General features: G+C 73.5%; 51 protein-coding genes (2 of these 51 running past the window's edge). 19 read left to right on the forward strand and 32 right to left on the reverse strand.

Annotation, left to right across the window (positions count from 1 at the left end; all coding sequences use genetic code 11):
• A protein-coding gene (locus WA788_RS27535; protein WP_335981730.1) for an aldehyde dehydrogenase family protein crosses the window boundary here: on the forward strand, positions 1-876 show its 3' portion. 582 nt of this gene lie to the left of the window's left edge; the window shows 876 of its 1,458 coding nt (coding positions 583-1,458); the start codon falls outside the window, past its left edge; its stop codon occupies positions 874-876.
• Positions 873-1,802, forward strand: coding sequence for an aldehyde dehydrogenase family protein (locus tag WA788_RS27540; protein ID WP_335981731.1), 930 nt, complete (start codon positions 873-875; stop codon positions 1,800-1,802). Before WA788_RS27535 ends, WA788_RS27540 begins: the two co-directional genes overlap by 4 nt.
• Positions 1,803-2,109: 307 nt before the next feature.
• On the opposite strand, the gene WA788_RS27545 is transcribed toward WA788_RS27540, so the two are convergent.
• Complete coding sequence (locus tag WA788_RS27545; protein WP_335981733.1) at positions 2,110-2,892, reverse strand: alpha/beta hydrolase; 783 nt, start codon at positions 2,890-2,892, stop codon at positions 2,110-2,112.
• 100 nt (positions 2,893-2,992) lie between these two features.
• Between WA788_RS27545 and WA788_RS27550 the strand changes: the two genes are divergently transcribed.
• Both WA788_RS27550 and WA788_RS27555 read left to right on the forward strand, forming a co-directional pair.
• Positions 2,993-4,156, forward strand: a complete 1,164-nt coding sequence (locus WA788_RS27550) for an adenosine deaminase (protein ID WP_335981735.1) — start codon at positions 2,993-2,995, stop codon at positions 4,154-4,156.
• 92 nt (positions 4,157-4,248) lie between these two features.
• Complete coding sequence (locus WA788_RS27555) at positions 4,249-4,560, forward strand: hypothetical protein (protein ID WP_335981737.1); 312 nt, start codon at positions 4,249-4,251, stop codon at positions 4,558-4,560.
• A 108-nt stretch (positions 4,561-4,668) separates the two neighbouring features.
• On the opposite strand, the gene WA788_RS27560 is transcribed toward WA788_RS27555, so the two are convergent.
• The 4 genes from WA788_RS27560 to WA788_RS27575 form a co-directional block, all read right to left on the reverse strand.
• Positions 4,669-5,169 carry a VanZ family protein gene (locus WA788_RS27560; RefSeq protein WP_335981739.1) on the reverse strand — a complete coding sequence of 167 codons (501 nt, stop codon included), beginning with the start codon at positions 5,167-5,169 and terminating at the stop codon, positions 4,669-4,671.
• Positions 5,170-5,326: 157 nt separating this feature from the next.
• Positions 5,327-5,974, reverse strand: a complete 648-nt coding sequence (locus WA788_RS27565) for a hypothetical protein (RefSeq protein WP_335981741.1) — start codon at positions 5,972-5,974, stop codon at positions 5,327-5,329.
• A complete protein-coding gene (locus tag WA788_RS27570) occupies positions 5,971-7,560 on the reverse strand; it encodes a HAMP domain-containing sensor histidine kinase (RefSeq protein ID WP_335981743.1) in 1,590 nt (529 codons plus the stop codon). The genes WA788_RS27565 and WA788_RS27570 overlap by 4 nt, the downstream gene beginning before the upstream one ends.
• Entirely contained in the window at positions 7,557-8,234 is a 678-nt protein-coding gene (locus WA788_RS27575; protein ID WP_335981745.1) for a response regulator transcription factor, read from the reverse strand. The genes WA788_RS27570 and WA788_RS27575 overlap by 4 nt, the downstream gene beginning before the upstream one ends.
• Positions 8,235-8,588: 354 nt before the next feature.
• Between WA788_RS27575 and WA788_RS27580 the strand changes: the two genes are divergently transcribed.
• Entirely contained in the window at positions 8,589-9,305 is a 717-nt protein-coding gene (locus WA788_RS27580; protein WP_335981826.1) for a SigE family RNA polymerase sigma factor, read from the forward strand.
• 124 nt (positions 9,306-9,429) lie between these two features.
• Here the strand turns inward: WA788_RS27580 and WA788_RS27585 are convergent, their stop codons facing one another.
• Positions 9,430-10,146: a hypothetical protein gene (locus WA788_RS27585; protein WP_335981746.1), complete on the reverse strand. Its 717-nt coding sequence runs from the start codon at positions 10,144-10,146 to the stop codon at positions 9,430-9,432.
• Between the two features lie 47 nt (positions 10,147-10,193).
• Between WA788_RS27585 and WA788_RS27590 the strand changes: the two genes are divergently transcribed.
• Positions 10,194-10,583: a hypothetical protein gene (locus WA788_RS27590; RefSeq protein WP_335981748.1), complete on the forward strand. Its 390-nt coding sequence runs from the start codon at positions 10,194-10,196 to the stop codon at positions 10,581-10,583.
• 9 nt (positions 10,584-10,592) lie between these two features.
• Here the strand turns inward: WA788_RS27590 and WA788_RS27595 are convergent, their stop codons facing one another.
• Positions 10,593-11,333, reverse strand: coding sequence for an SDR family oxidoreductase (locus WA788_RS27595; RefSeq protein ID WP_335981750.1), 741 nt, complete (start codon positions 11,331-11,333; stop codon positions 10,593-10,595).
• 94 nt (positions 11,334-11,427) lie between these two features.
• Here WA788_RS27595 and WA788_RS27600 point away from each other — a divergent pair, with 94 nt between their 5' ends.
• Entirely contained in the window at positions 11,428-12,018 is a 591-nt protein-coding gene (locus WA788_RS27600; RefSeq protein ID WP_335981752.1) for a TetR/AcrR family transcriptional regulator, read from the forward strand.
• A 38-nt stretch (positions 12,019-12,056) separates the two neighbouring features.
• Here WA788_RS27600 and WA788_RS27605 read toward each other — a convergent pair whose 3' ends face one another.
• From WA788_RS27605 to WA788_RS27640, 8 genes are all read right to left on the reverse strand, one after another.
• Positions 12,057-13,340 carry a thymidine phosphorylase gene (locus WA788_RS27605; RefSeq protein ID WP_335981754.1) on the reverse strand — a complete coding sequence of 428 codons (1,284 nt, stop codon included), beginning with the start codon at positions 13,338-13,340 and terminating at the stop codon, positions 12,057-12,059.
• 13 nt (positions 13,341-13,353) lie between these two features.
• Positions 13,354-13,839, reverse strand: a complete 486-nt coding sequence (locus WA788_RS27610; RefSeq protein ID WP_335981756.1) for a cytidine deaminase — start codon at positions 13,837-13,839, stop codon at positions 13,354-13,356.
• The gene (locus WA788_RS27615) at positions 13,836-15,119 is read right to left on the reverse strand and encodes an ABC transporter permease (RefSeq protein WP_335981757.1); all 1,284 of its coding nucleotides are present in this window, start codon (positions 15,117-15,119) and stop codon (positions 13,836-13,838) included. Before WA788_RS27615 ends, WA788_RS27610 begins: the two co-directional genes overlap by 4 nt.
• Positions 15,116-16,228, reverse strand: coding sequence for an ABC transporter permease (locus WA788_RS27620; protein ID WP_335981759.1), 1,113 nt, complete (start codon positions 16,226-16,228; stop codon positions 15,116-15,118). The genes WA788_RS27615 and WA788_RS27620 overlap by 4 nt, the downstream gene beginning before the upstream one ends.
• On the reverse strand, positions 16,225-17,841 hold the full coding sequence (locus WA788_RS27625) for an ABC transporter ATP-binding protein (protein WP_435125570.1): 1,617 nt from the start codon (positions 17,839-17,841) through the stop codon (positions 16,225-16,227). The genes WA788_RS27620 and WA788_RS27625 overlap by 4 nt, the downstream gene beginning before the upstream one ends.
• A gap of 275 nt (positions 17,842-18,116) precedes the next feature.
• On the reverse strand, positions 18,117-19,145 hold the full coding sequence (locus WA788_RS27630) for a BMP family lipoprotein (protein ID WP_335981761.1): 1,029 nt from the start codon (positions 19,143-19,145) through the stop codon (positions 18,117-18,119).
• A gap of 154 nt (positions 19,146-19,299) precedes the next feature.
• Positions 19,300-20,454: a M20 family metallopeptidase gene (locus WA788_RS27635; RefSeq protein ID WP_443034102.1), complete on the reverse strand. Its 1,155-nt coding sequence runs from the start codon at positions 20,452-20,454 to the stop codon at positions 19,300-19,302.
• 369 nt (positions 20,455-20,823) lie between these two features.
• Positions 20,824-23,652, reverse strand: a complete 2,829-nt coding sequence (locus WA788_RS27640; protein WP_335981764.1) for a helix-turn-helix transcriptional regulator — start codon at positions 23,650-23,652, stop codon at positions 20,824-20,826.
• Positions 23,653-23,845: 193 nt separating this feature from the next.
• On the opposite strand from WA788_RS27640, the gene WA788_RS27645 reads away from it, so the two are divergent.
• On the forward strand, positions 23,846-24,826 hold the full coding sequence (locus WA788_RS27645) for an MBL fold metallo-hydrolase (RefSeq protein ID WP_335981766.1): 981 nt from the start codon (positions 23,846-23,848) through the stop codon (positions 24,824-24,826).
• 234 nt (positions 24,827-25,060) lie between these two features.
• Complete coding sequence (locus tag WA788_RS27650; RefSeq protein ID WP_335981767.1) at positions 25,061-26,554, forward strand: carboxylesterase/lipase family protein; 1,494 nt, start codon at positions 25,061-25,063, stop codon at positions 26,552-26,554.
• Between the two features lie 100 nt (positions 26,555-26,654).
• Here the strand turns inward: WA788_RS27650 and WA788_RS27655 are convergent, their stop codons facing one another.
• The 5 genes from WA788_RS27655 to WA788_RS27675 all read right to left on the reverse strand — a co-directional run bounded on the left by WA788_RS27655 (position 26,655) and on the right by WA788_RS27675 (position 31,391).
• Positions 26,655-27,899 carry an MFS transporter gene (locus WA788_RS27655; RefSeq protein WP_335981768.1) on the reverse strand — a complete coding sequence of 415 codons (1,245 nt, stop codon included), beginning with the start codon at positions 27,897-27,899 and terminating at the stop codon, positions 26,655-26,657.
• Entirely contained in the window at positions 27,890-28,411 is a 522-nt protein-coding gene (locus WA788_RS27660) for a MarR family winged helix-turn-helix transcriptional regulator (protein ID WP_335981770.1), read from the reverse strand. The genes WA788_RS27655 and WA788_RS27660 overlap by 10 nt, the downstream gene beginning before the upstream one ends.
• A gap of 65 nt (positions 28,412-28,476) precedes the next feature.
• Complete coding sequence (locus WA788_RS27665; protein ID WP_335981772.1) at positions 28,477-29,073, reverse strand: GerMN domain-containing protein; 597 nt, start codon at positions 29,071-29,073, stop codon at positions 28,477-28,479.
• A gap of 23 nt (positions 29,074-29,096) precedes the next feature.
• A complete protein-coding gene (locus WA788_RS27670) occupies positions 29,097-30,590 on the reverse strand; it encodes a HAMP domain-containing sensor histidine kinase (RefSeq protein ID WP_335981774.1) in 1,494 nt (497 codons plus the stop codon).
• Between the two features lie 15 nt (positions 30,591-30,605).
• Positions 30,606-31,391 (reverse strand): response regulator transcription factor, encoded by a 786-nt coding sequence (locus tag WA788_RS27675; protein WP_335981776.1) that lies wholly within the window; start codon positions 31,389-31,391, stop codon positions 30,606-30,608.
• 277 nt (positions 31,392-31,668) lie between these two features.
• Between WA788_RS27675 and WA788_RS27680 the strand changes: the two genes are divergently transcribed.
• Positions 31,669-32,571: a DUF3152 domain-containing protein gene (locus WA788_RS27680; RefSeq protein ID WP_335981778.1), complete on the forward strand. Its 903-nt coding sequence runs from the start codon at positions 31,669-31,671 to the stop codon at positions 32,569-32,571.
• A gap of 52 nt (positions 32,572-32,623) precedes the next feature.
• On the opposite strand, the gene WA788_RS27685 is transcribed toward WA788_RS27680, so the two are convergent.
• From WA788_RS27685 to WA788_RS27705, 5 genes are all read right to left on the reverse strand, one after another.
• A complete protein-coding gene (locus tag WA788_RS27685; protein WP_335981780.1) occupies positions 32,624-34,138 on the reverse strand; it encodes a glycosyltransferase in 1,515 nt (504 codons plus the stop codon).
• A gap of 300 nt (positions 34,139-34,438) precedes the next feature.
• Entirely contained in the window at positions 34,439-35,497 is a 1,059-nt protein-coding gene (locus WA788_RS27690; protein WP_335981781.1) for a hypothetical protein, read from the reverse strand.
• Between the two features lie 129 nt (positions 35,498-35,626).
• The gene (locus tag WA788_RS27695; protein ID WP_335981783.1) at positions 35,627-36,571 is read right to left on the reverse strand and encodes an N-acetylneuraminate synthase family protein; all 945 of its coding nucleotides are present in this window, start codon (positions 36,569-36,571) and stop codon (positions 35,627-35,629) included.
• 104 nt (positions 36,572-36,675) lie between these two features.
• Positions 36,676-37,974, reverse strand: a complete 1,299-nt coding sequence (locus tag WA788_RS27700; protein WP_335981785.1) for an acylneuraminate cytidylyltransferase — start codon at positions 37,972-37,974, stop codon at positions 36,676-36,678.
• Between the two features lie 163 nt (positions 37,975-38,137).
• Positions 38,138-39,442, reverse strand: coding sequence for a DUF6716 putative glycosyltransferase (locus WA788_RS27705; RefSeq protein ID WP_335981787.1), 1,305 nt, complete (start codon positions 39,440-39,442; stop codon positions 38,138-38,140).
• A gap of 185 nt (positions 39,443-39,627) precedes the next feature.
• Between WA788_RS27705 and WA788_RS27710 the strand changes: the two genes are divergently transcribed.
• From WA788_RS27710 to WA788_RS27720, 3 genes are all read left to right on the forward strand, one after another.
• Positions 39,628-40,665, forward strand: a complete 1,038-nt coding sequence (locus WA788_RS27710; protein WP_335981789.1) for a glycosyltransferase family 2 protein — start codon at positions 39,628-39,630, stop codon at positions 40,663-40,665.
• Positions 40,665-42,041 carry a polysialyltransferase family glycosyltransferase gene (locus tag WA788_RS27715; protein ID WP_335981791.1) on the forward strand — a complete coding sequence of 459 codons (1,377 nt, stop codon included), beginning with the start codon at positions 40,665-40,667 and terminating at the stop codon, positions 42,039-42,041. The genes WA788_RS27710 and WA788_RS27715 overlap by 1 nt, the downstream gene beginning before the upstream one ends.
• 109 nt (positions 42,042-42,150) lie before the next feature.
• Positions 42,151-42,840 carry a TetR/AcrR family transcriptional regulator gene (locus WA788_RS27720; RefSeq protein WP_335981793.1) on the forward strand — a complete coding sequence of 230 codons (690 nt, stop codon included), beginning with the start codon at positions 42,151-42,153 and terminating at the stop codon, positions 42,838-42,840.
• 268 nt (positions 42,841-43,108) lie between these two features.
• Here the strand turns inward: WA788_RS27720 and WA788_RS27725 are convergent, their stop codons facing one another.
• Positions 43,109-44,059: a hypothetical protein gene (locus WA788_RS27725; RefSeq protein ID WP_335981795.1), complete on the reverse strand. Its 951-nt coding sequence runs from the start codon at positions 44,057-44,059 to the stop codon at positions 43,109-43,111.
• 241 nt (positions 44,060-44,300) lie between these two features.
• A complete protein-coding gene (locus tag WA788_RS27730) occupies positions 44,301-45,071 on the reverse strand; it encodes an RNA polymerase sigma factor (RefSeq protein ID WP_335981797.1) in 771 nt (256 codons plus the stop codon).
• 330 nt (positions 45,072-45,401) lie between these two features.
• Between WA788_RS27730 and WA788_RS27735 the strand changes: the two genes are divergently transcribed.
• The 5 genes from WA788_RS27735 (at position 45,402) to WA788_RS27755 (ending at position 49,572) form a co-directional block, all read left to right on the forward strand.
• Complete coding sequence (locus WA788_RS27735; RefSeq protein WP_335981799.1) at positions 45,402-45,992, forward strand: 2-oxo-4-hydroxy-4-carboxy-5-ureidoimidazoline decarboxylase; 591 nt, start codon at positions 45,402-45,404, stop codon at positions 45,990-45,992.
• 159 nt (positions 45,993-46,151) lie between these two features.
• The gene (gene sdhC, locus WA788_RS27740) at positions 46,152-46,532 is read left to right on the forward strand and encodes a succinate dehydrogenase, cytochrome b556 subunit (protein ID WP_335981801.1); all 381 of its coding nucleotides are present in this window, start codon (positions 46,152-46,154) and stop codon (positions 46,530-46,532) included.
• 6 nt (positions 46,533-46,538) lie between these two features.
• Positions 46,539-47,021: a succinate dehydrogenase hydrophobic membrane anchor subunit gene (locus tag WA788_RS27745; RefSeq protein WP_335981802.1), complete on the forward strand. Its 483-nt coding sequence runs from the start codon at positions 46,539-46,541 to the stop codon at positions 47,019-47,021.
• 23 nt (positions 47,022-47,044) lie between these two features.
• The gene (sdhA, locus tag WA788_RS27750) at positions 47,045-48,799 is read left to right on the forward strand and encodes a succinate dehydrogenase flavoprotein subunit (RefSeq protein ID WP_335981803.1); all 1,755 of its coding nucleotides are present in this window, start codon (positions 47,045-47,047) and stop codon (positions 48,797-48,799) included.
• Positions 48,799-49,572 carry a succinate dehydrogenase iron-sulfur subunit gene (locus WA788_RS27755; protein ID WP_335981804.1) on the forward strand — a complete coding sequence of 258 codons (774 nt, stop codon included), beginning with the start codon at positions 48,799-48,801 and terminating at the stop codon, positions 49,570-49,572. The genes sdhA and WA788_RS27755 overlap by 1 nt, the downstream gene beginning before the upstream one ends.
• A gap of 55 nt (positions 49,573-49,627) precedes the next feature.
• Here WA788_RS27755 and WA788_RS27760 read toward each other — a convergent pair whose 3' ends face one another.
• The 4 genes from WA788_RS27760 to WA788_RS27775 all read right to left on the reverse strand — a co-directional run bounded on the left by WA788_RS27760 (position 49,628) and on the right by WA788_RS27775 (position 54,419).
• Entirely contained in the window at positions 49,628-52,072 is a 2,445-nt protein-coding gene (locus WA788_RS27760) for a DUF4132 domain-containing protein (protein WP_335981806.1), read from the reverse strand.
• Entirely contained in the window at positions 52,072-52,464 is a 393-nt protein-coding gene (locus tag WA788_RS27765) for a hypothetical protein (RefSeq protein ID WP_335981808.1), read from the reverse strand. The genes WA788_RS27760 and WA788_RS27765 overlap by 1 nt, the downstream gene beginning before the upstream one ends.
• 66 nt (positions 52,465-52,530) lie before the next feature.
• Positions 52,531-53,451 (reverse strand): alpha/beta hydrolase, encoded by a 921-nt coding sequence (locus tag WA788_RS27770; RefSeq protein ID WP_335981810.1) that lies wholly within the window; start codon positions 53,449-53,451, stop codon positions 52,531-52,533.
• 206 nt (positions 53,452-53,657) lie between these two features.
• Positions 53,658-54,419, reverse strand: coding sequence for an SDR family oxidoreductase (locus tag WA788_RS27775; protein WP_335981812.1), 762 nt, complete (start codon positions 54,417-54,419; stop codon positions 53,658-53,660).
• 132 nt (positions 54,420-54,551) lie between these two features.
• On the opposite strand from WA788_RS27775, the gene WA788_RS27780 reads away from it, so the two are divergent.
• Positions 54,552-55,475 (forward strand): LysR family transcriptional regulator, encoded by a 924-nt coding sequence (locus WA788_RS27780; protein ID WP_335981814.1) that lies wholly within the window; start codon positions 54,552-54,554, stop codon positions 55,473-55,475.
• Between the two features lie 51 nt (positions 55,476-55,526).
• Here the strand turns inward: WA788_RS27780 and WA788_RS27785 are convergent, their stop codons facing one another.
• Positions 55,527-56,995, reverse strand: the 3' portion of a protein-coding gene (locus WA788_RS27785; protein WP_335981815.1) for a sensor histidine kinase. Its footprint extends 142 nt past the window's final position; the window shows 1,469 of its 1,611 coding nt (coding positions 143-1,611); its start codon lies beyond the right edge, outside the window — the gene reads right to left on this strand; it ends in the stop codon at positions 55,527-55,529.

A 56,995-nucleotide genomic window follows, 5' to 3' on the forward strand; every position in this document is an offset into this window, starting at 1 on the left:
CTGTTCTTCGCGGACGTGTGCCGCCAGGCGGGCCTGCCGCGCGGGGTGGTCAACATCCTCACCGGCTACGGCGACGCGGGCGCGGCGCTGGTCGCGCACGAGGGCGTGGACAAGGTCGCGTTCACCGGGTCGACGGAGGTCGGCAAGGCGATCGCCCGCACGGTGGCGGGCAGCCGCAAGAAGGTGACGCTGGAGCTGGGCGGCAAGGCGGCGAACATCGTCTTCGACGACGCGCCGGTCGACCAGGCCGTCGAGGGCATCGTCAACGGGATCTTCTTCAACCAGGGCCATGTGTGCTGCGCCGGGTCGCGGCTGCTGGTCCAGGAGTCGGTGCAGGAGGAGGTGCTGGACGCGCTGAAGCGGCGGATGGGCACCTTGCGGGTGGGCGACCCGCTGGACAAGAACACCGACATCGGCGCGATCAACTCCGCCGAGCAGCTGGCCCGGATCACCGAGCTGGCCGCAGCGGGCGAGGCGGAGGGCGCCGAGCGGTGGGCGCCGGCGTGCGAACTGCCCACGTCCGGCTACTGGTTCGCGCCGACGTTGTTCACCGGGGTGACGCAGGCGCACCGGATCGCGCGGGAGGAGATCTTCGGCCCGGTGCTGTCGGTGCTGACCTTCCGCACCCCGGCGGAGGCGGTGGAGAAGGCGAACAACACGCCGTACGGGCTGTCCGCGGGGATCTGGACGGAGAAGGGTTCGCGCATCCTGGCGATGGCGGACCGGCTGCGGGCGGGGGTGGTGTGGGCGAACACGTTCAACAAGTTCGACCCCACCTCGCCGTTCGGCGGTTACAAGGAGTCCGGCTACGGCCGGGAGGGCGGCCGGCACGGCCTGGCGGCGTACCTCGCCGAGGAAGGGGAGCTGGACCGATGACGGAGTCCGAGCGTACTGAGGGTGCGGCGCGGCTGAGCGTCCTGAAGACCTACAAGCTGTACGTCGGGGGGAAGTTCCCCCGTTCCGAGAGCGGCCGGGTGTACGAGGTGACGGAGTCCAAGGGCGGCGGCAGTGGTCGCGGCCGCGGCAAGGGCGGGGGCGGCGGGGCGTGGCTGGCGAACGCGCCGCTCGCCTCGCGCAAGGACGCGCGGGACGCGGTGGTGGCCGCGCGCAAGGCGTTCGCGGGCTGGTCGGGCGCGACGGCGTACAACCGCGGGCAGGTGCTGTACCGCGTCGCGGAGATGCTGGAGGGCCGGCGCGAGCAGTACGTCCGCGAGGTCGGCGAGGCGGAGGGGCTGTCCCGGGCGAAGGCCGGCGCGGTGGTGGACGCGGCGGTGGACCGCTGGGTCTGGTATGCCGGCTGGACGGACAAGGTCGCTCAGGTGGTAGGGGGCGCCAACCCGGTTGCCGGTCCTTACTTCAACCTGTCCACGCCGGAGCCGACCGGCGTGGTGGCCGTCCTCGCGCCGCAGGACTCGTCCCTGCTCGGGCTGGTCTCCGTCCTCGCCCCGGTGATCGCCACCGGCAACACCGCGGTGGTGGTCGCCGCCGAGCGCGCGCCCCTGCCCGCCCTCTCCCTCGGCGAGGTGCTGGCGACCTCCGACGTCCCCGGCGGCGTGGTCAACATCCTCTCCGGCCGCACCGCCGAGCTCGCGGCGCCGCTCGCTGCGCACCAGGACGTCAACGCGATCGACCTCACCGGCGCGGCTCCCGAACTCGCCGCCGAACTCGAGGCCGCCGCCGCCGACAACCTCAAGCGCGTCCGCCGCCCCTCCCCCGCCGAGACCTGGACCGCCTCCCCGGGCACCTCCCGCCTCACCGCCTGGCTCGAGACCAAAACCGTCTGGCACCCCACCGGCGTCTGACCCCGGGCCCCGGTTCCCCGCCGGACCACCCCCCGGTCACCCCGCGGCGACGTTCAGTCGGTCGCCTTGGGGTGACCGGTACCGGCGTAGGTGATCCATGCGGTCCGCGTGTCATGCGCCGTTCTCCGGAACGGGCACCGGCCCGAGGTAACGTGCTCCACGGCAGCGCTTCGGGCAGCACCTGCCGCAGTGCGGCGATGTTCCCGCTCCGCACCAGGCCGGCCAGCAGCCGGGCGGAGAAGTCGACAACGGTGGCGTCCTGCTCCGTCTGCGCCATGCTCGTCAGGGCCAGGTCCTCCGTGTCCGGTCAGCGGGAGAGGGTGCGGCCGAAGCCGGCGGCCAGGGGCATCCGCAGGCCGAGGGGTGGCGGGGCCGCGAGGGCGTCGGCGACGGGGCGGGAGAAGGGGCGTTCGAGGAGGGTGCCGAGGACGAAGTCCGCGGCGAGCGCGGCCACCTCGTGGCGGTGGTGGTGCAGCCCGTGCCCGTCGGAGTGCACCTCGAACCGGCAGACCTCCCGGTTCCCCTTCTTCGCCCGCTCGGCGAGCTCGTACGACAGCTCGGGGTCGGTCGTGCTGTCGTCGGTGCCGTGCACGATCAGCACGTGCCGCCCGTTGAGCTGCTTCACCGGCTCGGGCTCGTCGCCCTCCGGCAGCCAGGGCGCGAGCGCGACGGCGGAGCGCACGGCGGGGTGCCCTGCGGCGTGCAGCGCCGCCCGCGCGCCCATGTCGGTCCCGAGCAGGCAGACGGGCACGTCGCCGTAGCGGCGTACGACCTCGCCGACCGCCCACTCCGCGTCCTCCGCGGGGTGCGCGTGCGCGCCGTTCCACCCGCGGAAGCGGTAGTGCACGACGTGCGCGGCCACCCCGTCGGCCGCACCGACCCGCACCAGGTGCCGGGTCAGCGGCCACATCGCGGCCGCGGCCATCGGCGAACGCCGCCGGGTGCTCAGCGCGTTGCCGCCGGGCAGCGCGAGCACCACCGCGCGCACGGTCGGCACCTCGGTGTGCTGCCCCTGCTGCCGTGGTGTGCGCCCGGGTGCCACCTGCCGCCCGAGTCGTGCGCCACGCGCCGGTAATGCTTGCGAAGCCATGGCGCAACGATGGCAGACAGGAGGGTGTGCGTTCGATGGCCAGGCGGAAAATAGTTGCCTGGAAGGCGATATCTACGCGCGTAGGGGCTATCGTTCGAGGATGGAGAACGCCACGCCCACCCTCCCCTCGGGGGAGCAGATCCGCCGCGCCCCGAAAGTCCTGCTCCACGACCACCTCGACGGCGGCCTGCGCCCCGGCACGATCGTGGACATCGCCCGGGCGACCGGATACGAAGGGCTGCCCGAGACCGACCCGGACAAGCTCGGCCTGTGGTTCCGCGAGGCGGCCGACTCCGGTTCCCTCGAACGGTACCTGGAGACCTTCTCCCACACCTGCGCGGTGATGCAGACCCGCGACGCGCTGGTGCGGGTCGCCGCCGAGTGCGCGCAGGACCTGGCGGCCGACGGCGTGGTCTACGCCGAGGTGCGCTACGCCCCCGAGCAGCACCTGGAGGGCGGGCTGTCGCTGGAGGAGGTCGTCGAGGCGGTCAACGAGGGCTTCCGCGACGGCGAGCGGCGGGCGCGCGAGGCGGGCCACCGGATCAGGGTGGGCGCGCTGCTCACCGCGATGCGGCACGCCGCCCGCTCCCAGGAGATCGCCGAACTCGCCAACCGCTACCGGGACCTGGGCGTCGTCGGCTTCGACATCGCCGGCGCCGAGGCGGGCTTCCCGCCCACCCGGCACCTGGACGCGTTCGACTACCTCAAGCGCGAGAACAACCACTTCACCATCCACGCCGGGGAGGCGTTCGGCCTGCCGTCGATCTGGCAGGCCCTCCAGTGGTGCGGCGCCGACCGGCTCGGCCACGGTGTGCGGATCATCGACGACATCACCGTCGACGGCGACGGGGTGCACCTGGGCCGGCTCGCCTCCTACGTCCGCGACAAGCGGGTGCCCCTGGAGATGTGCCCCACCTCCAACCTCCAGACCGGCGCCGCCACCTCCTACCGCGAGCACCCCATCGGGCTGCTGCGGCGGCTGCACTTCCGGGTCACCGTCAACACCGACAACCGGCTGATGTCCGGCACCAGCATGAGCGAGGAGTTCGGCCACCTCGTCGAGGCGTTCGGCTACACGCTGGACGACATGCAGTGGTTCACCGTCAATGCGATGAAGTCGGCGTTCATCCCTTTTGATGAACGACTCGCCATGATCAACGAGGTGATCAAGCCCGGTTACGCGGCTCTGAAGGCCGAGTGGCTCTTCGCGGCGGGCGCCGCCGCACCCTCCGTGGCCAGCGGTTCCGCCGCCGAGCAGGGCTGAACCCGGCGCCGGCGCGGCGCGGCGCGCGACGGGCGCGGAGCCGCGCCACGCCGGTTGCACACGGCGCGCCCGCGTCACTACGTTCTGTGCTCATGCAGACCCTCACCAAGAAGACCCTCACGACCGCCGTCCTCGGGCTGGCCGTCACCGCCGCTGCTGCGGGCACCGCGTCCGCGGCCGGGCTGGCGCAGTCGAGCGACGCCCTCGCGCCGGTCGGCTCGGCCGCCAACCTGCTGCCGGGTGCCGCCTCCACGGTGACCGGCGCGCAGACCGCGCTCAGCAACGGCACGTCCGCGCTGCCGACGGGCTCGGCCACCAGCCTGCTGCCGTCGGGCAACCACCTCTCCGGCAACTCCCTGGGCTCGGCCACCGGCCTGCTCGGCGGCCTGCCGATCGGCGGCTGACCCCGCAAGGGACCCCGCGGCCGGCGGCGGCCGCACTCCGCGGCGTTCCCCGTACCCCTTGCCGGGTGCGGGGAACGTCGTGCGTCGGGGCGGGGCGCCGGCGCGGCCCTACGGCATGCTGGCCGGGAGGGGTTCGTGGGCGGTCTGGGGGATCGGCGCGGCCTCGCGGAGGATACGGCGCCGGGCGGCCGGCACGATCAGCAGGTGCGCGGCGGCGACGCCCACCGTGTTGAGGATGAGGGCGTCCACGTCGAAGATCTGCCCGGGCACCATGGTCTGGGCGAACTCCACGAGCAGGGAGACCATCAGGCCGGCGAAGGTGGTGCGGACGAAGGACGCGAGCCCCGAGCTGTCCGCCCGGCCGCCGGCCATCGGCAGGAGCACGCCGAGGGGGGCCAGCAGCCCCAGCCCCGCGCCGAGCCGCCGGGCGGCTTGCAGGGGCCCCAGCGACAGGTCGTCGCGGATGGTGTCCAGCGGCTGGAGGTTGGGCGCGGACACCCACGCCACGTCGTGCGGCCGCAGGAGCTGCCACCCGACCAACACGAGATATGCGGCGGTGAGCAGCAGCCCGGCCGCGCGCACCCTGAAGACGAAGCCGTCGTGCCGCACGTTGTCGATGACGTCCGGGTCGCGCGCGCCGGTTCCCGGTCCGCCACCGCGACACGCCCGCCACCTGCGTGATCCCCATCACAAGCCGCGTGCAGGGCAGTTGCCGCCGCCACCGGGCCCGGCGCGGGCCCGCCCCGGGACGCTCCGGCGCGGGCGGTCAGCCGACCGCGGTGCCCGCGCCGTCCGCCGCGTCGGAACGGCTGCGCAGATCCGACGTGCAGGTGTAGGAGCGGAGCTTGGCGTCCTGCTCCGGGCCGCCGAGCACCACCGAGTGCCCGGGTGAGACCAGCGAGTCCGCGGTCAGCGTGCAGACCAGCTGCGCGAGCGCGAAGGACGGCAGGTCCTGCGGGCGGAGGTTGAGCAGCAGGGCGCCCTTGTGGCTGCCCGAGGGGACCTCGACGACCTGGAGGGTGCCGGGCACGGCCGTGGAGAAGCCGGCCTTCGTCTCGGCGGTGCGCGGGCTCATCTGGAGCTGGGCGAGCAGCGTGCGGACCTCGCCGATCCGGTCGAGCCGGCCGTCGCGCACGTCGACGTACCGGCTGACCGGAGTGACCTGGGTGTTGCAGACCAGGTAGACCTTGTCGACCATCGTGTCCTGGCCCGGGGTGGCCGACGCGCCGGGCGGCGCGCACGCCACCCGGGAGGGCGCGGGCCCGTCGTCCACCGGCACGGTGGTGCTGCGGATGCCGCAGCCGGACAGCGCCGCCAGGGCCGCGCAGGAGGCCGCCAGGGCGGCCGTGGAGCCGCGCAGGGCACGCCGGCCCCCGGACCGCGGGGTGCCCGCGGGAGCGTTTCTCAGCGTCATCGCGCGCTCCCCGCGGGCCCGTCGGCGCCGCCCGCCGGTCCCGTACCGCCGTTGCCGTTGTTGCCGCCGTTACCGCCGTTGCCGTTGCTGCCGCCGCCCTGGGCGTCGTCGTCGCCTTCCTCGGCGCGCGGCCGTACCGGCATCCGCAGGGTGAACACCGCGCCGCCGTCGGGGCTGTTGGCGGCCGTGATGTCGCCGCCGTGGATGTGCGCGTTCTCCATCGCGATGGACAGGCCGAGGCCGCTGCCCTCGGAGCGGGCGCGGGAGGCGTCGGCCTTGTAGAAGCGGTCGAAGACGTGCGGCAGGACGTCCTCGGGGATGCCCGGCCCGCGGTCGGAGACCACGATCACGATCTCGCCGTCCGCGCCGCCCTCCCGGCGCAGCGTGACCCGCACCGGGGAGCCGCCGTGCTTGAGGGCGTTGCCGATCAGGTTCGCCATGATCACGTCCAGGCGGCGCGGGTCGATCGTCGCCAGCACGCCGCGCGGCGCGTCCAGTTCGACCGAGTCCAGCCAGGCCCGCGCGTCCATGCACGCCATGATCATGTCGGCCACGTCGACCTCGTCGACCCGCAGCTTCGCCGTCCCGGCGTCGAACCGGGTGACCTCCATCAACGTCTCCACCAGTTCGTTCAGTCGCCGGGTCTCGCTGACCACCAGCCGTACCGCCGGGGCGATCATCGGGTCCAGCGCGTCCGCCTCGTCCTCCAGCACGTCGGTGACCGCGGTGATCGCGGTGAGCGGGGTGCGCAGTTCGTGCGACATGTCGGCCACGAAGCGGCGGCTGGCCGCCTCCCGGGCCCGCAACTCCTCGACCCGGCTCTCCAGTTGCTCGGCCGCGTTGTTGAAGGTCAGCGACATCTCGGCGAGTTCGTCGGTGCCCGACACCTTCAGCCGCGTGTCCAGCTGCCCTTCGCCCAGCCGCTTCGCGGCCTCACCCAGCCGCCGCACCGGGCGCAGCACCGCGGAGCCGGCCGCCTGCGCCAGCAGGGCCGCCCCGATCAGCGCCAGCAGCGTGGCGATGCCCAGCGACCAGGCCAGCGAGTTGAGGTCCTTGCGCTCGGCGTCCAGCGACTTGAGCATGTAGCCGGTCGGGCCGTCGTCGTTGATCCGCGCACCGGCCACCAGGTAGGGGTGGCCGGCCAGGGATATCCGCTCCCAGTGCAGGTGGTAGCGGTTGTCGTCCTTCGTGTGCTTGGTGTTGACCGCCCGCACCAGCGACGCGGGCACGTCGTCCATCGAGAACGTGCTGCCCTCGGAGCGCTCCGCGCACCGCTGGTCCGACGTGATGTCGAGCAGGATGACCTGGTAGGTGTCCGGGCCACCGATCCGGTTCGCCGCCGCGGCCACCGACTCGCAGGTGGGCTCCACCGGCAGCGAGGCGGCGTTGCGCTGGAGCGAGTCGCGGAAGTCGTCCAGCGCGCTGTTCTGCGCCCGGGTCAGCACCGCGTCGCGGTTGAGCCAGTACGCGATCCCCGACACCGACACCGCCGCGGTGAGCGCCACCAGCGCGAACACCCCGATCAGCCGCAGCCGCAGGCTGGTCCAGCGCAGCAGCCAGAACGGGCTGCCGTGAGCACGTTTCACTGAGGCGTGTCCAGGCGGTAGCCGACACCGCGCACGGTACGGATCAGCGTCGGCGACGACGGCACGTCCTCGATCTTCGCGCGCAGCCGCTGGACACACGCGTCCACCAGCCGCGAGTCGCCCAGGTAGTCGTGCTCCCACACCAGCCGCAGCAACTGCTGCCGCGACAGCGCCTGCCCCGGCCGGCGGCTCAGCTCCAGCAGCAGCCTCAGCTCGGTCGGCGTGAGCTGAAGGTCCTGGCCGTCCTTGGTCACCGTCATCGCGCTGCGGTCGATCACGATCGCCCCGAACGCCGCCGAGTCCGTGCTGTCGCGCTCCCCGCGCCGCAGCACCGCCCGAATCCGCGCGTCGAGCACCCGCGGCTGCACCGGCTTGATCACGTAGTCGTCCGCGCCGGACTCCAGCCCCACGACCACGTCGATGTCATCACTGCGCGCGGTCAGCAGGATGATCGGCAGCTGGTCGGTCCGCCGGATACGCCGGCACACCTCGAAGCCGTCGATCCCCGGCAGCATCACGTCCAACACGATCAGGTCCGGGCGCTGCTCCTTGAGCAGCTTCAGCCCGTCCTCTCCCGTCGCAGCGGCCACCACACGGTGACCCTGCCGCGACAGGCCGAGTTCAAGACCCGTACGGATGGCGTCGTCATCCTCGATCAGCAACAGGAAAGGCACGGGCGCCATTGTTGCCTACTCGGGCACCTGAGCGGGAAGGGGTCTCACCCTCCTTTCATCTCCCCCACATCCACCGCCGACCACCACAGCTCAACCAAGGAAGTCCAGAAGCAACCCAGGGGCGCGAGGAACTGCGCGAGAACCCCCCACCGACAGGTGGTCCCTCAGCCGACAGCCCCCCCACCCCGGAGGGTCCGCCCAGCCAGCCGCACGGCTCTGTTGCGCGGCTGTGACACTCGCCGGACAGCCCGATGAAACTGGCCCGGCAGGGTTATCCCCATCGAAGAAACGCGGCGGCTTCAAAGCTACGACGCCGAAGACCACGCGGCAGGTTCCACAGACGGGGGCGCGATGATGAACGCACTGCACAGCACCACCACCACCGCAGTTCACAGCGCGCACACCCGCCCGGGGTTCCGCCGCACCGGCGGCCACACCGCCCCCCGCCCGCGCCCGGCGCACATCGCCCCGGTCGGCACCGAGCAGCCCACCGCGGAGCGGGTGCCCGCGCAGGCCGCGGCGCCGCGCACCCCGCAGCACTCCGCCGACGCGGAGGCCGCGTTCACCGCCTACGTGCAGGAGCGCCGGGCCTCGCTCTACGCCACGGCCTACCACCTCACCGGCGACCGCTTCGCCGCCGAGGACCTGCTCCAGAGCGCGCTGTTCTCCACCTACCGCGCCTGGGACCGGATCAGCGACAAGGCGGCCGTCGGCGGCTACCTGCGGCGGACCATGACCAACCTGCACATCAGCGCCTGGCGGCGGCGCAAGCTCAACGAGTACCCGACCGAGGAGCTGCCCGAGACGGTCGGCGACACCGACGAGATGGGCGGCACCGAGCTGCGCGCGGTGCTGTGGCAGGCGCTGGCCCGCCTGCCCGAGCAGCAGCGCACGATGCTGGTGCTGCGCTACTACGAGGGCCGCACCGACCCGGAGATCGCCGACATACTCAACATCAGCGTCGGCACCGTCAAGAGCAGTATCTGGCGCTCGCTGCGCCGTATGCGCGAGGACGAGGCGCTGAGCTTCGGCCGGGACGAGGAGGACGCGTTCGGCGAGCTGGTCGCCTGAGCCCGGGGGTTCCGGGGGCGTACCGCACGGGCAAGGGGGGCGTACGGGGGAGCGGGGCCGGACGGCACGGAGGGGTGCCGTCCGGCCCTCGCGCGTGTTCACCGGCCGCGCGCGGGGCGGCGGCTCACCCGCCGGCGGCCGGTGACGACACCGGCACCGTGGCGGCCGGTGCTGCGCTGCCGAGCCGGGTGATACGGGCCAGGGCCTCGCGCTGGTCGCAGGGCGAGCAGCCGAACCCGACCTGGCGCCCGACGATCGCGCGTTCGGCGCGGAAGAGGTGCCAGCCGCGCCGGACCAGGAAGCGTACGGACTTGCGGCCCTCGCGCAGGTCGCGCACGAAGCGGCGGCGGGCGGTGGTGGCGGGGCTGCCGCGCAGGCAGATCGCGTCGGCGAGCAGCCCGAGCGCGCGGCAGCGCTCGGCGATCTCGGCGGCGAAGATGCCTTCTGCCACGAAGTGGGGCGCCCCGGCGAGGTCCAGCCGGTTCCACCCGCTGATGGCGCTGGCGGAGATGTCGTACCGCGGGGTGTCGGTGCTGCCCTGTTCGCACAGTGCGCTGATCGCGGCGATCGCGGCGTCCGCGTGCCAGGAGTCCGGGGCGTCCCAGTCGACGGCGGTGCCGCCGGGCAGCAGCGGGAGCGTCGGGTCGCCGTCCTCCTTGTAGAAGTCGTCGAGTGCGAGGACGGGCAGCCCGGTGCGGGCGGCGAGCGAGGACTTGCCCGAGCCGGACGGCCCGGCGAGCAGGATCACACGGGAACGGGAAGGTGGACTCACGGACAACCATTCTCCCGCAACCCCGCCCGGGGGACGCCGCGCGGTATGACAACTACCGTCCGCGGTCATTACGTTACGCTGCGACGGCAAGCCGTTACGTCGACAGGAGCCGTTCCATGCCCTCGCTGCGCACCGCCCTCGTCCTCACGCTGACCGCCGCGGCGGCGGTCGCCGCCCCCGCGGCCGGCGCCGTCGCCGCGGACGCCTCCACTGCGCTGCCCGACCTCCAGCGCACCACCGACGCGCTGCCCACCTCGGGGATCACCTCGGCGGTGCCCACCCAGTCCGTCACCGGCGCCCTCGCCAGCGGGATCGCGCCGGTCCGCGACCTGAAGCTCGACCCGCTGAACAACACCACGGTCGACCCGCTGACGAACGGCGTCGGCTCGCAGATCGCCGACTTCCGACCCGTCTCCACCACGGACGCCACCGCCCCGCTCACCAGCGGCGGCTCGCTCGGCACCCTCCCCCTCGTCGGCCCGCTCACCGGCGTCCTGACGCACTGACGCCGGGGGCTACCGGGCGCCGGTGAGGAGGGCACCGCCGTCGACGGTGAGGACGGTTCCCGTGACGAAGCGGTTGCCCATCAGGTAGAGGTGCGCGGCGGCGATCTCGTCGGCCTCGCCGATGGCCCCGGTGAGCGTCCGGTCGGCGAGGGAGGCGAACAGCGCGGTGCGCTGCGGCTCGGGGACCGGGTCCCACAGCGGCGTGCGGACCGCGCCGGCCCGGACCGCGTTGACGCGCAGCGGGGCGAGTTCGGCGGCCAGCCCGCGCGTGAGGCCCTCCATGGCGGCCGCGGAACCGGCCGCGAGCGCCGCGCCGGGCACCGGGCGGACCGCGACCGTGCCGGAGGTCAGCACGATGGAGCCGCCCGGCCGTATCCGCGGCGCCGCGTGCTTGACCGCGGCGACCGTGCCCCAGAAGCGGACGTCGAGGAGCTTGCGGGCCTCGTCGAGCGGCAGGTCGGCCAGCGGCTGCGGGCGCACCGCGTCCCCGGCGGTGTAGACGAGGTGGTCGAGCCCGCCGACGCGGGCGAAGAGGTCGGCGACGGCGGCCTCGTCGCGGATGTCGACGGCGGCGCCGTCACAGGTGTCCGGTAGTTCCGCGAGCGCCGCGTCGATCCGCGCCTGGCTGCTCGACGCGATCGTCACCGCCGCCCCGGCGGCCGCCGCGGCGCGGGCCGTGGCCAGCCCCATCCCCGAACTGCCGCCGATGACGACGACGCGCTGCCCCGAAAAAGTCCCTGCACCAGACATGGCGGTACTCCTGTGCCTCGAAGATGATGACTCAGTGAGCCGTCAGCGTAGCACCGATGATGTCCCAGTGAGTCGTCACTGTTAGACTGCGGGTATGCCGCGATGGGACCCGCACGCCGAAGACCGGCTGCGCGAGGCAGCGTTGGAGCTGTTCCTCCAGCACGGGTACGAGAACGTCACCGTCACGCAGATCACCGAGCGGGCGGGGCTGACCCGGCGCTCCTTCTCCCGGTACTTCGCGGACAAGCGCGATGTGCTCTTCGCCGAGGACGACCGGCTGCCGGCCGCCCTCGCGGGCGCGGTGCGGGCGGCCGACGAGGCGCTGTCGCCGTTCGCGGCGCTGCTGGCCGGCCTGCTGGGCGTCTCGGACGCACTGGCCCGCCAGGCGCCGCTCGCCGTTCAGCGGCGCGCGGTCGTCCAGGCCAGCCCTGAGTTGCAGGAGCGGGGGCGCACCAAGTTCGCCGCCGTGACCGCGGCGGTGGTGGACGCGCTCGAGGACCGGGGCGCGACCGCGTCGCAGGCGGGGCTGCTCGCCCAGGTCGGTGTCGCCGTCTTCCGTACGGCCTTCGACCGCTGGACCGACGATCCGGGCAGCGCCGGACTGGCCGCCCGGATCGAGGAGGCGGCCGCCGAACTCGCCGACGGCCTCGGTTCGGTGGACTTCGCCGCGCTGCCCCGCCCCTGACTCCTCGGCGGCGGGGCGGGGCAGCGCGGGCGGGCGGATCAGGCGGGGCTGACGCGGTCCAGGACCACCGGCGCGGGCGTGAAGGCGGTGCCGGCCGGGGAGATCGTGAACGCGCCCTCGAGCGCCTCCAGGGCGCCCTGGAACCGCTCGGGGGTGTCGGTGTGCAGGGTGAGCAGCGGGGCGCCCGCGGTGACCTGGTCGCCGGGCTTGGCGTGGAGTTCCACGCCGGCCCCCGCCTGGACGGCGTCCTCCTTGCGGGCGCGGCCGGCGCCGAGCCGCCAGGCGGCGACCCCGACGTCGTAGGCGTCGAGCGCGGTGAGCACCCCGGAGGCGGGCGCGGTCAGGACGTGCTGCTCGCGGGCGACGGGCAGGGCCGCGTCCGGGTCGCCGCCCTGCGCCCGGATCATCCGGCGCCAGGCGTCCATCGCGGAGCCGTCGGCGAGCGCCTTAGCCGGGTCGGCACCGGGCAGCCCGGCGGCGTCCAGCATCTCCCGGGCCAGCGCGAGGGTCAGCTCGACCACGTCGGCGGGGCCGCCGCCGGCCAGCACCTCGACGGACTCGCGCACTTCGAGGGCGTTGCCCGCGGTCAGCCCGAGCGGGGTGGACATGTCGGTGAGCAGCGCCACGGTGCGCACGCCGTGGTCAGTGCCCAGGCCGACCATGGTGGCCGCCAGTTCCCGGGCGTCCTCGAGGGTCTTCATGAAGGCGCCGGAGCCGACCTTGACGTCCAGGACGAGCGCCCCGGTGCCCTCGGCGATCTTCTTGGACATGATCGAGGAGGCGATCAGCGGGATCGCCTCGACCGTGCCGGTCACGTCCCGCAGCGCGTAGAGCTTCTTGTCGGCAGGGGCCAGGCCGTCCCCGGCCGCGCAGATCACCGCGCCGACATCCGCGAGCACCGCGAGCATCTCGTCGTTGCCGAGCGAGGCCCGCCAGCCGGGGATGGACTCCAGCTTGTCCAGGGTGCCGCCGGTGTGGCCCAGGCCGCGCCCGGACAGCTGCGGCACGGCAGCGCCGCAGGCGGCGACGAGCGGCGCGAGCGGCAGCGTGATCTTGTCGCCGACCCCGCCGGTGGAGTGCTTGTCGGCGGTGGGCCGGGCCAGCCCGGAGAAGTCCATCCGCTCGCCGGAGGCGATCATCGCGGCGGTCCAGCGGGCGATCTCGGCCCGGTCCATCCCGTTGAGCAGGATCGCCATGGCCAGTGCCGACATCTGCTCGTCGGCGACCTCGCCGCGGGTGTAGGCGTCGATCACCCAGTCGATCTGCTCGTCGCCGAGCCGGCCGCGGTCGCGCTTGGCACGGATGACGGAAATGGCGTCCATGAAACGGTGGTTCCTAGCGGTCGAGGTCTTCGGGCCCGAAGGCGTCGGGCAGCACATCGCTCATCGGCCGCACCCCGCGCGGGGTGTCGACGAGCAGGTCGGGGCCGCCGTGCTCCCACAGCAGCTGGCGGCACCGGCCGCACGGCATCAGCGGGTTGCCGCGCAGGTCGGAGCAGGCGAACGCGACCAGCCGGCCGCCGCCGGAGGCGTGCAGCGCGGAGACGAGCCCGCACTCCGCGCACAGCGCGACCCCGTAGGCGGCGTTCTCCACGTTGCAGCCGACCACGGTCCGGCCGTCGTCGGTGAGGGCGGCCGCGCCGACCGGGAAGCCCGAGTAGGGCGCGTACGCCCGGGTCATCGCCTCCCGGGCGGCGGCGCGCAGCCCCGGCCAGTCCACGTCCGGCCCGGCCGCGGCCACCGGGGCCGGGCCGGCCGCCGGCCGCGGCCCCGTACCGCCGCCGGCTTGCCGCCCGCCCGGTCCCCCGGTGTCGTCCGTCATCCGCTCTGCCCCTTCCGGTACGGCAGGCCGTCCGCCTTCGGCATCCGCAGCCGCTGCGCCGACAGGCCCATCACCAGCAGCGTCACGACGTACGGCGTGCCCTCCACGATCTCGTCGGGCACCGAGTCGGTCAGCATGTACCAGACTGCCAGCAGCACCGCGAAGCCCAGCGCCACGGCCGCGCCGATCCGCGCGCCGCGGTAGAACTTCCACACCGCCATCGCCAGCAGCAGCACCGCGATCAGCAGCAGCAGGGCGTGCACGGACGGGCCGCCGTTGCGCAGCTGGAGGCTGTCGGCGTAGCCGAAGAGCCCGGCGCCCATGGCCAGGCCGCCCGGCCGCCAGTTGCCGAAGATCATCGCGGCCAGGCCGATGTAGCCGCGGCCGCCGGTCTGCCCTTCGAGGTAGAAGTGCGTGCTCATGGCGAGGAAGACCCCGCCGAGCCCGGCGAGCGCGCCGGAGATGATCACCGCGGCGTACTTGTACGTGTAGACGTTGACGCCCAGCGACTCGGCCGCCACCGGGTTCTCGCCGCAGGAGCGCAGCCGCAGCCCGAACGGGGTGCGCCACAGGATGAAGAAGGTCGCCACGAACAGCACGATCGCCAGCAGCGTGATCGCGGAGATGTCGGTGACCAGGCCGCCGACCATCCCGGCCAGGTCGGAGACGAGGAACCAGTGGTGCTTCTCCACGCTGTCCAGCCAGTGCGACAGGCCCGGCACGGTGAACTGCTTCGCGTTGTCCAACTGCGGCGACTGCTTGGGGGTGCCGCCCTTGCGGGCCGCCTCGCCGACGTTGAACCAGCGCTTGGCGAGGTAGGAGGTGACGCCCGCGGCCAGGATGTTCATCGCCACACCGGCGACGATGTGGTCCACGCCGAAGGTGACGGTGACGATCGCGTGCACCAGGCCGCCCAGCGCGCCGCCGAGCACCCCGGCCAGCACCGCGACCCACGCGTTGGTCTGCCAGCCGGCCCACGCGCCGAAGAACGTGCCGAGGATCATCATGCCCTCGAGGCCGATGTTGACCACGCCGGCCCGCTCCGACCACAGGCCGGCCAGGCCCGCCAGGCCGATCGGCACCGCGCTGGCCAGCGCGCCCGCGACCTGCCCGGAGGAGGTGACGTCCTCCGCGCCGGTGATCGCCCGCACCGCGGAGACCGCGATCAGGGCGCCCGCGATGATCAGCAGGACCACCGGGAGGGTGAGCTTGACCCGCCCGCCCTTCTTGAGCCCGGCGCCGACACGCGAGGGCGGCGTCTGAGTCGTGGTGGCACTCATGCCGCGACCTCCTTCTTCTCCGTGCCCTGACCGGCCGCGGCGAGTTCCGCGCCGACCTGGCGCTGCTGCCGCGTGAGGCCGTAGCGGCGCACCAGTTCGTAGGCGACGACCACGGCGAGCACGATCACGCCCTGGATCACACCGACGATCTCCTTGTCGTACCCCTGGAACTCCAGGCCCGCCGAGGAGCGTTCGAGGAACGCCCACAGCAGCGCGCCGACCGCGACGCCGATCGGGTTGTTCCGGCCCAGCAGCGCGACCGCGATGCCGGTGAAGCCGATCCCGGTCGGGAAGTCGGTGCCGTAGTCGTAGGACTGGTTGAGCAGCGTCGGCATGCCGACCAGGCCCGCCATGGCGCCGGAGATCAGCATGCTGGTGATGACCATCCGCTTGACGCTGACTCCGCTCGCCTCGGCCGCGGACTCCGAGCGGCCGACCGCGCGCAGGTCGAAGCCGAAGCGGGTGCGGGAGAGCAGGAACCAGTAGACGACGCCGGCCAGCACCGCGAAGACGATGAAGCCGAAGACCGGGTCGGTAGACGTCTTGAAGCTGAACAGGTGGCTGGAGGTCGGGATCGGCTTGGTGGACACCATGTTGGCGTCCTTGTCGAGCACGCCGAGCCGGCCGCCTTGCAGGAAGTAGCCGATCACGATGCCCGCGATCGAGTTCAGCATGATCGTGGAGATGACCTCGCTGACCCCGCGGGTCACCTTCAGCACCCCGGCGATCGCCGCCCATGCCGCGCCGACCGCCATCGCGGTCAGGATGATCACGGGCACCTCGACGACACCCGGGATGGACAGCGCGCCGCCGACCACGGCGGCGAAGAACGCCGCGAGCCGGTACTGCCCGTCCACGCCGATGTTGAACAGGTTCATCCGGAAGCCGACCGCGACCGCCAGGCCCGCCAGGTAGTACGTGGTGGCCTTGTTGAGGATGTAGACCTGGCTGTCGGACTTGCCGCCGTAGGTGAGCATCACGTTGAACGCGTGGAACGGCTCCTTGCCGGTGGCCAGCAGCACCAGCGCGGTGACCACCAGCGCGCTGACCACGGCCAGCACCGGCGCCGCGATCCCCAGCAGGGCGCGGTCCTTGTCGAACTTCCTCATCGGTCCTCTCCCCCGGCCTGCTTGCCGATCTGCCGTTCGAGGTGCCCGGACGCGGCGCCGGTCATCGCCGAGCCCAGCTGCTCCGGGGTGATCGTCGACGGGTCGGCGTCCGCGACCAGCCCGCCCCGGAACATCACCCGCAGCGTGTCGGACAGGCCGATCAGCTCGTCCAGGTCCGCGGAGATCAGCAGCACCGCCAGGCCCTCGCGGCGCGCGGCCCGGATCTGGTCCCAGATCTGCGCCTGCGCGCCGACGTCCACGCCCCGGGTCGGGTGCGCGGCGATCAGCAGCTTCGGCAGGTGGCTCATCTCGCGGCCGACGATCAGCTTCTGCTGGTTGCCGCCGGACAGCGACGCGGCGGTGACCTCGATGCCGGGGGTGCGCACGTCGTACTCGCGGACGATCCGCTCGGTGTCGCGGCGGGCGGCGGCCGGGTCGATCAGGAAGCCGCGGCTGTTGGGCTGCTCGGTGACGTGGCCGAGGATGCGGTTCTCCCACAGCGGCGCCTCCAGCAGCAGGGCGTGCCGGTGCCGGTCCTCGGGGATGTAGCCGATGCCGTCCTCCCGGCGGCGCCGGGTGGGGTCGGCGGTGATGTCCCGGCCGTCCAGACTCAGCGAGCCGCTGTCCGGCGGGCGGGTGCCGATGATCGCCTCCACCAGTTCGGCCTGGCCGTTGCCCTCCACGCCCGCGATGCCGAGGACCTCGCCCTTGTGGATGGTGAAGGACACGTCGTCCAGCACGATCCGCTCGACGCCCTCCGGGTCCACCGCGGCCAGCCGCAGCCCGGTGACGGTGAGCATCGGCTCGTCGGTGACGGTGGACTCGCGGGTCTCCGGCGACGGGAGTTCGCTGCCGACCATCAGCTCGGCGAGCTGCTTGGCGGTGGTGTGCGCGGGGTCCGCGCTGCCCACGGTGGTGCCGCGCCGGATGACGGTGATGTCGTCGGCGACCGAGAGCACCTCGCCGAGCTTGTGCGAGATGAAGATGACCGTCAGGCCCTGGGACTTCAGCCCGCGCAGGTTCTCGAAGAGCGCGTCGACCTCCTGCGGCACCAGGACCGCGGTGGGCTCGTCGAGGATGAGGATGCGGGCGCCGCGGTAGAGGACCTTGAGGATCTCCACCCGCTGGCGGTCGGCCACGCCCAGGTCCTCCACGAGGACGTCGGGCCGCACCCCGAGGCCGTACGCGTCGGATATCTCGACGATCTTCGCCCGGGCCCGGCCGCCGATGCCGTGCAGCTTCTCGCTGCCCAGCACGATGTTCTCCAGCACGGTCAGGTTGTCGGCGAGCATGAAGTGCTGGTGCACCATGCCGATGCCGCGGGCGATCGCGTCGCCCGGGTCGCCGAAGGAGACCTGCTCGCCGTCGATCGCGATGGTGCCCTCGTCCGGCTTCTGCATGCCGTAGAGGATCTTCATCAGAGTCGACTTGCCGGCGCCGTTCTCACCCACGAGGGCGTGCACGGTGCCGCGCCGCACGGTGATGTCGATGTCGTGGTTGGCGACGACCCCGGGGAAGCGCTTGGTGATGCCGCGCAGTTCGACCGCTGCCGCGCTGCCGGGTTGCGGCGGTTGCGGCGGGGTCGGCGCGGGTGGACTCGTGGACGCGTTGATGGCGCACTCCCCTCGGGGAAAGGCTCGGGCGGGCGGAACGTGGGGGTGAAGGTATCGCGCGAAGGTGAATCTACGCGCGTTGCGGTGCCGATTCACCGTGCGGGACCCGGCAGTGGGCGCCCCGGTGCGGACACAGGCGCGCAAATCCACCCGGTCCCGCGGGCCGCGGCACGGGGAAGGCCCGGCGAAGGGGGTGCCGGAGCAGCCCCCCCTGCCGAGCCTCCGTGGTGCGGTCCTGCGGTCCCGCCGTGCGCTACCGGTTCACCCGGTGCGGGTCACGGAGTGGACTTGACCTTGATCGCCCCCGAGATGATCTTCTGCTTGGCCGCGTCGAGCTGCGACTGGATGTCGCTGATGAAGCCGCCCGAAGTCGCCAGCGAGACACCGCCGTTGGCCAGGTCGTACGTGTTGGTGCCGGTCTTCGGCTTGCCGTCGTGCACCGACTTGATCAGGTCGTAGACGGCCACGTCGACGTTCTTCACCGCCGAGGTGAGGATCTGCTTGTTGTACTTCGCCAGCGCCGGGTCCTGGTACTGGTCGGAGTCGACACCGATCGCCCAGGCGCCCGCCTTGCCGGCGACCGTCTGGATCGAGCCGTCGCCGGACAGGCCCGCCGCGGTGTAGATGACGTCGACGCCCTTGTCGAGCATGCCCTTGGCCTTGCCGGTGGCGGCGGCCGGGTCGGCGAAGCCCTTGGAGTCGGTCTCGTACAGGTACTGGTCGGTGATCTGGACGGAGGGCTTGGTGGCCTTGACGCCCTGGTCGAAGCCGGCCTGGAAGGTGCCGATCAGCGTGTTGTGCACACCGCCGATGAAGCCGACCTTGCCGGTCTTGGTCTTCAGCGCGGCGACGACGCCCGCCAGGTACGAGCTCTGCTCGGTGGCGAAGGTCATGCTGTCGACGTTGCTCGCGTCCACCACGGAGTCGACGATGGCGAAGGTGGTCTTGGGGTACTTCTTGGCTATCGCCTTGACCGCGTCACCGTAGGTGTAGCCCACCGCGATCACCGGGTTGTAGCCTGCTCCGGCAAGCTGGTCCAGCCGCTCCTCGCGGTCGGACTCGGTCTCGTCCTGGCTGGCGGTCTGCTCCTTCTCGCCGAGCTTGAACTCCTTCGTGGCCTTGTCCATGCCGCGGGCCGCGGAGTCGTTGAAGGAGTGGTCGCCACGACCGCCGACGTCGTACGCCATACCGACGCCCTTGTCCTTGCCACCGCTGTCGGTGGAGCTGCTGCCGCACGCGGTCGCGGTCAGCGCGAGGGCCGCGGAGGCGACACCCGCGGCAGCGATCTTGGATACCCGGCGCAAGAGGGTCCCCTTCAGTTCGAAAGCGCCCCGTCCGGCGCTGGCTAAGCCGGAGCTTAACGCGCGTAGATGACAGGTAAAGACCGCATGAAGACCCGTTATCGGATCGACGCATTTCGACCTGGTGAAGCCCCGGTAGCCGGGGCTTCACCCCCAGTCAGGACAGCAGCGCAGCGGCGGTGAAGAGCTCCACGCCGACCGCGATCGCGCCCTCGTCGATGTCGAAGTCGCCCTGGTGCAGATCGCGTGCGGTGCGGTCGCCGACCGGGCGCACCCCCAGCCGCGCCAGCGCGCCCGGCACCTGCTCCAGGTACCAGGAGAAGTCCTCGCCGCCGAGGCTCTGTTCGGTGTCCTCCACGGTGTGCGCGCCGAACCGGCGCGTCATCGCCTCGCGCAGCAGCTCCACCGACTCCGCCTCGTTGACCACCGGCGGCACCCCGCGCTGGTAGGCGATCTCGCACTTGGCCCGGTACATCGCGGCGATCTGGTCGACCACCTCGTGCACCAGGTCCGGGGCGTCGTGCCAGGCGCCCAGCTCCAGGCAGCGGACGGTGCCCTCGAGTTCGGCGTGCTGCGGGATGACGTTCGCCGCGTGCCCGGCCTCCATCCGGCCCCACACGATGCTCAGCCCCGCGCGCGGGTCCACCCGGCGGGACAGCGCGGCCGGCACCTCGGCGGCGAGCTTCGCCGCGGCCATCACCAGGTCCGTGGTCAGGTGCGGCCGCGCGCTGTGGCCGCCGGGGCCGTCCAGCACCAGCTTCAGCCTGTCCGCGGCCGAGGTGATCGGGCCGACCCGCAGGCCGATCCGGCCGACCTCCACCTTCGGGTCGCAGTGCAGCGCGAGGATGCGCTCGACACCGTCGAGCACGTCCGCCTTGATCGCGTCCAGCGCGCCGCCCGGCATCACCTCCTCGGCCGGCTGGAACAGCAGCCGCACCGGGCGCGGCAGCCGGCCGAGCCGGTCCAGCTCGGCGAGTACCAGCCCCGCGCCGAGCACCACCGTGGTGTGCGCGTCATGGCCGCAGGCGTGGGCCTGGCCCTCCACGGTCGAGCGGTACGGGACGTCCTTGCGGTCCGGCACCGGCAGCGCGTCGAGGTCGGCGCGCAGCGCGAGCCGGCCCCGCCCGTCGCCGGCCGAGCCGATGTCGCAGACCAGGCCGGTGCCGGACGGCAGCACGCGCGGCTCCAGCCCGGCCTGCGCCAGGCGGGCCCTGACCTGTTCGGTGGTGCGGAACTCCTGCCGGCTGACCTCGGGGTGGCGGTGCAGGTCGCGGCGGAAAGCGATCAGTTCGGCGCGCAGCTCGTCGCTCACTGCGGCGTCTTCCGGCGCGCCGGACGGTGCTGAGGGTGAGTCATTCACCCAAGTCACGGTATGCCCCACGACCTGCTCCTCATCGGGTGATCAGAAAAACGATGTCCTGTTGTGCTCACGGGGAGGAGAAAGAATCGCCCGATCGGCGCATACCTGGTCATCCTCTGGGGTATGCCCTCCCTTTTGGGGCTAGGCCACCAACACTTCCATACTCCCGCACCCCCGCCCCAGAAGCGAGCCAACGCGCTCCCCGTGCGGGCCAGCACCTACTCGTCGACGGTGCAGGGGCCAGGGCCCGGCCCATGGGGAGGCGGCGTCTCCGGCGCGCTGTGTCCGGGATGGAGCCGGCCGCGCTTGGTGCGTCGCTGATCAACCCGCTGCGATGTCGGCCTCGATGGCGTCGACGACATCTCGCAACTGGGAGCGGGCCGTGATGCCCAACTTGGGGAAGGCACGGTAGAGGTGGGAGCCGACCGTTCGGGGGGACAGGAACAGCTTCTCCGCAACCTCACGGTTGGTCAGGCCGGTTGCCGCCAGCCGCACGATCTGCTGCTGCTGGGGCGTGAGCGCGGTGAAGGCGTTCGGCTCGGTTGTGCTCGTCTGTGCTCCCGCTGCCCGTAGTTCAGCCTGCGCGCGCGCCGTCCAGGGCCGGGCCCCCAGTCGCCGGAAGGTCGCTTCGGCCTCGGCCAGCGACGGGCGCGCCTCTGCGATACGGCGCCGCCGGCGCAGCCACTCCCCGTGCGCGAGCAGCGCCTGAGCCCGCTCCAGTGGCCTGCGGCCGAGCACCGGGTCCGTCAGTGCCCGGGTGAAGTACGGCTCGGCCTCGTCGGGCGTGGCGAGGATGGCCCGGCTCAGCTGGACCAGGACCGCCCTGCGCGGCGCGAGATTGCCCGCGCTCTTCAAAGAGCGCTCGGCTGCGTCCACGGCGAGGGCGGCCTCGTCGTTCCTGCCGCAGCGGGCCGCGGCCGACGCGAGTTGGGGCAGGGCCGGGTAGGAGAGGTGGTAGTGGGTGGGATGGCCGTGGCCGTCGAAAAGGGCGCGGTAGTGCTGGTACGCCGTCTCGTGGTCGCCCTCCGCGGTGGCGGCGGTGCCCAGTGCACGGTGGGCGAGAACCATGATCCCACGGCTCTCCGCGGGGTCGACGAGTTCCAGGGCGTACCGGGCCTGGTCGCGGGCTCCGGCCAGGTCGCCACGCAGCGCGCGCACCATGGCGTCGGTGGCCGCGGAGCATGCGGCGGCGTGGTCCAGGCCCGCGGCGGACGCGACGGCCGCGAGTTCGGCGCAGGCCGTCTGCGCGCGGGCCCAGCGGCCTTGGTCGAGGTAGGCGAGGGCGGCAGTACCGCTCAGGCCGTTGGGGACCGGTCCCTTGGAGGCCCAGGACGCGAATGCGGTGTCGAAGGTTCCTGCGGCCAGGTCCGTCTCGTCGATCAGCCACGCGGCGATGGCCAGCAGGGTGAGAAGGTCGGGCTGATCGCCCACGGCCTTGACCAGGGTGGGCAGCCGCGACGGGAGACCGGGTTCGGCGGCCTCGGGACGCGCGACGGTCCTGGCCCAATCGGCGAGCAAGGTCCCCTGATCGGGGAGCGTGAGGCCATCGGGCTGCGTGGACGCCGATGCGACGGAGGCGTCGGCGTGCGTCAACAACCCTTCGATTTCCCGCAGTTGGCTCGGGTCGGACGAGTAGAAACCGACTACGGATGCCGCGGCCACGGCCTCCACAGCGGCGGCGGGGGCGGTGTCCAGGAGCATCCGGGCCGGGCGTATGAGCTGCCCGAACGCGGCGCTGTGCGAGGTGGTCATGGCCATGAGTCGTCCGACCTGCACGGCGGCGAGCGCCGCGGCCGTCGGGTCGTCCGTGTCGGCGCGGGTCCGCGCAGCCAGTCGTTCGACGGTGCTCAGCTTGCCGGTCAGGACCGCCGTACGGGCGGCGGTGACGAGCAACCGGGCGCGCTCGGCCTGGACGGGGTGCAGTTGCGCGGCGCGCTCCAGCAGGTGCGTGGCGGCGGAGTATCCGCTGCGGCGCCGCGCGCGGTCGGCGCTGTTCTCGAGCTCGGTGGCCACCCGCGCGCTCGGCCCGGTCGTGGCGGCTGCGAGGTGCCAGGCGTATCGGTCGGGGTCGCGCTCGCGGTACAGCCCGGCCAGTTCCAGGTGGGCGGTGCGGCGCTCGTCGGCGGGGGCGGCCTGGTGGACGGCGAGGCGCACCAGTGCGTGGGCCGCGACCAGCCGTCCCCCGGACCGGCGTACGAGCCCGGCCTTCTCGGCGGGGGCCCACACCGGATCTCCGATGCCCGGGAGCCACGACAGCAGTGGCTGCGGCGGATCGTCGGCGTCCGCCGTTGCCAGGCGTACGATCGCGCGCCTTGTCGCGTCGGGCAGGGCCGCCAGCCGTTTCGCGTAGACGAGCTCCAGCCGGTCGGTGACCGGCAGGGGGCCGTCGGCGTCGCTCAGAGGGTACGGGCGCTCCGCGGCGGCGCGCGTAAGCTCCACCAGCGCCAGGGGGTTGCCCTCCCCTTGATCGAGGATCCGCTCGCGGGTGGCCGGATCGGTCTCCTCCGGCAGCCCGGCGAGCAGCAGCCGCGCCGCGTCCCGGTCCAGGGGAGGCAGGTCGATGGCCTGCTGCCACGGCACGAGTTCTGGCAGGACACCGTCGTGGGTGGCCAGCACCATCGTCACGGGCTCGTCGGCCAGGCGCCGGGCAGCGAAGGAGAGGGCGTCGAGCGAGGCGCCGTCGGTCCACTGGGCGTCGTCCATCACCAGCAGTACCGGGTGGTCGGCGGCGAGATCCGACAGCAGGGTGAGCACGCCCATGCCGATGAGCATCGGGTCAGGCGCCTCGTTCCGCTCGCCCAGTCCGAACGCGGTGCGCAGCGCGTCGCGCTGTCTGGGGGGCAGCCCGTCGATGCCCTCGCGGACCGGCCGCAGCAACTGATGCAGGGCGGAGAACGCCAGGTCGGTCTCGGACGGGACGCCGGCGGCGCGCAGCACCCGCCCGCCTGACGCCCCGAATCGCCCGGCGGCCCGAGTGACCAGGGTGGTCTTGCCCGCTCCGGGCGCCCCGATGATGACCAGTACCCCGCCCGTGCCGCGCGCCGCGTCCACAACGGCGAGGATTTCGTCCTGCTCCGCCTGCCTGACAGCCGAGGACTCCGTGTGGGGCGCGTCGTCCTGTTCGGTGGCTCCCGTGGCGTGCTCATCCACCAGATCTCCAGACGTCGCGGGCGCGGTGCGGGGCCGTGGCCCGGTGATGGTGTCCGGCCTGCTCCATCGACGTTACCAGGCGTTTTCCGCCACGACGGGGGCTGCGGGCGCAGGTGCAGTCAGGTGTGCGATACCGCCGGCACCGGTGCCCGTCCCAGGCTGGGACCCGTCCGAACAGACGTAGGAGAAAGCCATGTCCCTCACCTCTCCCGCCCCCTCCGCCACCGCGAACGGGCAGGGTGCCGCTGCGAACGGCGCCCTCGAACCGACGGTCAGCACCATCGAACTCGGTGATGTGCAGATCCACCGCGTCATCGAGTTCTCCGACACGACACCGATGACGACGGACGTCTTCTTCCCCAACAGCGAGCCCGAGGAGTGGAAGCTCCACACCGAACTGCTGGCGCCCCACCACTGGGACCCGGCCACCGACCTCACCCGCGCCGCCACCCAGTCCTGGGTGCTGCGCAGCGAGGGCAGGATCATCCTCATCGACACGGGCGCCGGCAACGACAAGTACCGGCCACTGCAGCCGATCTGGTCCTATCTGCGCACCGACTACCTGGCCAATCTCGCCGCGGTCGGCATCCGGCCCGAGGACGTCGACATCGTCGTCAACACCCATCTCCATGATGACCACGTCGGCTGGAACACCCGCTTGGAGGGCAGGGACTGGGTGCCCACCTTCCCGAACGCCACCTACCTCATGCCGCAGCGCGACTTCGAGTACTGGAAGCCCGAGAACCTGCACAACACGGTGTTCGGGCGGGGCAACCAGAACGTCTACGAGGACAGCATCGACCCGGTCGTCGAGGCCGGCCTGGTAGAGGTCTGGGACGAGTCGTACACCATCGACGCCAACCTCCGCCTCGAGCTGGCCCCCGGGCACACCCCCGGCGCGTCGATCATCCACCTGGAGTCCGCGGGAGACCGCGCCGTCTTCGCCGGTGACCTGCTGCACGGCGCGATCCAGGTGCACGAGCCCCACATCAACAGCTGCTTCGAGGAGGACGAGGACGGCGCCCGCGCGAGCCGAGCGCGGATGTTCGCCCACGCCGCCGACAACAACGCCCTCGTTCTGCCGGCCCACCTGCCAGGCCACGGCGCCTTCGAACTGCGTCGGCGCGGTTCCGGCTTCGAACTCACCAACTGGGCGCCCTTCTCCCGGACCTGACCACGACGCCCGACCTGCGTACGACGACGGCGCGGGGCTGTGGGAAGGCGCCTGGTTCCAGGGCCGCAACCAGCGGGACGGCAACCAATGGGCCAGCCGATCACAGGTGCAGAAGGCCGAGCCCGGAACCGCGTTCGCCTACACGGTCCTCGGCTCGGTGCCCGTGCCCATCGTCCGCTGGGGCTCCCTTCGCCCGCACACCCGCAGGGCCAAGCCCGCAGAAGGACACGAGAGATGAGCCACCGCCCCGATCCCGTCGTCACCACAACACAGGGGGCCATCCGCGGTCTGCACCTACACGACGGCATCGCCGCATTCCTGAACATCCCCTACGCCGCTCCTCCCCACGGCGGCGGCCGGTTCGCACCGCCCGAGCCGCACACGTCATGGAACGGCGTGCGGGACGCCCGCATGCCGGGCCCCAACGCACCGCAGTCCGAGCGCAAGCTCGGCAGCATCGACATGTCCCCGTACTTCGGAACCGGTTGGAGCCGCGGCGAGGACTACCTCACCGTCAACGTCTGGACGCCCGCTGTCATGCGCGGCGGCCTTCCCGTGATGGTGTTCGTCCACGGTGGCGGCTTCGTCGCCGGCTCGACACGGTCCGCCTTGTACGACGGAAGCGCCTTCGCCCGCGACGGCGTCGTGCTTGTCACACTCAACTACCGGCTCGGCATCGCCGGTTTCCTCGACCTGCCCGAGGCGCCCGCCAACCGCGGCCTGCTGGACGTCGTCGCCGCGCTGCACTGGGTGAACGAGAACATCGCCGCGTTCGGCGGTGCTCCGGACAACGTCACGCTCTTCGGCCAGTCAGCCGGGGCGACCATGGTCGGCGGCGTCCTCGCCGCCCCCGAGGCGGCAGGGCTCTTCCGCAGGGCGATCGTGCAGAGCGGCAGCGGCCTGGGCGCCTTCACCACCGAACAGGCCGCCCGCGTCACCGCCGCTGCCGCCGAGGCCCTCGGCATCAAGCCGCACGTGGACGCCTTCGCGGAGATCCCGGACGAGCGTCTGGTGGCCGCCGCCGCCAAGCTCGCCGGGATCGCATTGGAAACCGCCACCCACCGCGACCCGATGATCGGCCTCACCCCCTTCGGTCTGGTCCTGGACACCCAGCCCGCCGTATCCGTCGCTGCCGGACAATCGTCCGACGTCGACCTGCTCGTCGGGACCAACGCCGAAGAAGGCCGCCTCTACCTGGTCCCCGTGGACAGGTTCTCCTCCTCGACCGCCAAGGATCTGGAGGAGACGGCGGCGCGCTCGCACCCGAACCCGGCCCGGCTCATCGAGACGTACCGCACGACGCGTCCCGACGCGTCCTACGGCGAGCTGCGCTCAGCCATCATGGGCGACGCCTTGTTCGGCGTGGGCAGCCGGGCCCTGGCCGATGCCCATGCTGGTCGGGCCGGGTCCGCCACCTTCGCCTACGAGTTCGCCTGGCGCTCGCACGCCCTGGACGGAGAGTTCGGCGCCACGCACACGGTCGAGTTGCCCTTCGTCTTCGATCTCACGCACCTGCCCCGACTGCACGGCCCCGCCGCCCTCCTCGGCCCGGACCGGCCCCCGGCGGATCTCGCGGCAGACGTACACCGAACGTGGGTCCGGTTCGCCAGGACCGGTGACCCCGGCTGGGACCCCTACGACACCGAGCGCAGGGCCACGATGCGCATCGATGCCGAGTGGACCCGAGTCGACGACCCCCACGGCCGCGAACGACAGGCGTGGAGCTGATGTGTGTGCCCCAGAGCGCGTTTGAGCAGTTCAGTGGGCTTGGCGTAGGGGTTCGGGGCCGAGCCGGGCGGCGGGTCGTCCACGGACGGTCCCGGGTAGGTCAAGACGTGGCAACCCGGGGGGACCGCTCACGGCCTCCCCAGGCGATACACCCCACCGCCGCCACACACAGCGCACCCCCGGTGACGAGGGCGGCCGTGCCCGACCAGGCGCCGGCGACCAGTCCGCCCCGCATGTTCCCGAGGTCGGGCCCGGCCTGCCCGACGATCTGCTCGGCCGCACCGACCCGTCCGAGCAGGGCGTCCGGCGTGTGGAGCCGTACGACCGTCCCGCGCGAGACCACCGCCACGGTGTCGGCCGCACCGGCGACCACGAGGCAGCCGAGCGCCGCCCAGGGGCGCGTCGCGAGCCCGAAGCCCATCAGCGCGACCCCCCACAGCGCGGACCCGCAGAACATGACGGCCCCGGGCCGCGCCCGCCGCGTGAACGCCCCGGACAGCACCGACGCCGCGATCCCGCCGACCGCGATCGCGGTGAGGAACAACCCGAGGGTGCGCGGACTCCCGCCGAACCGTTCGGCGTTGACCAGCGGGAAGAGGCTGATCGGCATGGACAGCACGGTGGCGGCCAGATCCGTGAGCAGGGCCGCGCGGACCACCGGGGTGCGGGCGAGGAACGCCAGGCCGTCGGCGATTCCGCGCAGCCCGGGCCGGGCCGGGGCACCGGCGCCCGCGGCCGTACCCCGGGGCGAGGGAGGCAGGCCGTACAGCCCGTACAGCCCGGCAGCGAAGGAGACCGCGTCGACCAGGTAGCACCCGCCGACGCCCCACGCCCCGATCACCAGCCCGCCGAGGGCGGGCCCGACCAGCATCTGCGCCTGGAAGGCGACCCGGTTGAGCGCGAGCCCGGCGGCGAGCGACTCCTTGGGCAGCAGTTGCGGCAGGAACGCCCCCGCGGCGGGCCCGGAGAACGCGCCGAAGGACGACTGCACGGCGAGCAGCCCGAGGACGGCGGCGACCGGAGCGGGCCCGGCGAGCCCCTGAACGGCGAGCAGCGCCGAGCACACCGCCTGGCCGGCGGCCGCCAGCAGGCACAGCCGCCGCCGGTCCACCCGGTCCGCCACCGACCCGGCCCACAGCCCGAGCACGACCACCGGCAGTGCCTGCGCCAGCCCGACCGTGCCGCTCCACACGGTGCTGCCGGTGGTCTGCCACACCTGGTACATGACGGCGACGAGCGTCATCTGCCCGCCGAAGCCGGAGACCGCCCGCCCGGTCCACAGCCGCCGGAAGACCGGGGAGGCGCGCAGCGGCGCGGTGTCGACCAGTAAGTGCCTCACTGCCATTCCGGGTCCTGTGCGAGCTGCGCGGCGATCCGGTCGTAAAAGCTGCGGCGGGCCAGCGCGGCGCGCATGTCCTCGACCACGCGGCTGAGCGGGTACGGCAGTTCCGCCTCCAGCTCGGCGCTCGCCCGCTCGGTGGCCCGCCACTCCGCCGCCAGCCGACCCGTCAAGCGCTTGGCCTTCGCGGTCAGCGTCACCTTCTTCGTCCGCGCGTCCGCGCCCGGCACGGTCCGCACCAGCCCGGCCGTCCGCATCGCCGCGACCTTCTGGCTGACCGCGGAGTGCGTCAGGCCCACGGACGCGGCGAGTTCGGTGATCGTCATGGGGCCGCGCGCGTGCAGCCGCAGCAGCTCCCCCACGTGCGTGGGCCTGATCTCGCCGAGCGCCGCCGCCGCGTAGATCCGCGCGATGTCGTCGTCCATCTCGCGCATCAGCACCCACAGCGGCCGCCACAGCCCCTCCTCGCTGGGGTCGCTACCCGCCGCGCTCCCGGGCACCTGCTCCTTGCCGTCCATTCCACGAATGTAACAGCACTTATATAAGCACTGTCAAAGAGCGGCCGGGCGACGGAGGCGGGTTCCTAGCTCCCGCCGCCGGAGGCTGCGGGGGACGGCGTGGCGGGGCGCGGGCAGGACGAGGGGGAGGTGCGGGTGAGCTGCCAGCCGGGGGCGGTCACGACGATCCGGACCGGCTGCCGGGTGGGTTCGGGGGACACCTCGCCCGGGAGTGTCGCGGCGGCGGGGAGCGCCGAGGGCCACGCTTCGGCGGCGGTGCAGGCCAGTTGCTCCATCGCGAGCGCGTCGAGCCGGGGCCCGGCGGAAGGCAGCCGCACGGTGACCGTACGGCCCTGCACGCTCACCGGCGCGGCTACCGAGTACCGGGGCAGGTGCGTGGTGAGGTCGGGGCGCCCGGCGGCGGCGGGCCCGGCCAGCAGCAGGTCCACCGCCGCCGCCTCCGGCTCCGCCTGGTCCGGCACCGTGTGCTCGGCCGCCTGGAGCCGGCCGTCGGCGTCGAGGAAGTAGACCAGCGCGACGCGCACCGCGGCCGGGCCGCTGGGCAGCGCGTCCGCGGGCACGCCCACGTCGATGACGCCGGTGGTGGGCACCCCGCACCCGGCGAGCAGCGCCAGCGCGGCGGCGCCCGCCGTACCGGCCGCGCCGGCGTGCCACGCCCGCACGCCTCCTGCCCCGCGCCGTACCCTCACGTGTCCTCCCCCGCCGGCACACCCGCGGGCACACCCGCGGGCCGCTCCGGCAGCTCCGGCAGCTCCACCGTGAAGACGGCGCCGCCGCCCGCCGCGTTCTCCGCCCGGACGGCCCCGCCGTGCAACCGCACGTTCTCCGCGGTGATCGCCAGCCCGAGCCCGCTGCTCTCGCTCCGGGTGCGCGCCGAACTCGCCTTGTAGAACCGATCGAAGACGTGCGGCAGCGCCTCCGGCGCGATCCCGGGCCCGCCGTCGGCCACCACCAGCCGCACCCCGGGCGGTTCCGCGTGCCGTGCCAGCGTCACGCTGACGGGCGGGGCGCCGTGCCGCAGCGCGTTGCCGACCAGGTTCGCCACCACCACGTCGAACCGCCGCGGGTCCACCGCCAGCCGCAGCTGCTCCGGCCCGGGCAGCCGTACCTCCACGCGTTCCTGCCAGCCGCGCGCGGCCAGCGTGCGCCGCACCGACTCGGCCAGGTCGATCTCGTCGAGGTGGAGTTCGGCCGCGCCCGCGTCGAACCGGGAGACCTCCATCAGGTCGTTCACCAGCCGCACCAGCCGCTCGGTCTCCTCGCTGATCAGCCGCACCGCCTCGGCGGTGCCGTGCTCCAGGCCCGCCGCCTCCTCGTCCAGCACGTCGGTGACCGCAGACATCGCGGCGAGCGGCGTGCGCAGCTCGTGCGAGACGTCCGCGGCGAACCGCCGGGCCTGCGCCTCCATCCGGCGCAGCTCGGACACCGAGCGCTCCAGCGCCACCGCCGTCTCGTTGAACGCCGCCGACAGGTCGGCGAGTTCGTCCGAGCCGTTGACGCTGAGCCGGGTGTCGAGGTGCCCCGCGGCCATCCGGCGGGTGGCCTGGCGCAGCGCCCGCACCGGACGCAGCACCCCGCGGGCGACGAACAGCGCGAGCAGCACCGCCAGGCACAGCGCCGGCAGCGCGGCGCGCTCGACCGACCCGACCAGCGCGGTGACATAGCGCTGCTCGGTGGTCTGCGGCACCACGAGGTAGCAGGCCAGCCCGGACGCGACCCGCCCGCCGTCCCCGGTGCCGTAGACGACGGGCAGGCCGACCACCAGCGAGGAGCTGCCGCCGGTGTGCACGCGCTGGAAGACGGCGACGTTGCGGGTGCGCACCGACTTCCGCAGTTCCGCGGTGAGTTCGGGGAAGCGGTCGCCGGGCTGCGAACCGGCCCGCAGCCCGCCGTAGGTGGCCAGCACCCGCCAGTGCTGGGAGCGGTGCGTGGCGGCGAGGTTCTCCACCAGCGCGGTCAGATCCTGCTGCCCGGGCCGGGACGGGATGCCAGGGGTCAGGGCGTCCACGCTGTCGCGGAACTGGTTGACGACGGTGTCCTGGCTCTGCTGGAGCACACCGGTGCGCGCCTCGCGGAAGGTCAGGGCTCCGGTGCCGAGCGCGCTGACCGCCGCGATCAGGGCGAAGCCGGCGACGAGGCGGAAACGCAGGCTGCGTACGGCTCCGGGCATCCTGGCCATGGCGTCCGGCCGACCTCACACCGCGCGGAAGCGGTAGCCGAAGCCGCGCACCGTCTCGATGCAGTCCTGGCTCCCGCCGGACGCGCGGGAGTCGTCGGAGGCGGCGCCGGCAGCCGGGCCGGATGCCGCACGCGCGCCCGGCCCCGAGCGTCCGCCGCTGCCGCTGCCGCTGCCGCTGCCGCCGAGCTTTCCGCGCAGCCGCTTCACACACGCGTCCACCAGCCGCACGTCGCCGTGGTAGCTGTGCTCCCACACCTGTTCCAGCAGCTGCTGGCGGCTGAGCACCCGTCCCGGGGACGCCGACAGCGCCAGCAGCAGCCGCAGTTCGGAGGGGGCGAGCGGCACCGGCCGGCCGCGGTAGGTGACGGCCATGGCGGTGCGGTCCACCACGAGGTCGCCGTAGGTGCTCGGCGCCGGCCGGGTGCGGCCGGCCGCGTCGGGGTCGGCGCGGCGCAGCACCGCGCGTATCCGCGCCTCCAGCACGCCGGCCCGCACCGGCTTGACCACGTAGTCGTCGGCGCCCGCCTCCAGGCCGACCACCACGTCCACGTCGTCGCCGCGGGCGGTCACGATGATGATCGGGACCTGGTGGTGGTCACGTATCCGCCGGCAGACGTCGAGCCCGCGGATGCCCGGCAGCATCAGGTCGAGCACCACGACGTCCGGCCGGTAGGGGCGCAGGAGGTCGAGCCCCTCCTCCCCGGTGGGCGCGGACTCGACGGTGTGCCCGCGGTGCCGCAGCGCTACTTCCAGGCCCCGCCGGACGGCGGGGTCGTCTTCGATCAGCAGGACGCGGGGCACGCGCATCAGTATGTGGTCGCCCTGCGGGCGAGCGGCACGCCGGGACCACTCCCGGGGCAACTGTTGCAGAACGGTCACACGGGCCGCGGGCCCTCCCACCGCCCCCCAGCAGGCACATCAGGCCGACTGTTACGGCTTCGTGACCGCGCGGGCCAGAGGTCATCATCTCCGGGCACGAGCCTGGAGCCGTTACGCACCGTACGCGGCCGCCCGGTCCCCCTCCCCCGCCGCCGTGGCACCGGTGCGCCGTCATGCCGTAGACCGGAGAGGACATGGAATGGGCACCAGGGCACGCAGGCGGAGGGCGACCGCACCCGCGGGCAGGGGCGCGGGCAGGCGGGCACCGGCCCGTCGCGGCCCGTATCTGCTCTTCGGACTGGTCTTCCTGGCGCTGCTCGGGGTGACGCTCGCCACGGTGCGCTCGGGCGGCCAGGCCCACGCCGGCACGTCGGCGGCAGCCGATGGCGGCGCGGACCGTACGGCCGGGAGCGGTGCCCCCTCGGCCGGGGCCACGGCGCCCGCGGCCGGCTCGCCGAAGACCTCCGCACCGAGGACCTCGGCTCCTCAGACCACGGCCCCGAAGACCACGTCGCAGGCCCCCACCACCCAGAGCGTCCCGGCGCATGGCTCGGGCAGCTTCACCACGGCCGACGCGTCGGCGAAGGCGGTCGGCCACGGTGATATCCGCCGCTACGAGGTGCAGGTCGAGGGCGGCACCGGGGTCGCGTCGCAGGCCGCGGCGAAGGAGATCCAGGACATCCTGGCCGACTCGCGCGGCTGGACCAAGGACGGTCGGGACGGCTTCCAGCTCGTCTCGTCCGGCCCCGCCGACTTCGTGATCAAGATCGCCACCCCGGACACGGTGGACGCCATCTGCGGCGCCGCCGGCCTGCACACCCACGGCGAGGTCAACTGCGACGTCGGCGCGACGGTGGTGGTCAACCTCAAGCGCTGGCTGCTGGGTTCACCGCAGTTCCCCGGGCCGATCGAGGACTACCGGGCGCTGATCATCAACCACGAGGTCGGCCACCGCATCGGCCACGGCCACGAGGGCTGCCCGGGCGCGGGCAAGCTCGCGCCGGTGATGATGCAGCAGATCGACGGGCTGCACGGCTGCAAGGCCAACGCCTGGCCGTACGACAGCAAGGGCCGCTACATCCAGGGCCCGTCGGTCGCCTGACGGACCGATCGCCTTTGCGGGCACGGCAGTTGGCGGAAAGTCCCGCCGGCGCTCAGCGCAGGGGGCCGAGCAGCCGGGCGTACAGGTCGAGCAGCGGTGCCGACTCGGTCTGCCAGGACCACTGGCGCAGCACCTCCACCTTGTCGTACGCCTTGCGGTAGCGGCGCGGGTTGGTCAGCACCGCGCCGACCGCGCGGACGAAGTCGGCGGTGTCGCCGGCCCGGAACACCTCGCCGTTGCCGGCCTCGAGGGTGGCCGCGGACATCGCCCGCACGTCGGAGACCACCACCGGCAGCCTGGCGTGGGCGTATTCGTAGTAACGGGTGGCCAGCACCGTCTGGTGGTACGGCAGTTGGTGCACCGGCAGCACCCCGATGTCGGCCGAGGACAGGAACGCGGGCACCTCGGGCACCGGCACGTACGGCACCACGTGCAGCCGGGCGTGCACGCCGATCTGGGCGGCGCGGTCGCGGAGTTCGGCCAGGTACGGGTGGTCGGGGTCGGGCACGACGAAGGCTGCGTGCAGGTCGTAGAGCTTCGGCAGCGCCTCCACCACGGTGGACGGGCCGCGGTCTGGGGTGACCGGGCCGGTGTGCACCAGCAGCGGGACGTCCGGCCCGAGCCGGCAGCGGGCCCGCACCCCGTCGTCGCGCCCGGCTGGCGGCGCGGTCATCGGCGGGGTGTTGCGGACCACCGTGGGCAGCGTGGACAGGTTGTGCCGGACCAGCAGTTCACCGGCGAGGCGGTCCCCGACGGTGACCACGCCGTCGGCCTCGCGGGCGTACGAGCGCAGCAGCGCGTCGTCGGCGACGGCCGCCCGGCGGGTGGCGGCGGGGATGCGCGGCGGCGCGTCCCACACCACCTCGATCCGGTGGCCCGCGCCCTCCGCGCGCAGCGCCGCCCGGATCGCCAGGGCCAGCGCGCGGTGCCCCAGCGCGTGGATCAGGTGCGGGCGGACCGCGTCGAGCACCGGCCCATACGCGACCTCCTCGTCCAGCAGGGACGGGTCCAGCCGCCGCCAGGCGCGGCGGCCCAGGAGCAGGCGGGCGAGTTCCGCGGCGAGGTCGTCGAGGCGGGTGTCGGGGCTGCGGCGGCGCTCCACCGCGGCGCGGTACTGGGCTCCCCGCAGGCCGGTCCAGCCGGCGCGTACCGCCAGCCGCGCCGACGTCAGGCCGTGCCCGGCCCGGGCGAACGCCTGGAGCGGCAACGGGCGGTGCACCACGTCGAGTTCGGCGGCCCGGGTGGCGCCCAGCAGGCGGTGCGCGGCCAGCAGGGCGGTGCGGCGCTCATAGGACTCCGCGGCGCGGTAGGCCAGCGGCCAGCGCAGGCCCGGGCGCGGGCGGCGCTCGCGGTGGGCGCCGAGCGCGGCGCCGGCGGCCACTTCCCTGACGGTGACCTCCGGTTGGGTCTGCCGGGTGGTCGCCGCCGGGCCGGCGCCGACCAGGGTGACGGCGTACCCGGCGGAGTTCGCCGCCGCGGCCACGCGCAGGGCTCGGGAGTCGCCGTCCAGTACGCCATCCGTCACGATCGCCACGCGCAGCGTCGGCCGGGCTGAGGGCTCCGCCATTCCCGTATCCGACCCTACGGAGGTGAACGAACGCGACCCTCCGGGTTGCCTGGAGCTGTCGGCTCCGGGACCACCTGCCGGTGGGGGGTTCCCTCCGGGCTGCCCCGTCCGCTGAGTGCCGGGACCTGACGGCCTGTCGTGGCTTGTCGCGCAGTTCCCCGCGCCCCTGCGGGCGCGAGCTTCTTTCGCGGAAGAGCCGAGCAACACAGGGGCGCGGGGAACTGCGCGAACAGCCCACCACCGGCGGGTGGTCCCTCAGCCGACAGGACACACCACCCCGGGGGGTCAGGGGCACCCCGCTTACGTGAGGTTGTGGAGGGTGCGGGCCTTGTCGGTGATGTCGGTGAGGAAGGTGTGGGCGCGGGGGGAAGCCGCGGTGGTGAGCCACTCCTGGTCGATGTCGCAGACGGTGATCGTCACCCCGGTGCCGGCCAGCGCCAGCGGCAACGTGTGCACGACGGTGGAGGGGAAGGAGAGCACCGCGCGCCCGATCGGCCCGCGGCGGGCGACGAGTTCGAGCGGCAGGTCCGGCCGTACGATCTCCAGCCCGGTCTCCGCGGCGAGCCGGTGGAGCTTCGCCGGGGCCTCCCGGCGGTGCGCGAAGTACCGCCGGGCACCGTGGCGTTCGGCGAGCCCGCGGACGACGGCGAGGTAGCGGTCGGGGTCCACGACACCGGTCTCGACCAGCGAGGTGCCGATCAGGTCGGTGCCCGCGAGGGTCCGCGGCGGCCCGAACCGCCCCCGGGTCCAGGCGAACCGGTTGGCGCGCAGCGCCATCCCGGGCGGCGGCGTCGCCGGCATCGCGCTGAACAGCTCGATCCGGGAGCGCCGCCGGGGGGTGAGCCGGCGGCGCGCGCTGCGGGCGAAGACGCCGAACGCCACGTCCGCCGGGGAGCGCCGCTTCCCGCTGCGGTGCCAGCGCACCAGCTTCCCGCGCCGCGCCAGGATCTCGGTGAACTCCATGGTCGCGGTGCCGTCGTCGACGACGGTGATGTCCTTGGCCCGGCACAGCGGCAGCAGCACCTGCACCAGCCGGGAGAACGGGTCGCCGATCACCAGCCGCTTCACCCGTATCAGGGTCGGTGCCAGCGCGAACGCGGTCCGCAGCAGCCCGCCGCGGCCGCCGCGCGCCTCGTACCACCGCACCGACGCGCCCTCGTCCCGGGCGAGTTCGGCCATCCGCCGCAACTGGCCGCGGCTGGTGGGGTCGGCGGGCGAGAGCACCACCACGGTCAGCGGCGCGACCTGCTCACCCGGTGCGGCCGGCGGCCGGACGTGGGCCCACTCCAGCACGTTGAGCAGCTGCACGGGCGACTCGACGAGCGCGACGGCACCCGGTGGGGCGGGCCGGTCGGCCATTCGGCTTCCTTTCGGTGGGCGGCCGCACGCGTCCGCCGTCAGCTCGGCCCGCGCCCGCGTGCGGCTCCTTCCGCGGAGGGAGCCGCACGCGCGGGCGCGGGCGATGGGGTTGGTGCCCGGGCGGAGCGGTCAGACCGTCGCGTCGGCCGTCTGCTGCGCCTCGGTCTCCGCCTCGGCCACCACGCCGGCCACCCGGCGCAGCTTCTTCATCGGGCCGATCTCGCCCTCGTAGACCTTCTTCACGCCGTCGCCGAGCGAGGTCTCGATGATGCGGATGTCGCGCACCAGGCGCTCCAGGCCCTGGGTCTCGACGGAAGCGGCCTGGTCCGAGCCCCACATGGCGCGGTCGAGGGTGATGTGGCGCTCCACGAAGACCGCGCCGAGCGCGACCGCGGCGAGCGTGGTCTGGAGGCCGACCTCGTGGCCGGAGTAGCCGACGGGGACGTTCGGGAACTCGGACTGGAGGGTGTTGATCATGCGCAGGTTGAGCTCTTCGTGCTTCGCCGGGTAGGTCGACGTGGCGTGGCAGAGCACGATGTTGTCGCTGCCGAGCACCTCGACCGCGTGGCGGATCTGCTTCGGCGTCGACATGCCGGTGGACAGCACCACGGTGCGGCCGGTGGCGCGCAGCGCGCGCAGCAGCTCGTCGTCGGTGAGGCAGGCCGAGGCGACCTTGTGCACCGGCACGTTGAACTTCTCCAGGAACTCCACCGAGGGCACGTCCCACGGGGAGGCGAACCAGTCGATGCCCCGCTTGCGGCAGTACTCGTCGATGGCCCGGTAGCCGTCCTCGTCGAACTCGACGCGGTGCCGGTAGTCGATGTACGTCATCCGGCCCCAGGGGGTGTCGCGCTCGATCTCCCACTGGTCGCGCGGGGTGCAGATCTCCGGGGTGCGCTTCTGGAACTTGACCGCGTCGCAGCCGGCGGCCACGGCCGCGTCGATCAGGGCGAACGCGTTCTCCAGGTCGCCGTTGTGGTTGATGCCGATCTCGCCGGTGATGTACACGGGCTGGCCGTTGCCGATGTGGCGGGAGCCGACGGCGCGGAGGTTGGCGGGGAGCGTGGTGGTCACGGCGTGTTCCTTCACTACGGGGGTTGGGACTGGGGGTTGGCGCGGGCCGGAAGCCCGGGGGACGCAGGAACCGGAAAGGCGAGGGGAGTTCGGGGCGGCCGGGCTCAGCGGGCGAGCGTGGGGCCGAGCAGCCAGGCGGCGATCTCGCGGATCGCGCCGTCGCCGCCGTCCCGGGTGGTCACCGCGCGGGCGGCGGCGCGCACCACGTCGTGGGCTCCGGCCACGGCGACCGGCCAGCCGACGAGGCCGAAGCACGGCAGGTCGTTGACGTCGTTGCCCGCGTACAGCACCCGCTCGGGGGCGATGCCCTGCTCCTCGCACCACTGCTTGAGCGCCAGGTCCTTGCGGTCGATGCCGTGCAGCACCGGCACCTGGAGCTTGCGGGCGCGGGCGGCCACCACCGGGTTGGTCTCGGTGGACAGGATCAGCACGGGGACGCCCGCGCGGCGCAGCGCGGCGATGCCGAGGCCGTCGCCGCGGTGCACGCTGACCGTCTCGTGGCCGTCGGCGTCGATCAGCACCCGGTCGTCGGTCTGGGTGCCGTCGAAGTCGAGGACGACCGCGTCGACGTCGTCGCGGCGGGGCGTGGTGACTCCGGCGTCGAGCAGCGGGGCGAGGGCGCGGGCCCGCTCCAGGTCGGCGGGCTCGTCGATCTCCAGCACCCGGGCCGGGTCGGTCCACACCAGGCTGGTGCGGCCGAAGAAGCGGTGCCGGGCGGCCCGGAAGCCGTCGGCGCGGAAGCCGTAGGCGGCGCCGGTCTCCAGCAGGTCCTGCGGGCGGTCCTGGCGGCGCGGGCGGGTGGACTTGTCGTGGTTGACGCCCACGCCGTTGCCGCGGAAGTCGGCGCTGCCCGCGCCTTCGGCGCCGTGCGAGCCGTGCGAGCCGCCGGCCGCCTCGGCGGCGTCCGGGCCGTCGGCCCGCCAGACGAAGCCGTGGAAAGGCGCGACGGTGTGCGCGGTGTCGGCTCCGCCCTCGGTGATCGCCTCGACCACCCCGTCCAGTTCCTCGCCGGTGACGAAGGGGCTGGTGCACTGGACGAGCAGCACCACCTCGGCGGCCGCGCCGCTCATCGCCTCGTAGGCGTCCATCGCGTGCAGCACCGCGGCCTCGCTGGTCGCGGTGTCCCCGGCGATCGCCGCCGGGCGCAGCACCACCTCGGCGCCCGCCGAGCGGGCCACCTCGGCGATCGCCGGGTCGTCGGTGGAGACCACGGTCGCGGTGATCCGGCGGGCGGCGGCGCAGGCGCGCACCGCGCGGGCCACCAGCGGCACCCCGCCGACCGTCGCCACGTTCTTGCCGGGCACGCCCTTGGAGCCGCCGCGGGCGGGGATCACGGCGAGGACCCGCGCCTCGCCGGCCGACGCGCGGGACGGCTCCCCCGCGGACGTGATCGTCTGGGTCATCGTGCGGCTCCTGTCGTGGGGGTCGTGCGGGCCGCGGTCGCGGCGGGACGCGCCGCTTCGGCGCGTGCGGGGCGCACCGGGGTGCGCGGACTCGTACGGAGGCAGGTGTGCGCGCCGGGCGGCGGCGTCCCGCCGCGCCCCGGGCCCGCGGTGCGCGGCCGGCTCACAGCTGGCCCCAGCGGCGGATGGCCGGGGCGACGCGCTGCACGCCCTGGCGGTAGGCGGTGCGGGCGGACTTGCGGATCATCCGGCGGGCGGCCTTGCGCACCCGGTTGCTGCCGCCGGCGGCGGTGGCCGCGCGGACCGCGGGCAGGCCCTCGGGGTCCAGGCCCTGGCGGGCGAGGATGCCGGGCAGGTAGCCGGGCGCGGTGCGCAGCGTGTAGTAGGGGGTCAGCCGCGGCAGCCGGCCGGCGGCGAGCAGGGCCCGTACGCGGGCCCGCAGGTCGGCGTACGGGTCGCCGAGCGCCACCCCGTGGGCGGCGGTCCAGTCCGGGTCGGCCTTGGGCAGTTCGCCGTCGTCGAGCTGGTCCCAGGAGGCCAGGCAGCCCGAGCCGAGGAAGTGGTGGTTGCCCAGCGGCTCGCGGATACCGAGGTCGGTGAGGATGGCCGTGGGTATGCCGCGGTAGAGCGACTCCAGCGCGGCGGTGGAGCTGACCGTGACGAGCAGGTCGGTGCGGTCGAGCACCTCGCCCATTGCCCCGTAGACCAGCGAGACGTTCGCCGGCGGCTCCAGCGACTGCATCAGGTGCTGGTAGGGGTGCTCCTCGACGTGCGTGGTCTGCTCGCCGGGCATGCTGCGCAGTTTCACCAGCACCTCGCGGTCGGGGTGCCGCCGGGCGTGCTCGACGGCCCGGCGCAGCAGGTACAGCCGGTCCGGGCGCTCGGCGGGCGCCGACGGCTGCACCGCGAAGGTCACGGTGAACGGGGTGTTCGGGTCGCGGCGGTAGGGCGCGCCGTCCAGGAACGGCAGCGCCGTCTCCACGATCGCGCCGGTCGGGAAGCCGACCCCTTCGTACACCGCGCGGAACCGCAGCGCGTCGTCGGTGCTGTTGGCGAGCACCACGTCGGCGCCGGCCCGCAGCAGCAGCCCGTCGGCGAGCTTCTCGTAGACCACGCCGACGTAACCGGTGACCACCACCGGCCGGTTGGCGTGGCCGCGCCAGGCACGGTCCAGGCCGTGCAGGAAGCACTGGATGGTGCCGCCCACGCAGGAGATGACGAGCACGTCGCAGGTGTCCGCGCTGACCTCGGCGAGGATCTCGGCGGTGGTCTGCTCGGTCATCGAGTCGGCGGTGATGCCGAGTTCGGCGAGTTGGCGCTGCGTGGGGGTGGCACGGCCGCGGAGGAAGCGGGCGTCGATCCGCGCGTCCGGCGCGATCCGACGCGCGGTCAGCGCACCCCACTTCCAACGGGTGTCCGAATCGGCGATCACCGTGACCCGCAGGGGCCCTGACGTACGTTCTGGCACATCGCAGACAGTAGGAAGCAGGTGGGTGGAATGGACTAATCGAAGGCCAACGGAAGGTAAACAGAATGCCGATACTTCGCGAGCTGCGGGCCATCGCAAAGGGCACACCCGGTCGACATTCTCCGTTTACCTGGAAGTACGAATTCGGCAAAGTACCGGGCCGGAGGGCGTCCTAAAGTAATCGGGTGGTCAAGCTCTCCGTCATCGTGCCGTTTTTCAATGTGCAGCCATTCGTCCCCGACGCGCTGAGAAGCCTGCGGGCCAACGCCCGCGACGACTTCGAGTTCCTGCTGATGGACGACGGGTCGACCGACCGGACCCCGCAACTCCTGGAGGAGGGCGTCGGTTCGCTGCCCGGTGCCCGGATCATCCGCCGGGACCACACCGGGGTCGCGGCGCTGCGCAACGCGGGCATCGACGCGGCGCGCGGCGAGTACCTGACGTTCATGGACGGCGACGACTGGCTCGCCCCCGGCTACCTGCCGCAACTGGTGCGCGCCATGGACGACCTGGACGTCGACTTCCTGCGCACCGACCACGTGCAGTGCACCGGCACCAGCCGCAATGTGATCCGCGCCCCGCACGGCCGGCGCAACGCCCGGATCGACCCGCGCTCCGCGATCCTGCCGGCCAACCGGCCCACGCTGGTGGACTACCCCTACTCCTGGGCCGGCGCCTACCACCGGCGGATCGTCGAACAGGGCCTGGTGCACATGCCCGAGCACCTGCGCACCGCCGAGGACCGGCCGTGGATCTGGCGGCTGCACCGCGAGGCGAAGTCCTGCGCGGTGGTCGGCCTGCTCGGCGTGCACTACCGGCGCGGGGTGACCACCTCGCTGACCCAGATCGGCGACGAGCGCCAACTCGACTTCGTACGCTCCTTCGACCAGGTCATAGCCGAACTGGCCGGCGACCGGGACGAGGAGCGGTTCCTGCCCAAGGCGATCCGCAACTACTGCGCGATCATCGCCCACCACCTGGACAACATCGACCGGTTCGAGCCCGCGCTCGCCCGGCAGTTGAAGACGCTGTCCGCCGCCGCGCTGGGCCGGCTGCCCGCGCAGTTGCTCGCGGACGCGCTCGACTCGATGGACGACGAACGCAGCGCCCGGGTCCGCCGGTTGCGCGGGCGGATGGCGGCCAGAGGCGACAGCGGCGGCCCCGGCGCCGACGGCGAGGCCGACGCGCGCGACAACGCGACCAGCGGATCGGTGATGGCGTGATGGCCCGTACCCAGCTCCTCCTCGCCTCGACCCTGTACGGGATGGCCACGCTCGCCGCGGCCGTCGACGCCGGCGCGCTGCCGCCCGCCGACCGCAGGGTGCTGGTGGTCAGCAACAACGCGGGCGTGCCCGAGACCCACGACGCCCCGGACCGGGCGCCCGGCTTCGACCCGCTGCGCGGCCGCTTCGACAAGGTGGTGTCCTGGAACGAGGCGATCCGCCCGCTGCACCCGGGCGGCTGGTCCCCGCGCACCGACGAAGTCCCCATGTGGGAGCGGTACTTCCGGCAGCTGTGGCAGCTGGGCGAGGACGACCTGGACCTGGTGGTGGAGTCCCTCCAGGTCGCGCCCGCGCTCTCCTTCGCGCAGGTCTTCACCGGCGCGCCGATCACCGTCTACGCCGACGGCCTGATGTCCTACGGCCCGACCCGCAACAAGCTCGGGCTGCTGGTGGACACCCGGATCGACGCGCTGCTCCACCTGGACCTGGTACCCGGTCTGGAGCCGCTGCTGCTCAGCGAGTTCCAGGTGCCCTCGCGGGTGGTGCCCAGCGCGGAGTTCACGAAGGTGCTCGCCGAAGTGGCCGACGCCACCCGCGGCTTCGGCGCGGCGGACCCGGCGGACCCGGTCGACGCGCTGCCGCGCGACGCGGCGCTGCTGCTGGGCCAGTACCTGTCGGCGCTGGGCATCCTCAGCGTCGAGGAGGAGGAGCGGCTGCACCTGTCGCTGGTGCGCGGCGCGGTCGCCCTCGGCCACCGCAAGCTGGTCTTCAAGCCGCACCCGACCGCCCCCTCGCACTGGCTGGAGCCGCTGCGGCAGGAGGCGCGCACGCTCGGCGCCGAACTGACCGTGCTGGACACCCCGGTGCTGGCCGAGGTGGTCTACCAGCGCGCCCGCCCGGCCCTGGTGGCCGGCTGCTTCTCCACCGCGCTGCTCACCGCGTCCGCGCTCTACGGCATCCCCGTCGCCCGCAGCGGCACCAAGCTGCTGCTCGACCGGCTCGCCCCCTACCAGAACAGCAACCGGGTGCCGGTGACCATCGTGCACGCGCTGCTGCCCGACATCTCCGACGCGGCCGCCGTACGGGCCTGGACCCCGCCCTCGCCGGAGCAGGTGGCCGCCGACCTCACCCCGCTGCTGCACACCGTCGGCTACTGCATGCAGGCCGAGGCGTACCCGCATCTGCGGGCGGAGGCCGAGGCATGGCTGGCGGCCCACCTCGGGCCCGGGGTGCAGCCGTACTTCAAGCGCCGCCGGCTGACCTCGCTCGGGCTGCCCGGCGCGCTGCCGCCCAAGCGGTCGCTGGTGCCGCGGGTGCGGGCGGTCCGGCAGGTGGCGCGCGGCGCCCGCGCGCTGAAGAAGGCGACGCTCGGCTGAGCGCGGCGCGGGGCCAGGGGTACGGGCGGGCCCGGTGCGGCCGCCGGGGACGGGCGGTGCCCCGATTAACGGACACGGGAGCTCATACGCCCTGCCCTACGATGGAACAGTGAGCGATATCACCCGTGGGAGTCTGCGCGAACAGCCGACGCGCGCCGAGGCGATCCTCGCGGCCGGGCTGCGCGACGAGAAGAGGCGGCAGACCCGGCGGCACATCGCCGAGGTGGCCACCGGGCTGTTCCTCGAACACGGCTTCGCCCGGGTGACCATCGCCGAGGTGGCCCGCACCGCCGAGGTGTCGGTGAACACCGTCTACACCTACTTCCCCTCCAAAGAGGACCTGGTCTTCTACCCCGAGGAGGCGTCCGCCCAGCGGATGGTGCAGATGGTCCGGGACCGCGCGCCCGGCCAGTCCGCGGCCGGGGCGGTGCTCGCCGCGCTGCGCGGGGAGCTGCGGGCCGGGGACCGCATGGTCGGCCTCACCCAGGGGTTCGGCCGCTTCCTGGAGATGGTCCGCGCCGAGCCGACGCTCTCCGCCCGCCTGGACGCCACCAACCGCGAGATGGTCGACGCGCTCGCCGAGACGCTCGCCGAGGAGACCGGCGCGGCCGGAGGCGACCCCATGCCCCGCCTGGTGGCCTCCCAGCTCGGCTGGGCGCAGGAGCAGCTCTTCCGGGAGATCGGGGAGCGCTCGCGCGCCGGGCGCCCGCCCGGCACCGTCGCCGAGGACGCGCTCGCGCTGCTCGACTGCGTCGAGTCGCTGCTCGGTGACCGCGTCCTGACGTACGCGACCCGCTGACCGCGTCCCGCGCGTACGCCACCCGCTGCTCCGGCCTGCCCTGTTCCGTTTCCGCCCCGCGGCTCGCGACCCGCGCCGCGGGAGAGCGAGCGCGGCCGGGCAGGGGGAAAACGCACCCGGCCGCGCTCTGTGTCGTGGCCACCGGCACGGGGAGAGCCGGCGTCCACCGGGTCGATGACCAGTCGACCCATTACATAAGGGCGACACAGGGCCCGGAAGTGTCACCCACCCCGTTCGCCACCCCTGCCCGGCGCCGGGCGCGACCGGCTCAGTGCCCGGTGCTGCGGCCCTTGTCCCAGCCCAGGCGGCGCCCGCGGTCCAGGCGGTTCACCGTCCCTTCGTCATCCCCGTGCTCGTCGTCGGTGTCCCCCGGCGGCAGGAAGGACAGCCCGTCGGTGGGCAGGGTGCCGGCGTGGGAGGACGGCGATGCCGGCGGAGCTGTCGGAGGGGTCGAAGGGGTCGGAGCCGTCGGGTCGGGCGACTCCTCGGGTTGCAGCGCGTTCCGCCCGGACACACCCGAGCCGCCGGGGTCAGCCGTGGCCCCGCCCCCGTCCGAGGCGGCCGGTACGGGCACGCTGCTGCCCGCCGGGTGCACCGGCTGGCGCCCGCCGCTGCCGGCCGCGGTGGCCGCCACGCCGAGCGCGACACCGCCCAGCGCGACCACGGACGCGGCCGCGGCGAGCGCGATCCGGGTGGACCGCCCCTGCCGTACCCGCCGCGCGCGCCGCGCCCGCACCAGGCGCGCGGACCACGGCGGGAGGGCGGTGTGGCCGCCGACCACGACGGGTTCGGGCAGCGCGTCGCCCGCGGCGACGTCGTCCGCAGCCGTGTCCCTGGCGGCCGCGTCGTCAGCAGCCGCCTCGCCGGAGCCCTCGTCCGCGGCCCGCCCGACCGCCACCGGCGGCGCGACCCGCGCCGCGACCCGCGCTGCCCGGAAGGCCGCGAGCGCCTCCTCCTCGCGTACCGGGTCGAGCGGCTGGAGCGCCGCGTGCTCGGCGGCGGCCGCCCGCAGCAGCATCGCCAGCCGGCGCGCCTCGCCCGCGTCCCGGCGGTCGGCCAGCGGCAGCTGACGCCCGGACAACAGCTCCTCCGCCGCTTCCCCGGTCAGCCACCGCCCGCCGGCGCAGGGCGCCCCGGCACCGTCGCCCTGCTCTTCGCGAGGCAGCCGCTCGGCCCGCCGCGGGTGCGGAAACCCCGCCGTCCGTCCGTCGTCGCTCATGCCGCACCCTCGCCGGAACCAGAACCAGAACCGGGGCCGAAACCGGAAGCGGAAGCGGAGCCGGCACAGGCGCGGGCACCGGCACCGGCACCGGCACCGGCACCGAACGCATGACCGGACCGCGCCGCCCGCCGCCCGGCGCCCGCGGACGCGGCCGCCACGCCGCCCCCGCCCCCGGCTCCGCCGCCGGTCCCGGTCGTCGACTCCACTCGGCACCGCTCCTCTCCTGCGCCCGCGGGCCTCATCCGCGCACGTCCAACCGCTCCTGCGGCGCGGTGTACGCCGTGCCCTCCCGCACCGCCGATCCCCCCTGCGCCGCCCCGCCCGGCGCGCCCTCATCCTCCCGCCCACCGGAAGCACCGGGCACCCGTTCCTCGGACGCCCGTTCCCCGGACATCCGTTCCCCGGCTGCCCGCTCCGCGGGTTTCGACTCCCCTGATTCCCCCGATCCCCCCGGTTCCCGCTCCGCCGCCGACGGCTCGGCCGACAGCTGCTCGGCCAGCCTTCGCAGCCCCCGGTGCGTGGCCATCCGCACCGATCCCGCGCGCCGGCCCAGCACCTGCGCGGCGCTGGTGGAGTCCAGCCCCATCACCACGCGCAGCAGCACCGCCTCGGCCTGCTCGCGCGGCAGCGCCGCTATCGCCGCCAGCGCCCGGTCGGTGGCCACCGACTCCAGCGCCTCCCCGGCGGTGTCGGCCCGTCCGGGCAGCGCGACGAGCTCGTCCACACCGGCCCCGGCCACCGGGCGGCGGCTGCGCGCCCGGATGTGGTCCAGCGCCCGGTTCCGGGCGATCCGCGCCGCCCAGCCCTTGATACCGGTCCCGCCGCCGCGGAAGCTCGGCAGGTCCCGGGCGATCTGCAACCACGCCTCCGAGGCGACGTCCTCCGCGTCGCCCGGCCCGACCAGGCTGCGCACGTACCGCAGCAACTGCGGCTGCACCGCGCGGTACAGCACCCTGAACGCGGTCTCGTCACCGCCTTGCGCCGCGTTCACCGCGGTCTCCAGATCCACTGTCCGGTCCCGCCCCCTCGACCCCCTTGGTCCCCCGCGAACGGGCACCATCCTGCCGCATTCCGGCCGGTGACACTTTCTTACGGTCATACGCCTTACAACTCGGCGGCCGGGGACGCTCCTGTGGGGGGAGGCGGACCCCGGCCGTCTTCACGCCGCTCCGACCGTCCCCACCGCGCACCTCCGCCCGTGCCTCCGCCCTCGACACCGCCCTCGTCACCGCGCCGGACCGCCCGCGACACGCCCGGTTCCGCCCGGTGTCCACAGCCCGTACGGGTGAATTCACCGATCCGCCCAACCGATCGGGCCGGGGCGGCGTCTACAGTTGCCGTGCCCCCCGTACTGCGCCCAGCCGCGCGCCCGCTTCCGGCGCGCCCGCCCCGCGACCCAGGAGCCCCGCTGTCCAGCGACACGCCGCCCGAGGGACTGCGCCTGCTCAACCGCGCACCCGCGGCCGACGCCGAAGCAACCCTGCTCACCTGCTGCGGTTCCCACCGCTGGGCCCGCCGGATGACGGCCCACCGCCCCTACCCGACGCTGGAGTCGCTGCTCGCCGCCGCGGACGAGGCCGCGTACGACCTCGCGCCCGCCGACCTCGCCGAGGCACTCCAGCAGGAGGACACCACCCCGCTGCCGGACCGCGGCAACCTCGCGGTGCACACCGCGCTGCGCGCCGCCCACGCCGCCTACGAGGCGAAGTTCGGCCATGTCTTCGTCATCGCGCTGGACACCGCCGACCCGGCCGTCGCCCTGGACCAGGCCATGGCCGGCCTGCGCACCCGCCTCGACCACGACGAGGACCGCGAGTCGGCCGTCACCGCCGAGCAGTTGCGCCGTATCACCCGCGCCCGGCTCGCCCGCCTCGCCACCCGCGGCGACGGGCCCCGCCGCCGCGCCCTCGCGCACGCTCACCGGCCGTAGCGTTCACCCGACCGTGCGGGATCGATCACACAAGCACGACCCCGCAGCATCCTGCACAGATCGCGTCGCTACGATGGCCGGGGCCGGTGGACCGTACCCGGCCGGGCGTGACCGACAAGAAGCCGGCAGCCCTCGTCCCGCTTCCGGAGGGTTTTTTCCGTGCCGGCAGGAACGCTCTACCGCGGCCGGGAAGGCATGTGGTCGTGGGTGGCTCATCGAGTCACCGGTGTCCTCATCTTCTTCTTCCTGTTCGTCCATGTCCTCGACACCGCGCTCGTGCGCGTCTCCCCCGAGGACTACGACAAGGTCGTGGCGACCTACAAGACCCCCATCGTCAGCCTGCTGGAGTACGGCCTGGTGGCCGCGATCCTCTTCCACGCGCTGAACGGTCTGCGGATCATCGCCGTCGACTACTGGACCCAGGGCCCCCGCTACCAGAAGCAGATGTTCTGGACGGTGATGGGCCTGTGGGTCGTCCTGATGATCGGCGCGATCTACCCGGTACTCGGCCACGCCGCCCGAGTCCTCTTCGGGAGCTGACGTCCCATGGCCACTGAAGTCTCCCCCAAGGACGCCGTCGAGCTGACCGGCTCCAGCGTCTCCTACAGCCCCGAGAACCCGGCGCCGCTGATCGAGCCGCCGCGGGCCCGGACCAAGCGCACCCCGCGCCGCGGCCGCACCAACTTCGAGCTGTACGGCTGGCTGTTCATGCGGCTGTCCGGCGTGGTGCTCGTGGTGCTGGTCATCGGCCACCTGCTCATCCAGCTGGTGCTGGACGGCGGTGTCACCAAGGTCGGCTTCGCGTTCGTCGCCGGCCGCTGGGCCTCGCCGTTCTGGCAGTTCTGGGACCTGGCCATGCTGTGGCTGGCGATGCTGCACGGCGGCAACGGCCTGCGCACGGTCATCAACGACTACGCCGAGCAGCCGAACACCCGCGTCTGGCTGAAGACGATTCTGTTCACGGCCGTGGCGTTCACCATCGTGCTCGGGTCGCTGGTGATCTTCACCTTCGACCCGAACATCCGCTAGGCCAGGGCAGGGAAGCGACCCCCATGCAATTCCACACGTACGACACCGTCATCGTCGGCGCGGGCGGCGCCGGTATGCGCGCCGCCATCGAGGCGACCAAGCGCAGCCGCACCGCCGTCCTGACCAAGCTCTACCCGACCCGGTCCCACACCGGCGCGGCCCAGGGCGGCATGGCCGCCGCCCTGGCCAACGTCGAGGAGGACAACTGGGAGTGGCACACCTTCGACACGATCAAGGGCGGTGACTACCTGGTCGACCAGGACGCCGCCGAGATCCTGGCGAAGGAGGCCGTCGACGCGGTCCTCGACCTGGAGAAGATGGGCCTGCCGTTCAACCGGACGCCCGAGGGCCGGATCGACCAGCGCCGCTTCGGCGGCCACACCCGCAACCACGGCGAGGCCGCGGTGCGCCGCGCCTGCTACGCCGCGGACCGCACCGGCCACATGATCCTCCAGACGCTGTACCAGAACTGCGTCAAGGAGGGCGTGGAGTTCTTCAACGAGTTCTACGTCCTGGACCAGCTGCTCACCGAGGTCGACGGCGTCAAGCGGTCCGCCGGCGTGGTCGCCTACGAGCTGGCCACCGGCGAGATCCACGTCTTCCAGGCGAAGGCCGTGATCTACGCGTCCGGCGGCACCGGCAAGTTCTTCAAGGTGACGTCCAACGCGCACACCCTCACCGGTGACGGCCAGGCCGCCGTCTACCGGCGCGGACTGCCGCTGGAGGACATGGAGTTCTTCCAGTTCCACCCGACGGGCATCTGGCGGATGGGCATCCTGCTCACCGAGGGCGCCCGCGGCGAGGGCGGCATCCTCCGCAACAAGGACGGCGAGCGCTTCATGGAGAAGTACGCGCCCGTCATGAAGGACCTCGCCTCGCGCGACGTCGTCTCCCGCGCGATCTACACCGAGATCCGCGAGGGCCGCGGCTGCGGCCCCGAGGGCGACCACGTCTACCTCGACCTGACCCACCTGCCGCCGGAGCAGCTGGACGCGAAGCTGCCGGACATCACCGAGTTCGCCCGCACCTACCTGGGCATCGAGCCGTACACCGACCCGATCCCGATCCAGCCCACCGCGCACTACGCGATGGGCGGCATCCCCACCAACGTGCACGGCGAGGTGCTCTCCGACAACACCACGGTGGTGCCGGGCCTGTACGCGGCCGGCGAGGTCGCCTGCGTCTCCGTGCACGGCGCGAACCGGCTGGGCACCAACTCGCTGCTGGACATCAACGTCTTCGGCCGCCGCTCCGGCATCGCCGCCGCGGAGTACGCCCACGCCAACGACCTGGTGCCGCTGCCGGAGAACCCGGCCGAGCAGGTCGAGGCGCAGGTCGAGCGGCTGCGCGCGTCCACCGGCAACGAGCGGGTGGCCACACTGCGCCTGGAACTCCAGGAGTGCATGGACGCCAACGTGATGGTCTTCCGCACCGAGCAGACCATCAAGACGGCGGTGGAGAAGATCGCCGAGCTGCGCGAGCGCTACCTCAACGTCTCGATCCAGGACAAGGGCAAGCGGTTCAACACCGACCTGCTGGAGGCCGTCGAGCTGGGCAACCTGCTCGACCTGGCCGAGGTGATGGCGGTCTCCGCGCTGGCCCGCAAGGAGTCCCGCGGCGGCCACTACCGCGAGGACTTCCCCAACCGCGACGACGTCAACTTCATGCGGCACACGATGGCGTACCGCGAGGTGGACGCGAACGGCACCGAGTCGATCCGCCTCGACTACAAGCCGGTCGTGCAGACCCGCTACCAGCCGATGGAGCGTAAGTACTGATGAGCACCCCGACGATCGACAAGCACTCGGCGGCCCTGGACGCGGCCGAGGTCACCGGATCGCACCTGATCCCGATCACCCTGCGGGTGCGCCGCTTCAACCCCGAGGTCTCCGCGGAGTCCGAGTGGGTCGACTACCAGATCCAGGTCGACCCCAAGGAGCGCGTGCTGGACGCGCTGCACAAGGTCAAGTGGGAGATCGACGGCTCGCTGACCTTCCGCCGGTCCTGCGCGCACGGCGTGTGCGGGTCCGACGCGATGCGGATCAACGGCAAGAACCGGCTGGCGTGCAAGACGCTGATCAAGGACATCAGTCCGGAGAAGCCGATCACCATTGAGGCGATCAAGGGCATGACGGTCCTGAAGGACCTCGTCGTCGACATGGAGCCGTTCTTCCAGGCGTACCGCGACGTGATGCCCTTCCTGGTCACCACCGGCAACGAGCCGACCCGCGAGCGGTTGCAGTCCGCCGAGGACCGGGCGCGGTTCGACGACACCACCAAGTGCATCCTGTGCGCGGCGTGCACGTCGTCCTGCCCGGTGTTCTGGAACGACGGGCAGTACTTCGGGCCGGCCGCGATCGTCAACGCGCACCGGTTCATCTTCGACTCCCGCGACGAGGGCGGTGAGCAGCGCCTGGAGATCCTCAACGACAAGGACGGGGTCTGGCGCTGCCGCACCACCTTCAACTGCACGGACGCCTGCCCGCGCGGCATCGAGGTCACCAAGGCGATCCAGGAAGTCAAGCGCGCCCTGATCACGCGCCGCTTCTGATCCTCTTGACGCGCGTTCGGCCCCGCTTCCCCCGTGGCAGCGGGGCCGACCGCTTTCACAGCTGGCTCAGGACGGCCGGGTCGGTGATCTCCGTGTCCCGGGCGAGCATCATCGCCTTGCTGAGGACGATCGCGAGGGTGCGGTCGCCCTCGAAGGGCAGGTAGCCGACCGCCGGGGTGCCGGGCGCGGCCTTGGGCACGATGCACAGGTAGCGGCCGTCGGGCGTCCGCAGGATGTTCCCGGAGCCGAGGTGGATCTTGTACGTGTGCCGGTCGCCGCGTACGTGCAGGAAGCGGCCCTCCACGCTGCACCGCTCGGCGATCGCCAGGCGGGGTACCAGCCGGGCGAGCAGGTCGCGGCGGGCGAGGGCGGTCTGCGACAGCTCGCCGAAGCCGTAGCTCTGCCAGTAGGTCCGGAAGCGGCCCTCGGGGCCGCCGTCCTGCCACTCCGGGTCGTTGCCGACGCTGGCCACCCCGACGAAGAGGTCCACGTCGCGCAGCACCTCGCTGAGCACCAGCGGAGGGACCTCCGCCAGCGGCACCGGCTCGGCGGGCTCCTGCCCCCGCACCGGCCCGTACCGGCCGACGTGGGCGTGCGCGACGTTCTCCGCCGCACCGGCGCGGTAGAAGCGCACCTGGTCGGTGGTCAGCCACACGAAGGCCCCGGACTCCGAGACGTCCTCCTCCACGCCCTCGACCCAGTACTCGGCCCGCAGCCCCCACCGCGGCAGTTCGCGGGTCGCGGGCGGGAAGTCGTCGTCGACCGCCAGCCGCAGCGGGTCGCGCCAGCCGCGGACCGCGGCCAGCGCGTGGAACGGGTACTGCCGCAGCACATGCCCGGCGAACCGGTTGGAGTACGTCCCCGTGGTCCGCTCGGCGTCGGTGAGCGGATACACCTCACGGTGGGCCTGCTTGAACGGCTGGGTGACCGCGTGCCGCTCCAGCCAGTCCCGCCAGCCGGCGACCTCGGCGGGCTCCCGGCCCACCGGGTGCCACAGCTCGACGGCGGCGTCCTTCGCGACCGTCCCCAGCTCCTCGTCCGTCAGGGTCCGCAGCGCGCCCCGCGCCCAGCCGCAGGCGCGGCCGTCGACCGTCCACAGCAGGCGGCGGGCGAGGGTGCCGAGCAGCGGGTGGTCGAGGTAGCGGGCGCGCCACGCGGCGTAGGGCCAGGTGCGGCGGGCCAGGAACTGCCGGTCCAGCCGTTCGGTCTGGGCGCGGAGCATCTTGTCGATGTCCTTCGCGGCGGCCTTCAACTCCGTGATCCGCTCGGGCTGTTCGCGCTTGAGTGCGGCGGGCGGGCTCTTGACCGCCTTGCCCGCGGGGGTGCGCCAGGTCAGCACCGCCTTGCCGCCGGTCACCGCCAACTCGCCGTGTTCGTGCGGCAGCCGGCCGACCTCGGTCAACCCGTAGGCGGGCACGGCGAGTTCCTCGACCTCCTCGCGGCTCATGCCGAGTGCGGCGGCCCGCGCCCCGAGGGCGGTGTCGAGCTGCTTGAGGGTGCCCTTGAAGGTGACGCGGGCGGCGAGCCGGGCGAGTTCGGCGAGGGCGGCCTCGTCCTCGATCCGGGACAGCGCCAGCACGGCGGCGTTGGCGACCTTGGGGTTGCGCGGGCCGGTGCCGGGCACCTTGCGCAGCGACGTCTCGACCAGCCGGCCGAGCGCGCGGGCGGTGTCCGGGTGCTGCGGCAGCAGCGCCAGCAGCCAGGCCAGGCCGCGCAGCGCGTTCGCGTTGTAGGGGTCGTAGAGGTCGTCCTGCGCGACCTGGGCGTATCCGCGCCCCCGGTACGGCAGGGTGCGGGGGCGGCCGACGAGCGCGAGCCAGCCGGTGATGCGGGTCCGGGCGGTGTCCGCGCCGAGCCGGTCCAGCAGCGCGCTGCCCTGCGCGTTCCACCCGGCGGTGGGCCGGGCGGCGGTCGCGGTGGCCGCGTGGCGCAGCAACGCGCTCCAGGGCGGGCCGAGTTCGGCGGCGTCGGCGAGCGCGGTGTCCGACCACGCCTCGCCGACGTCCAGGGCGGGTTCGGTGAGGGCCGCCGCCAGCCCGGCCATCCGCCCGGGGGTGTAGGCGGTCAGGGCGGTGCGGCGGACGACGGCGACCACGCCGGCGGGTACGGGGCGGCCGGCGGCGCGCTCGTCCTCGACCAGGTCCGCGAGCCCGTCGAAGATCGCGACGCTGTGCAGGGCGGCGTAGCGGTCGAAGTGCGCGGCGCGGGTCGCGGTCAGCGCGTCGTCGCCGAGACCGCGGGCCAGCCGGACCACCAGCTTGAACAGCCCGTCGAGGAACGGTTGGTTGTCCTCGCCGGCCAGGTGCCGGGCGGTCAGCAGGTCGAGCAGCCGGCGCCGGTCCGCCTCGGGCAGCTCCTCGACCTGTGCGAAGAGTCCACCGCCCCGGTGGTATCCGCCGACCTTCCCGGCCACGCACGCCAGCGGGTCCGCCAGCGCCTCGATGTCCCGCGCGGCCAGGTGCTGCCGGCAGACGGTCAGGAGCTCCTCGAAGTCGTTCATCAGCCACCCACCAGCGGCACGAGCTTGAGGAAGACCACTTCGGTGCCCGGGAGCAGGTCGACCTCCTCATCCCACTCCTGGACCTGGCGGTCCCCGACGAGCACCAGGAAGCCGTTGCGGCCGAACGCCTCCCGGGCCAGTTCGTACTGCTGCTCGGGGTCGATCCGGCGCGGGGTGCCCGACCGGTGGGCGTCCGGCGCCGCTGCGGTGCCGGCCGGCTGGACGAGGCCGCGGAACGGCGCGCCGTCGGCCGCGTGGTGCTCCGCGACCTCCTGGAAGACCCGTCTGCGGACCAACTCGCCCACGGTCAGCCGCTCTTCGGCGATCTCCAGACCCCAGGAGCCGCCCCGTCCACCGGATGTCGTCTCGTCGACGTATGTGACCCTTGCCATAGCCGTCACCCTAGGTGACCCCACTGACAGTCAGCCGGCTCGTACGGGGCTCCGGCGGACGGGCTCCTACGCCCCCTGCGCCGAGCACGTCGACGGCTGGAGGTGGCCGGTGACGAAGGCGGCGACCTGGTCGAGGGCCTCGGCCGCCTCGTCGACGAGCGGGGCGAAGCCCTGGAACACGTGCGGCGCTCCGGGGAAGATCCGCAGGGTGACCGGGACGTCGGCGTGGGCGGCCCGCGCGGCGAGCCGCAGGGCGTCGTCGAGCAGGATCTCCCGGCCGCCGGCCTGGATCAGCAGCGGGGGCAGTCCGCGCAGATCGGCGTGGAGCGGGCTGGCCAGCGGGGTGCGCGGGTCTGCTCCGGCGAGGTAGTCGGCGGCCCGGGTCTCAAGGGCCCGGCGGGTGAGCGCCGGATCGGCGTCGGCCCGGGTGGCCATGGTGCCGCCGGACTGGGTGAGGTCGGTCCACGGCGACAGGACGCTCGCGGACGAGGGCTGCGGCAGCCCCGCGTCCCGGATCGCCAGCAGCAGGGCGAGGGCGAGGCCGCCGCCGGCCGACTCGCCGGCCACCGCGATCGAGTCGGCCGGGGTGCCCCGGTCGAGCAGCGTCCGGTAGGCGGCCAGCGCGTCGTCCACGGCGGCCGGGAAGGGGTGTTCGGGGGCGAGCCGGTAGTCGACGGACAGGGCCGTGGCCGCGGTGCGCCGGGCGATCTCGGAGACCAGGCCGACGCCCGCGGCGGCGGAGCCGATCGCGTAGGCGCCGCCGTGGAAGTACAGCAGGGTGCCGGCCGCCGCCGCGGTGCCGCCCGCCCGCACCTCGACGGCGGGCACCCCGCCCAGGTCGGTTTTCCGGGTGCGGACGTCGCCGGGCAGCGGCGCGGCGCCGAGCACCTCCTCGAAGACGCGGCGCATCGTGGCCACGTCGCCGCCCAGGTCCAGCGGCGAGTTCAGCAACAGGTCACTGGCGGCGTCCAGCTGGCTGCGGGTCATGTCGTGTCCATTCGTCAGGGAAGGCGAGGTGATCGGTGCCCGGGATGGTGGATGACGATGTCGAGCGCTCCCCCGTCCGCCGGCACGGCCGCCACCGCGCGGTCGGCGGAATCCTGTGAGGTGGCGTCCGGTTCGGCCGCCTTCAGGTCGAGCCGTCCGGCCTCGGCGAGCCGGCGATGGTTCCGCGGCGGGGGCGGCGTCGCGGGTCAGGCGATGCCGCCGTTGCTGAACAGCACTTGGCCGTTGATCCAGCGGCCGGCGGGGCCGGCCAGGAAGGAGACGGCCTCGGCGATGTCCTCGGGGGTGCCGAGCCGCTCCAGGGGTGCGGCGGCGGCGATCCGGGCGATCAGCTCCTCGCTCTTGCCCTCGGCGAAGAGCGGCGTCGCGGTGGGCCCGGGGGCCACCGCGTTGACGGTCACGTCCCGGCCGCGCAGCTCGCGTGCCAGGATCAGGGTCATGGCCTCGACCGCGCCCTTGGTCGCCGCGTAGCCGCCGTAGCCGGGTTGCTGGAGCCGGGTCACCGAGGTGGAGAAGTTGATCAGCGCGCCGCCGGGGCGCAGCCTGCGGGCGGCGAGTCGGGAGACCACGAAGGTCCCCCGGACGTTGACCCGGTGCATACGGTCGAAGGCTTCCAGCTCCATCTCGGCGAGCGGAGCCAGCAGCATGATCCCGGCGGTGTTGACGACCGTGTCGACGCCGCCGAACCGTTCCTCCGCGGCGTCGAAGAGCGCGGCCGCCTCCGCGGGCTCGGCGACGTCGCCGGGCAGGGCCGCCGCCGTGCCGCCGGCGGCGATGACCGACTCGACGACCGCCTCGGCCTTCGCCGCGCTGCCCGCGTAGTGGACGACGACGGCCATGCCGTCCGCGGCCAGCCGGCGCGCGACCGCGCCGCCGATGCCGCCCGAGCCGCCGGTCACCACGGCCACCCTGGGGCGGCCGGGTCCGTTCTGCGATACCGCGTGGTCCATCGCTGCTCCTTGTCCGGCATCCGCGGGGACACCTGGCACCGGGGGTTCGCGGGCGGTCGCCCGACGACGGGATCAACCCTCCGCCACGTGCTGGTATTTGTCTAATGCATCATGAAGATGTAGGTTATTCGAATGGTGCATATCGAACGGGTCGACCTCAACCTGCTGGTCCCCCTCGCCGCACTGCTGGAGGAGCGGCACGTCTCGCGCGCGGCCGAAGTCGCCGGGATGAGCCAGCCCGCGATGAGCCGGGCCCTCCAGCGGCTGCGGGACACCCTCGACGACGAACTGCTGGTACGCACCCCGCGCGGGTACCGGCTCACCCCGCGGGCCGAGCGCGTCCACCGCCGGCTGCGGGCGGTCCTGCCGCGCCTGGAGGGCCTGTTCGCCCCGGAGGGGTTCGACCCCGCCTCGGCCGCCGAGGCGTTCCGGGTCGCGGGCACCGACTTCACCCAGGTGTTCGCGCCCGCGGTCTTCCAGCGGGTGTTCCGGGAGTCGCCGCGCTCCACCCTGCACTTCCGCACCTGGCACGACGCCATCTACGAGGACCTCGACCGGGGGGTCGTCGACCTGGTGTTCTTCGCCAGGTCGACGCCGCTCACCGCCCTGCACACCGAGCATCTCCTCGACGACCGGTTCGTGTGCGTGCTCTCCGCGGACCATCCGCTCGCCGAACGCCCGGAGATCGCCCTGGCGGAGTACCTGGACGCGGCCCACGTCGTCGTCGGCACCCTCGGCGAGCGCCAGACCGCGATCGAGCAGCGCCTGGAAGACCTCGGCGAGCACCGCCGGGCCGGGCTGACCGTCCCCTACCACTCCCTGGCCCTGCGCTCGGTCCCGGGCACCCGGCTGATCCTCACCCTGCCCGCGCGGCTGCTGGCGGTGCAGCGCCCGGACCCCGGCGTCCGCGTCCTGCCCGCCCCCGAGGAAGTCCGCCCGCTGGGCTACCAGATGGCCTGGCACCCCCGGCTCGACGGCGACCTGGGGCAGCGCTGGCTGCGGAACGTCATCCGCACCGTCACCTCCGAACTGCCGGAGCCGGCCGAGCACTTCTGACCCCGCGCCCTGGTCCCGCGCCGCCCGCGCAGCGCATCCGGGAACGGCCCGTCAGACCGGCGTGAGCCGCCCGGCGGCCGCGGGCAGCGTCACGTGGACGGTCAGGCCGCCCTCGGGCGCGCTCTCCACGCCGACGCGGCCGTGGTGGGCCTGCACCAGCGCCTGCACGATGGACATCCCCAGGCCCGCGCCGCCGGTGTCGCGGGCCCGGTCGGGAGCGGCCCGGAAGAAGCGGTCGAAGACGCGGCGGGCGTCCTCGGGGGCGAGCCCCGGGCCGCGGTCGGTCACCGACAGCCGTACCTCGCCGTCGCCGTGCGCGGCGACCTCCACGGTGACCGGGACCCCGGGGAGCGTGTGCACGCGGACGTTGTCCAGCAGGTTGCCGACGATCTGGCGCAGCCCGGCCTCGTCGCCGAGGACCGCGGGCAGGTCCTCGGCGCCCTCCCCGCCCCCGGCCGCGCCGGCCCCCTCGCCGTACGCCGCCCCCGCGCCGTCGGGCTTCGCCCCGCCATACGTCTCCCCCGCACCGGCCGCTCCCCGGCCCGGCACCAGGACCGTCACCGGCCGCCCGGGCTGCTGCGCGGCCAGATCGGCGGCGGCCTCGCGGGCCAGGCAGGCGAGGTCGACCGGGCCGAACCGCAGGGCGGGGCGGTCGTCCAGCCGGGCCAGCGCGAGGAGTTCGTCGACCAGGCGGCTCATCCGCAGCGCCTCGGCCGACACCCGGCGCAGCGCCCGGTCCTGCTCGTCGGCGTCGAGCATGCCCTTCTCATAGAGCTGGAGGTAGCCGCGTACGGACGCCAGCGGGGTGCGCAGCTCGTGCGAGGCGTCGGCGAGGAACTGCCGCAACTGGGCGGTGGCGCGGTCGCTTTCGGTGAGCGCGGTCTCGATCTGCTGGAGCATCGCGTTGAGCGAGCCGCTGAGCTGCTCCACCTCCTCGCAGCCGTGCCGCGCGGTCGGCTCGGGCACCCGCCGGGACAGGTCGCCCTCCGATATGGCGGCCGCGGTCTCCACGATGGCCTCCAGCGGCCTGAGCCGGCGCCGGGCGGCGGTGAGCGAGCCGACGGCGAGCAGCACCAGCAGCACCGCGCCCACGCAGCCCTCCACGACGAGCAGTTCGCCGATCGCGTGGTACACGCCGCTCAGCCGCATGCCGCGGACCACGACGGTGCCGTCCGCCAGCCGCATGCCGATCACCCGGTAGGACCGGCCGCGGGCGTGCACGGTGACCGCGCCGGCGCCGGCCAGGTGCCGCGGGTCGGGCAGCGCGGCGGCCAGCGCCCGCTGCTCGCCGTCGACCGGGGTCGCGCTGCCCGGGCACATCGCGCCCGGGCGGCCCTGCGGGTCGAGCACGACCAGCAGTTCCTGCTGGAAGGTCTTGGCGAGCACCGAGTCGTCCTTGCCGCCCAGCAGGTCGGCGAGCGTGCACAGCTGGCGCAGCCCGCGGGCGTCGACGGCGGTGTGCGCGATCGCCGACTGCGACGACTTCAGCGAGTCGTCGATCTCGTTGATCAGCACCATGT

This window comes from Streptomyces sp. CA2R106 (genome assembly GCF_037034245.1).
Lineage (GTDB): Bacteria > Actinomycetota > Actinomycetes > Streptomycetales > Streptomycetaceae > Actinacidiphila.

Bases quoted from the DNA above. Each gene is read 5' to 3' on its own strand.
- WA788_RS27540 (WP_335981731.1), top strand. From the start codon at position 873: ATGACGGAGTCCGAGCGTACTGAGGGTGCGGCGCGGCTGAGCGTCCTG.
- WA788_RS27590 (WP_335981748.1), top strand. From the start codon at position 10,194: ATGCCCTCGCTGCGCACCGCCCTCGTCCTCACGCTGACCGCCGCGGCG.
- WA788_RS27645 (WP_335981766.1), top strand. From the start codon at position 23,846: ATGTCCCTCACCTCTCCCGCCCCCTCCGCCACCGCGAACGGGCAGGGT.
- WA788_RS27600 (WP_335981752.1), top strand. From the start codon at position 11,428: ATGCCGCGATGGGACCCGCACGCCGAAGACCGGCTGCGCGAGGCAGCG.
- WA788_RS27770 (WP_335981810.1), bottom strand. From the start codon at position 53,451: ATGACCCGCAGCCAGCTGGACGCCGCCAGTGACCTGTTGCTGAACTCG.
- WA788_RS27715 (WP_335981791.1), top strand. From the start codon at position 40,665: ATGGCCCGTACCCAGCTCCTCCTCGCCTCGACCCTGTACGGGATGGCC.
- WA788_RS27765 (WP_335981808.1), bottom strand. From the start codon at position 52,464: ATGGCAAGGGTCACATACGTCGACGAGACGACATCCGGTGGACGGGGC.
- WA788_RS27595 (WP_335981750.1), bottom strand. From the start codon at position 11,333: ATGTCTGGTGCAGGGACTTTTTCGGGGCAGCGCGTCGTCGTCATCGGC.
- WA788_RS27585 (WP_335981746.1), bottom strand. From the start codon at position 10,146: ATGACCGCGGACGGTAGTTGTCATACCGCGCGGCGTCCCCCGGGCGGG.
- WA788_RS27615 (WP_335981757.1), bottom strand. From the start codon at position 15,119: ATGAGTGCCACCACGACTCAGACGCCGCCCTCGCGTGTCGGCGCCGGG.
- WA788_RS27545 (WP_335981733.1), bottom strand. From the start codon at position 2,892: ATGGCTTCGCAAGCATTACCGGCGCGTGGCGCACGACTCGGGCGGCAG.
- WA788_RS27755 (WP_335981804.1), top strand. From the start codon at position 48,799: ATGAGCACCCCGACGATCGACAAGCACTCGGCGGCCCTGGACGCGGCC.
- WA788_RS27605 (WP_335981754.1), bottom strand. From the start codon at position 13,340: ATGGACGCCATTTCCGTCATCCGTGCCAAGCGCGACCGCGGCCGGCTC.
- sdhA (WP_335981803.1), top strand. From the start codon at position 47,045: ATGCAATTCCACACGTACGACACCGTCATCGTCGGCGCGGGCGGCGCC.
- WA788_RS27620 (WP_335981759.1), bottom strand. From the start codon at position 16,228: ATGAGGAAGTTCGACAAGGACCGCGCCCTGCTGGGGATCGCGGCGCCG.
- WA788_RS27680 (WP_335981778.1), top strand. From the start codon at position 31,669: ATGGGCACCAGGGCACGCAGGCGGAGGGCGACCGCACCCGCGGGCAGG.
- WA788_RS27700 (WP_335981785.1), bottom strand. From the start codon at position 37,974: ATGACCCAGACGATCACGTCCGCGGGGGAGCCGTCCCGCGCGTCGGCC.
- WA788_RS27775 (WP_335981812.1), bottom strand. From the start codon at position 54,419: ATGGACCACGCGGTATCGCAGAACGGACCCGGCCGCCCCAGGGTGGCC.
- WA788_RS27565 (WP_335981741.1), bottom strand. From the start codon at position 5,974: ATGACGCTGAGAAACGCTCCCGCGGGCACCCCGCGGTCCGGGGGCCGG.
- WA788_RS27660 (WP_335981770.1), bottom strand. From the start codon at position 28,411: ATGGACGGCAAGGAGCAGGTGCCCGGGAGCGCGGCGGGTAGCGACCCC.
- WA788_RS27690 (WP_335981781.1), bottom strand. From the start codon at position 35,497: ATGGCCGACCGGCCCGCCCCACCGGGTGCCGTCGCGCTCGTCGAGTCG.
- WA788_RS27580 (WP_335981826.1), top strand. From the start codon at position 8,589: ATGAACGCACTGCACAGCACCACCACCACCGCAGTTCACAGCGCGCAC.
- WA788_RS27685 (WP_335981780.1), bottom strand. From the start codon at position 34,138: ATGGCGGAGCCCTCAGCCCGGCCGACGCTGCGCGTGGCGATCGTGACG.
- WA788_RS27670 (WP_335981774.1), bottom strand. From the start codon at position 30,590: ATGGCCAGGATGCCCGGAGCCGTACGCAGCCTGCGTTTCCGCCTCGTC.
- WA788_RS27725 (WP_335981795.1), bottom strand. From the start codon at position 44,059: ATGAGCGACGACGGACGGACGGCGGGGTTTCCGCACCCGCGGCGGGCC.
- WA788_RS27555 (WP_335981737.1), top strand. From the start codon at position 4,249: ATGCAGACCCTCACCAAGAAGACCCTCACGACCGCCGTCCTCGGGCTG.
- WA788_RS27610 (WP_335981756.1), bottom strand. From the start codon at position 13,839: ATGACGGACGACACCGGGGGACCGGGCGGGCGGCAAGCCGGCGGCGGT.
- WA788_RS27745 (WP_335981802.1), top strand. From the start codon at position 46,539: ATGGCCACTGAAGTCTCCCCCAAGGACGCCGTCGAGCTGACCGGCTCC.
- WA788_RS27655 (WP_335981768.1), bottom strand. From the start codon at position 27,899: ATGGCAGTGAGGCACTTACTGGTCGACACCGCGCCGCTGCGCGCCTCC.
- WA788_RS27650 (WP_335981767.1), top strand. From the start codon at position 25,061: ATGAGCCACCGCCCCGATCCCGTCGTCACCACAACACAGGGGGCCATC.
- WA788_RS27550 (WP_335981735.1), top strand. From the start codon at position 2,993: ATGGAGAACGCCACGCCCACCCTCCCCTCGGGGGAGCAGATCCGCCGC.
- WA788_RS27760 (WP_335981806.1), bottom strand. From the start codon at position 52,072: ATGAACGACTTCGAGGAGCTCCTGACCGTCTGCCGGCAGCACCTGGCC.
- WA788_RS27780 (WP_335981814.1), top strand. From the start codon at position 54,552: ATGGTGCATATCGAACGGGTCGACCTCAACCTGCTGGTCCCCCTCGCC.